Below are 57,671 nucleotides of genomic sequence, written 5' to 3'. Positions count from 1 at the left end.
ACGCAGCACCACTTATTCCTATTTCTTCTCGTAGTAAACCTTCATTCGCCTTTGCTAAATCTTCTACTGTGACAATATGTAATTCATTCAGTTTAGTTGCAGTTGCCTTTCCAACTCCGTGCATAATACCTACTTCTTGTGGCCATAGCACATGTTGTACATCACGTTTTCTCAGAACAGTAATACCTAATGGTTTCTTCATATCTGACGCCATTTTTGCCAAGAATTTATTCGGTGCAATTCCTATGCTACACGGAAGCTGGAATTGCTCAAGCAAGTCCTTTTGGATTCGCTCAGCAATTTCTAATGGCGAACCGAGATGTTGACAATCGGTAATATCCATATATCCTTCATCGATTGAGACAGGCTGAACGAGTGGTGTAATCGTATATAAATATTGGAACATATTCATCGAAGCTTCTCTGTACAAATCAAAATTTGGCTTTCGGATAAGTAAATCTCTGCATAGTCGCTTCGCTTCCCACAATGGCATCGTCGTCTTAATACCAAACGCCCTCGCTTCATAACTACACGTAATGATAATACCTTTTCGCTCTTTTTCGTTTCCTGCAACCGCTAAAGGCTTTCCTTTCAATGTCGGGTCATGCGCCACCTCCACTGATGCGTAAAAACTATTCATATCGACGTGCAAAATTACACGACCATTTTTCGGATACATTGTCTGTACCATCATTCACCACCTACTAATACGAACGTATATTCTATACATATTTTATCATATCGAATAGGTGACTGCTAGTGATGTTTCATCCTTTCCATTCTGTCTTAAGTAATCCATATAAATACATATCATATCGTTCGTCATTACGATGAATGTATTCACGGTACGCCCCTTCTCTCACAAAACCTAGTTTTTCATATAATGAAATAGCTCCTGTATTATAACTAAACACGGTTAGCTGAACACGGTGTAAGCATAGTTCACCAAAGGCATACGTCAGCACTTTCTTCATCGCTTCCATACCGTACCCTTTCTTCCAATGTTCTGGACTAAGTGCAATCGCCAGCCACGCATTACCATTTGAAAGTTCTACTCTCTCTAATTCCACATACCCAACTAATTGGTGCTCACTTCTTGTACGAATACCAAATAAATAGTTTGTACTGTCATCCATCTCTTCCTCAAGCCACTTCTCTATTTGAGTCACAGATTGTGGTGTTGCTGGTAGTGATGATAACAATCTGCCAAACTGAGCATTATTATGCCACGTAGAAATTTCCTTTGCATCTTCTTTCTCTAGTGTCGTTAAAATGACTTTTTCACCCATAAATAAATCTTGTGTGTTCATATTTACTTCCTCCAATGTATACGTATACCATTGAATTCGCTAAGTTTGTCCTTTTTCCTTTTGAAATGACAAACAAAAAAGATTCCTCACGAAAGAAGCCAACATTCTCCCTTACATATATGAAAAAGGTTACCTATTGTCAGTATTATAATGATCCAGCACAAAAAAGCCCGTCCAACAGTCCATAATATGAACCATTAGACGAGCTTCCTCTATTCATTATTTCGCTACTTCTTCAATAATTGCCACAACTGCTTCTGCTGTTTTCACTAACTCTGAAATAGGCATTTTTTCACTTGTTGTGTGGATATCTTCGTATCCAACTGCTAAGTTAACAGTCGGTACACCAAATCCAGCAATTACATTCGCGTCACTTCCACCACCACTATGGTGAAGGCTTGGCGTGCGACCGATTTTTTCCATCGCGCGTTTTGCTACTTCTACAACATGATCACCATCAGCAAATTTGAAACCTGGGTACATTACTTCTACGTCTACTTCTGCACGTCCGCCCATTTCCTTCGCAACAGACTCGAATGCTTCTTTCATCTTCGCAGCTTGTACTTCCATCTTCTCATTTATTAATGAACGTGCTTCTGCTAAGATTTCTACGTAATCACATACGATATTTGTCGCTTGTCCACCTTGGAAACGACCGATGTTTGCAGTTGTTTCTTCGTCAATACGACCTAATGGCATCTTCGCAATTGCTTTCGCTGCCATTGTAATTGCAGATACCCCGCGCTCTGGCGCTACACCAGCATGAGCTGTTTTACCGTAAATTTTCGCGATAATTTTCGCTTGTGTTGGAGCTGCTACAACGATTTCGCCTACATCTCCAGTACTATCCAACGCGTAGCCAAATTTTGCTGTTACTAAGCTTGAATCTAATGCTTTCGCACCTACTAAACCAGACTCTTCCCCAACTGTAATAATGAACTGAATATCACCATGCTCAATGTTCTTTTCTTTTAATACTTTTACCGCTTCAAGTAAAGCAGAAAGACCTGTTTTGTCATCCGCTCCTAAAATTGTTGTACCGTCCGTTACGATTACATCATCAACGATTGAAGGTTTAACTCCTTTGCCTGGTACAACTGTATCCATATGAGACGTAAAATAAATTGTATCTACGCCTTCTTTTGTACCTTTTAATGTGCAAATTAAGTTTCCAGCACCGTGACCAGTAATAGCCGTCGTATCATCTTCGAATACTTCCACACCTAGTGCTTCGAATTTTTCTTTTAATACTTTTGCAATTTCTGCTTCGTATTTTGTTTCTGAATCAACTTGCACTAATTCTAAAAATTCATTTACTAAACGCTCTTGATTAACCACTGACGACAGCTCCTTTATTTCTTTAAGTTATGTAAAAAAATATATAGTACTATATTATCATGTTTTCTTTATTGGTGCCCCTCTTTTTAACGACTGGAAAATTTGAGAGAATCTGTAACCAATTTGTAGTTGTTTGTCCACTATATTATCGGTAAAATAAACATATGCTAACCCGTGGGAGGAACATACAGAATGAAACAAAAGAAAATGCAAAAAATCTTTATTTACCTCATGTTGTTCATAATGGTGTTTACAACACTTATTTCTGGCATCACTATGTTTATGTAATCTAAGTACTCTAGCTTGAGTTAGAGTACTTTCTTTATGAAGGAGGGGAAATCATGGGAGAAGAACTAACTGGAAAATTAGACAAAAATATTTTTCACGTGTGGAAGTTTAACACGTATATCGGACTTGCAATTGAACTAGCTGTCGTTGCCGGTTACGGTGCTTGTGTATACTTCTTCAACTGGTGGATGCTGCCTCTATATATTATGCTAGTACTCTTACCAATTGGATTCGTCATTGAAAGGTGGACCATTCCACCAATTAAATACCGTCACTACGGATATGAAATTCGTGATGACGAAGTAGAAATTCAGCACGGAGTATTCGTTGTGAAACGCATGATTATTCCAATGGTTCGTATTCAAAACATCGAGACTGAGCAAGGTCCCATTATGAAGAAATACAACTTAGCATCTTTACATATTTCGACCGCTGCTACAAAACATGAAGTAAAAGGGCTTGCAGTTGAAACAGCAACAGAACTTCGCCAAAAAATTGCACAATTAGCAAAGGTAAGTGATGAAGATGTATAACAAACGTCAACATCCAATTGTCATTGTTAGCAAATTTCTAGGCAATTTAAAGTCTGCGATTATTCCGCTTATACCTGTATTCATTCTTTCAGGTAATGCCGGGAGCTGGCTACAATTTGGCATTCTCGGAGCCATTCTATTATTTTCGTTATATGACGGCTTCATTACGTGGTGTAAAACGATATATAGCATTACAGATGACGAGCTACATGTAAAATCTGGTTGGCTATTCAAAAAAGAAAAATTCATCAAGCGTAGCCGTGTCCAATCAATTACTACACAAGCAGGTATTCTTCAACAATTATTCAACTTAGAAAAGTTAACAATTGAAACGGCTGGTGGAAAAGAGCCTGAAGTAGAATTACAAGCAATTACACAAGAAGATGCTCTTGCAATTCGTATGGCCTTAAAAAAAGACAACGATGCAGCCGAACAACTAGAAGGAACAACTGAGCAACAACAAGAAAATATAGAAGAACCAAAAACAACCTTTACACTACAACCAAAGGAAGTACTGATTGGCGGTATGACATCTGGTGGAATTGGTTTATTATTTTCGGCGATGTTAGCCATTATCGGCAAGTTACATGAAGTAATTCCAGACGAAGCATTTGATTATGCATTCAATTATGCTTCTAGCTTGTTTGGGGAAGTATCCATTATGGTGTTAGTCATAGTAGTGTTCATTGCTTTAATTGTCGCATGGATTATTTCCATTAGCTATTTTGCACTTAGCTACGGTAACTTCTCTATTACGAAACATAACGATGAATTACATATAGTACGAGGCATTTTAGAGAAAAAAGAGACATCCATTAAACAACACCGTATTCAAGGTATTACACTTGTTGAAGGGTTATTACGACAGCCATTTGGCTATATGAGCGTATACATAGAAGCAGTTGGAACGAGTGGAGACGATAAAGACAAGAAAATTTTGATTCATCCGTTCATCCACAAAAGTAAGTTAACTCATTTCTTAAATGAAATGACTCCGTCGTTCATCTATACACCAAAAACGACAGCTTTACCAAAACGGACATGCGATCGCTGGATTTTTCATGGTACAGCTACTATGATGATTCTCGGTGCAGCAATTGCCTTACCACTTACATACTTTACAGAAGTGACACAAGAGATTGCTGCGTTCTTATCTCTTCCTACTTTCTCCATTGTAACTATCTTCATCCTATCACTAGCACTACTTGGTGGTATATATAGTTACATTATGTATCGTTCGAGTAGCTTCGCCTTATCAACGAAGCTACTGCAATTATCCAAACGAGTGCTTGCAAAACGGACGTCAATTATTCAAAAGAAAAATATTCAATCACTTGGATATAAAGAAAGCTATTTCCAAAATCGTAAGGACCTTCGGACACTTGTTGTGCATATCCTTTCTTCCGAATCAGATACATCTTTATCATTAGAAGATATGGAGAAAAACGATGTGAAGCAAATCTATCACTGGTTCTCTCGAAGTCCAAAGCAAGAAGCTAAGTCATAAAGAGACTTAGCTTCTTTTTTGAATTTTTTCACGCAAATCATGAATGAAATCCATCTTATTATCCCAACATGTTTGGCTTAAATCGACAGGATATTCAGCCTCTGTTGTCTCATGCTTATAATCATCCCATAAATGCTCTAATCGCTGTTCACAATAAATACGGCTCTCCTCTACAGAACGTTCTTCATACACTAATTCCCCGCCTGTAAATACTGGCTGTAGCAATAACTCTGCTTTAAAGTTCGTTACATACTTACGAATGTACGTATAGACTGGGTGGAACATCGTAAGTGGTGCAGATTCATCAATTATCTCTTTTTCAAGCGTAATATAGTCCCCTTCCCACATACCGTTTCCATTATTGATGATACGATACACATTTTTACAACCTGGTGTTGTTACTTTCTCTGGATTTTCTGATAACTTAATCGTATCTTCCATTTCACCATGCTCATTTTCAATTGCAACAACTTTGTACACAGCACCAAGCGCTGGTTGATCGTAAGCAGTAATAAGTTTTGTACCGACACCCCACGCATCAATTTTCGCACCTTGTTTCTTTAGCTGAATAATTGTATGCTCATCTAAATCATTCGAGGCAAAGATTTTCGTTTCTGGAAATCCAGCTTCATCAAGCATTTTTCTTGCTTCTTGTGATAAATACGCCATCTTTCCACTATCTAAACGAATGCCATAGAAGTCTATCTTATCACCAAATTCTTTCGCTACTTTAATTGCTGTTGGTACACCTGATTTTAACGTATCATACGTGTCTACTAAGAATACTACTCGCTTATGCGTCTTTGCATATGCAGTAAATGCCGCATATTCATCTCCATACACTTGCACCATTGCATGTGCATGCGTCCCAGAAATTGGAATTCCGAATAACTTACCGGCACGAACATTTGATGTTGTATCAAATCCTGCTATGTAAGCTGCACGTGTGCCCCATAATGCTGCATCCAATTCATGTGCTCTTCTTGTCCCAAATTCACTAATAAGCTGTCCACCATTCCCGACCGCATAACGAATCCGGGCTGCTTTCGTCGCAATAAGTGTTTGGAAGTTCACAATATTAAGTAACGCAGTTTCTATTAATTGGCACTCTGCTAACTTTCCTTCAATTTGAATAATCGGCTCGTTTGCGAAGACAATTTCTCCTTCATGTACAGATTGAATACTTCCTGTAAACGAGAACGTTGATAAATACGAAAGAAAATCTTCTGGATAGCCAAGTTCCTTCAAATAAGCAAGATCGTTTTCACTAAATTTCAATTGCTTAATATACTGAATAATCCGCTGCAAACCAGCAAACACTGCATAGCCACTTCCAAATGGATTTTTACGAAAGAATACTTCGAATCGCGCCTTTCGCTCGTGTATTCCCTCTCGGAAATACGTCATCATCATATTAATTTGATACAAATCTGTATGTAAGGCATAACCATTATCTTCGTACTTCACCGCTTATCCCTCCACTTCATACTTATACATATTTTACCATAAAATTGTAAAAAAAGGTCAATTCACCTACATGAATTGACCCTTTTATTTATCTATACCCACTTATTGTATTGCTCCTTTTTCTCTTGCTAACTGCTCGAATGATTTCGGAGATTTCACAATTAACACTTTCGCACCAAGTGGGATTTGATCATACAAATACTCGACGTCCTTCTTCCTCATCCTGACACAGCCTTCTGTAATATATTTGCCGATTGAACTCGGATTATTCGTTCCGTGCACACCATATATACGTCCATCTGTATCAAGAGCATCGAAGCCAATCCACCTCGTCCCAAGGGGGTTTCGCGGATCTCCACCCGGAATGTTCTTCTTCCGATAATACGGATTTTTCGCTTTGACCGTTATATTGAACTCACCTTCTGGCGTTAATGTAGGTGATTTACCCGTTGCAACTGGATAGATACCTTGAATCTTCCCATTATCAATATATGCTATTTTATTATTTGCCTTGTTAATAATAAGATAGGGATCGCCTACTCTCGGATTGTCTCCAAGCGGCCAAATTGGTGATATAAATAAGAGAAGAGATAAAATGTAAGACATCATAGCGGAATCGCCTCACATCGTCTACTAGTTACCTCATTCGTTAAGAATGCGATACAGGTATATTTTCCCCTCTGAATTTCTTTTTGATTAATAAATATTGTTCCACCTCATACAGAAACTGGAATAAATATGCCCTTGTTTCAAACTCTTCACGTGTTTCTGGAAGTGGCATATCACGGAATTGTTGTTTCATTTCTTCTAAACGAAACAACGGTATTTTCCCTGTCCCTTCTGGTCGCAATGCACGTGCAAGGCTATCAATATAATCCGCAATCATATATGTTTGATCATAATGTGCAGAGATAGATGAAACAATTGGAATCATCCGTTTCATGATATAAAATTGTTTCTCTCGCATCGCAAAATACCGATATAGACACTCTTCCTCATTGGTGGAGCGATTCTCCATTTCACGGATAGCAATTTGTTTTCCTTTATGAAGAAGCAATTCGATTTTCTCCATTTCTTCTTCATCTAAATAGCTTTCCCCACGCTTTAAATGACAAGCAAACTCAAGAAAAACTTTGCGGAAACGCGCCTCTACCTTATCTTGATATTCTTTCAATTCATTCTCGACACTTGGCATATATAAGTTAACTACTAATGCTACACCAATACCAACTGAAATCATTAGTAATTCGTTAACAATGACACTCCATGTAATATGATGCTCGCTATACAAGTGCATTACGATAACACTACTTGTCACAATGCCTTCTTCAATACGTAATTGCACTGTTAGTGGAATAAATAATAGCAGTAATACACCTATCATAATTGGATGATAGCTAACTCCTTCAAATAACAAATAAGCAAACACCATTGAAATCATACATGCCGAAAAACGATCAATAGACGACTGCACGGACTTTTTCTTTGTATTTTGGATACAAAGAATTGTCAAAATCGCAGCAGAAGTTGCAAACTGTAACCCTAAAGCTTGTGCAATAATAACAGCAATTGTCGCTCCGATTGCTGTTTTAATTGTTCGATAACCTATCTTATACATCCTTCTAACCTCAACTTCATCCTATGTCCTAGTTCTTGATGCAATATTGAATAATTTCCTATCCTTTTACATACGTTAACGGTACAACTCACACAATTTCTCTCATAAGAAAAAGGATGACAATACAACTGTCATCCTATTCATTATTATGAACCTATCTAATTTTAATTACAATATCTTCTCCAAAAATTCTTTCGCACGTTGACTTGTTGGCGCTTGGAAAAATGTCTGTGGATTAGCATCTTCTACTAATCGACCATCATCTAAGAACAAGACACGATCTGCGACCTCTTTCGCGAAGCCCATTTCGTGCGTAACAATGACCATCGTCATCCCTGTATTAGCAAGTGACTTCATTACTTCTAATACCTCTTTCACCATTTCTGGATCAAGCGCTGAAGTAGGTTCATCAAACAACATCACTTCCGGTTCCATTGCTAGTGCACGTGCAATTGCTACACGTTGCTTCTGACCACCAGATAATTTCGCTGGGTATGCCACTGCTTTGTCTAACAATCCTACTTTTTCCAATAATTCTTTTCCCTTTTTCTCTGCTTCTTGCTTCGACATAGATTTCACATGAATTGGTGCGTATGTAATATTATCTAGCACCGTCATATGTGGGAATAGATGAAAATGTTGAAATACCATCCCTACACCTTGGCGTATCTTCATAATGTCTGTCGTTGTATCTGTAATTTTCTGATTTCCAATTGTAATATCACCTTTTGTAGGTGTTTCCAACAAATTCATACAACGAAGGAACGTCGATTTACCTGAACCAGACGGACCAATAACGGCCACAACCGAACCAGTTTCAATTGTAGTTGTGATACCTTTTAATACCTCTACTTTACCAAATGTTTTATGCAAATTCGTGACATTAATCATTGCTACGTAATCTCCTTTCAAGCAATTTACCTACTAACGTTAAAAGCATAACGAGTACGTAATAGATAAAGCCGGCGAATAATAATGCTTCCATGTAGTTGAATGTATCAGCTCCTACAATATAAGCACGTCGCATAATATCAGTAACACCAATAGCTGTCACGACTGCTGATTCCTTTGTTAATGTAATAAATTCATTCATTAATGCAGGCAAAATATTTTTGAGTGCTTGCGGCAAAATAATGTTCCACATCATTTTACGGTACGGAATACCGAGCGCCATCGCAGCCTCCTTTTGCCCTTTATCCACTGCTTGAATACCAGCTCGGAAAATTTCCGACACATAGGCAGAAGAATTCAATCCGAAAGCAAGTATTGCCGCAACATCCCCTTCGATTTTGTAGTCGAACAATTGCGGTGCACCGAAGTAAATAATCATTAATTGTAAAATAAGCGGTGTCCCACGGAAAATGGATGTATAAAAATCAGCTATATACGCTAATACTTTATATCTACTAATTTTACATAATGCTAGTACTACTCCGAGAACTAGTCCTAAAATAATTGCTAGACTGACAATTTTTAATGTTATGCCTAAACCTTCTAGAATATAAGGCATAGACGGAGTGATTTTTGATATATCCATAAGTACGACACCCTTTCAATTACGAGTTAAACCATTTCTCTACTAATTTGTCATATGTTCCATCTTCTTTCATTTTCTTTAGTACTCTATTAAACTCTTGAATTTTGTCATCGCCTTTTGGTAATGCAATCGCAAAACCTGACTCATCTTTCTCTGAAATAATGTTTCCTTCTAGCTCAGCGAATTTCTTTAAATATCCACCTGATGCTACTTCCTCTAGAATAACTGCATCTAGACGATCTGATTTTAATTCTTGAATAAGATCTGGTACTCTATCACGCGTTTCTAATGTGAAATCAATTGTTTCTTTTAGCTCTTTCCCCTTCGTTTCTTGGACAGAACCCGTTTGTGCTCCTACCTTCTTTCCTTTTAAATCCTCTGGTTTTTTTATGCCACTCTCTTTATTCACAATTAATAGATTATTCGCATGGAAATATACATCCGTGAAGTCTACTTCCTTCAAACGTTCTTCATCAACTGATATCCCAGCTAACGCAACATCAAGCGTTCCTGATTTAACAGATGTAACTAAAGATTCAAACGGCATATCCTTCATCTGTACTTTATATCCCAATTCTTTCGCAATATGATTAATTAAATCCACATCGAATCCAATAATTTCATCACTTTTTGCTGTATCAATATACTCAAATGGTTGGAAATCCGCTGATGTTCCTACCGTTAATACTTTTCCATCCTTTGCATTCCCTGCTGCTTCTTCCTTCTTTCCACACCCCGTTGCTACCACTACGAACACGATACTTACTACTACTAACATCAATAATTTCTTCATCTCATATCCCTCTCTTTGTGAAAAAATATTCAACTTTGTGTATTTTTATTTAATATCATTGTAGCACAATTTTATATTCATGCAATAATTTTGTATAAATATTTAAAATTATATTAGAATAAAAAATAGAAGATACATCAAGTATCTTCTATCAATGGTTATTAAGCTAATTGCTCGATAATAATGCTCGCGCTTTGGCCTGAAGCTATCGTTAATGCCAAGCCGGCTACAACTACTTCTACTGTATGACTACCTGCTCCTACTGTGAAAATCGCTTGCCCTATGAGCGGTGCACCTACTGAAACTAATGTCGTAAATCCACCCACTGCTGTACCATCCACTTGCACTTCTGCGCCACCAAGTAGAGATAGGAGTGTCGTCGAAATAATATACGTCACACTAAATGTTCCTGGACCTGTTACAAGGAATGTGTCTACATCCATTTGTGTAATATTAGTCCCAAACGAATCTCCTGGTGTATTAAATGGTACAGGACTTCCAGCTGCAATTACAATACCAAGTAATCCTGCATCATTTGTTGCATATAATGCAGATGCTAACCCGGCCCCCGATGGACCGCTTGGGCCTGTTGGACCAGTTTCTCCTGTCGGGCCGGTTGGGCCAGTCGGACCAGTTGCCCCAGTTGCTCCGGTTGCTCCCGTTGCTCCGGTTGCTCCCGTTGCCCCAGTTGCCCCGCTTGGACCTGGTGGGCCTGGTGGACCTGCTGGACCTGTTGCTCCACTTGGACCAGGCGGGCCTGGCGGGCCTGCTGGACCACTTGGACCTGGCGGGCCTGGTGGGCCTGGTGGACCAAATGCCCCTTCTGCCCCCGGTGGGCCTGGCGGACCCGCTGGACCTGTTGGACCTTGTGGACCTGGTGGGCCTGGAATGAACGGACTTAAGTATATGAATGGAAATAATGAATCGTTTACGTTAAAAATCCCCACATATGTCTCTCCTCTCGTTTTTGAATCAAAAAAGCACTATTAATATATGCTCCTACCTAGAAAATGACACCAAAGGAAAAGCTATATTATTTTTTCTCTTCTCTATGTGTCTTTTTTCCTTCTAAACTAATGTATGAATATATACACTCATTTTCTACTACATTATTTTTGATTTAAGCGGGCACTTTTCACATCCATATACATACGATTAGTAATGAGGTGAAAATATGAAAGATAACAAATGCCCAACAATAAGCCTTTGTATGATTGTCAAAAATGAAGAAGAAACAATAGGTAGATGCTTAGAATGCGTACAACAATTTGTAGATGAAATAGTCATTGTTGATACAGGATCTACAGACAAAACGAAAGAGATTGTCCAAACCTTCACTGATTCCCTCTACGAATTCGAATGGATTAATGACTTTGCTGCCGCTCGTAACTTCGCATTCTCTAACGCTACAAAAGACTATATTCTTTGGCTTGATGCAGACGATATTATTGATGAAGAAAATCAGCAAAAATTCATAGAATTAAAAAGCTCCTTAACATTCGACGTCGATGCTGTGTCAATGTTTTACCATTTGACATTCGATACAAATGGTAATCCGAACTTTAGCCTACGAAGAAATAGGCTCGTCAAGAGAGAAAGAAACTTCAAGTGGCACGGGTACGTACATGAATACTTAGAGGTATACGGAAATATAAAACAAAGTGACATTGGTATTAAACATAAAAAAGAAAAAACATATACCGATCGTAATCTTCAGCTATACAAAGCCGCAGAAGCAGCCGGAAAAACATTTTCTCCACGCGACACGTATTATTATGCGAATGAATGTGCTGATCATGGTCATGTTGACAAAGCGATTGAACTATATACAAAATTTTTAGATGATGGATTTGGTTGGAGTGAAGATAATATTCAAGCATGCGGCAAACTATCGGATGCTTACTCTGCTAAAAAAGAGGTCCCAAAAGCAATACAATCTTGTATTAATTCCTTTAAATACGATACACCACGTGGAGAAATTTGTTGTCGCTTAGGCTTTATTTACTTAGATCTTAATTTACTCGACAGAGCAATATTTTGGTATGACGTAGCAACTCGACTTGAAGTGCCAGAAAATAAGAGCCCATTCATTAATTATGCGTGCTATACATGGTTACCAAACTTACAGCTTTGCTTATGCTACAGCAGGTTGGAGAAGTTCCACGAAGCGAAAAAGCACAACGATCTCGCTGCCTCTTATAATCCTACAAATCCATCTATTATTCATAACCAACGTTATTTAGAAGGTGTCTTCAAAGAACGAGGACTTAACTAATAAAAAAAGCAGAAATCCACCAATGTGAATTTCTGCTTTTCTTCGCTTATACTTCTTCGCAATATTCTTCGAAGTATCCTTGTAACTTCTCGATTACTTCCATTGGTGAATGTCCTTCAATTTCATGACGCTCTACCATTGTTAAGATTTGACCGTCTTTTAATAATGCAAATGACGGAGAAGAAGGTGGATATCCTTCGAAGTATTCACGTGCTTTCGCAGTCGCTTCTTTATCTTGACCTGCAAATACTGTCACTAAATTATTTGGACGCTTATCGTAATGCACACTATGGTAAGCAGCTGGTCTTGCAATTCCACCTGCACATCCACATACTGAGTTAACCATTACTAGTGTCACACCAGGCTGCGTAAATGCTTCTTCTACCTCTTCTGCTGTATGTAATTGTGTGTAACCAGAAGACACCATTTCTTGGCGTGCTACTTTTACTACATCATTCATAAATAAATTGAAATCCATCTATATTACCTCCTATAGTCTGTCAAGCTGACTACTTCTATCTTACCAATAGTGGCTCATAAAATACAATAGATTCGCACCAATTCCTATGTCTTTCAGCAATTACTTACAATGAGCAAATATAAATGAAAATAGTTGTTCTTCATGGAAAGATGCCAATAACCTACACACTGCACTACGAGTGGCTGAAATGTCCTTCCTTCTTGAAAGAATCAACTATATCATTTGCTGATAAGCCTTTATTTCAACACTTGAACTATCCCCACCTACTCACTGGACTACGCCCTTCACGTTCCTTGAGGAAGGGGTATTTTCGCCTATTTCAGATAAAAAAGTATTAAAGTATTTTTGTGTATTTGTTAAATAATAAAAATTTTTAAAAAAACGCCAATCGTTGTATTCAACAATCGTAGAAAATTATGACATAAAGAGAGGAACTTTAATGAGATAAATAGAAGTTAGTAAGTCAGATTGAATAAATGTAGTGAAGCTACTCATAAGTTCTCTGTACCTATATTTATGAAGGAGATGAAAATCATATCGCATGTTCAAGATGTTATATTAGATCAGTTCTTAGCAAATGCCAATGATCCTAGCTGGTATCTTTCATTTGCAGAAACAGTTCAAAATTTATCAGAGGAAGAAGCATTTTGGAGACCTACTGAAGATAGCCATAGTATCGCTGAAATTGTACAGCATCTAATTTACTGGAATGAAACATGGCAAATAAGATATCAAAAATCTGATTTTAAAGCTGTTCTGTCTATTGAAGATAACAATAAAAGTTTTATTATTCCAGCACACAAAATGTTTAATGAATTAAGAGAAGAACTATTAGAGGTACTATTACAATGGCAAGATCTGCTAACTGAGAAACAACTCGAAAGTGATGTAAACGGATTCCCTGTACCAGCTAAATGGTATGATTTACTCGGAAATGCTATTACACATAACGCCTATCATATTGGTCAAATCGTTTATATACGGAAGTTGCGAAAGAGCTGGTATCGTAGTGATAAGTAATCTTATTATTTCTTCCACTAACGGGCGCTATTGTTGAATAGCACTTAGACTTTTAAACGACTTTATTGTTATATTTTTCAGTGTAGTGAAGTACCTTACATCAAGATTAAACAACTATAGTTTTATCCCCGTTCTAAATTTAGAGCAGGGATATGCTTGTTTGAACTTTTAAAATTAAATAACTTTATTGTCGTTTTACAACAGTATCAGTAATTATTATTAATGACAATAAGCTTCATTTCCGTCATTTCTTCAATTGCGTATTTCACACCTTCTCTTCCTGTTCCGCTTTCTTTCACTCCACCATACGGCATATGGTCCACTCGATACGTCGGAATATCGTTAATCATCACACCACCGACTTTCAGCTCATTTGCCGCATTCATGGCTGTACGTATATTATTCGTATAAATTCCTGCCTGTAAGCCAAACTGAGAATCATTCACACATTGAATTGCATCTTCAATGGATGATACTCGGTTAATAAGTACGATTGGGGCAAATGCTTCTTGGCAAGAAACTTTTGCTTGTGATGGAACGTCTACCAATACCGTTGGATATAACATATTCCCTTCTGCATAGCCACCAGCTACTACCTTCGCACCGTGAGATTTGGCTTCTTCTATCCATTCCAATGAACGTTCCACATCTTTTGTAGAAATAAGAGCTGAAAGATGTACATCTGCATCCAATGGATTCCCAATTTTCAGCTTCTTCGTTTCTTCTACGAAACGTTCCACAAATGCGTCATACACTTCTTTGTGTACATATATACGTTGCAACGAAATACATACTTGCCCTTGATAAGAAAATGCACCTGTTACACACCGTGTAATGATGTTGGATATATCGACATCTCGATCAATGATAACGCCAGAATTGGATCCAAGTTCCAATGTTACTTTCTTCAACCCTGCTAGATGATGAATACTCTTCCCTACTGCTGGGCTACCAGTGAATGTCACCATCTGTACACGTGGATCTTTCACAATACGTGTACCAATTGTGTTCCCATTTCCTGTGACAACATTTAATGCCCCTTTTGGTAAACCAGCTTCTTCAAATAACTTCGCTATAAACAAAGCAGAAAGTGGTGTTTGCCTTGCTGGTTTTAACACAACAGTATTTCCTGCTGCAATCGCCGGTCCCACTTTATGCGCGACTAAGTTCATCGGGAAGTTAAACGGTGTAATGGCCCCGATAACACCTATCGGCTCACGTAACGTATATGCGATTCGCCCATCTCCATTCGGTACTGCACCCATCGGTATTATTTCCCCGTGAATACGCTTCGCTTCTTCCGCTGCGAACTTATACGTTTGGTACGTACGGATTACTTCTTCTCGTGCCGTCGCAATAGGTTTCGCCGCTTCTGTCGCGATAATCATTGCGGCTTCTTCTTTCCTTTCTTCAAGCAACTGGCATACCCTCTCTAATATGTGTGCTCGTTTATGTAACGGTAAAGCCGTCATCATAGGTACTGCCCCGTGTGCTGCCATTATTGCATGATCTACTTCATCACGTGTTGCCACGGGTACTTCTGCGATTTTTTCACCGTTGTACGGAGACAATAAGTCATTGTACGTCGTTCCTTCTACCCATTCACCATTTATAAAAAGATGCTTCTTCATCGTTATTTCCCCCATTCATTCGTTTATACTCTCTTATCATTGTACAAGCAAAAAGAAGATTTATACCTTTTTAGATGAAAGAAAAGCCTTTCCTCACAGAGAGAAAAGGCTACAAATTTTAATAAATAGACGTCGTTTCTTTTGATGTATTTTCTAGAATTTCCTTCACACGTGCTAAGAACTTACCGCAAATTAAACCATCTAATACACGATGATCAAGTGATAAGCATAGATTTACCATATCACGAATACCAAACATATTGTTTTCCATCACAACTGGACGCTTTACAATCGATTCCACTTGAAGAATCGCTGCTTGTGGATAGTTGATGATACCCATTGATTGGATGGATCCGAATGAACCTGTGTTATTCACTGTAAATGTTCCACCTTGCATCTCCGCAGCTGTTAACTTACCAGTACGAACTTTCGTTGCTAAGTCCGAAATTTCACGGGCAATGCCTTTAATTGATTTCTCATCAGCATGTTTGATAACAGGTACAAATAATGAATCTTCCGTCGCTACTGCAATTGATAAATTAATATCTTTCTTCTGAATGATTTTATCTCCAGCCCACATTGAGTTCACTTGTGGGAATTCTTTCAACGCTTGTGCTACTGCTTTTACGAAGAAAGCGAAGAATGTTAAGTTAAATCCTTCTTTCGTCTTAAAGTCATTCTTAAGGGCGTTGCGATAGTTTACTAGATTCGTTACATCTACTTCTACTGTCATCCATGCATGAGGTGCTTCGTGCTTGCTACGTAGCATGTTCGCTGCGATTGCTTTACGTACACCTGTCACAGGGATTTCAATGTCACCTGCTGCTGTTGGAATAACTGGAGCCGCTGGTGCTACTGGTGCCTTCACTTCTTCATGTACAAGAGCAGCCTCTACTACTGGTGCTGGCTTCGTTTCTACCGCTACTGGTGCTGATGTCGGCGCCGCAGTTGGAATGTTTCCAGATTCAATAAGCGCTACTATATCTTTTCTCGTAATACGGCCGTTCGCACCTGTGCCTTTCACTGCATCAAGTGGAATGTTATGTTCGCCAGCTAGACGTACTACTGCTGGTGAATAACGTGCTTTTGCAGATGATTGTTCTGTTACTGCTTCCTCTACTGTTGTTTCTGACTCTGCTGTAACAGTAGCGGCTACTTCTACGCCGCCTTCAACCGCTACGACACAAATTGTCTTTCCTACTTCAAGTGTTTCTCCTTCTTCGGCAATAATCTCTTTAATTACTCCTGTGAAAGAAGATGGTACTTCTGCATTTACTTTATCTGTCATTACTTCTGCAATCGGATCGTACTTATTAATCGTATCTCCTACAGAAATAAACCATTTCGTGATTGTTCCTTCTGTTACGCTTTCCCCAAGTTGAGGCATGACAATGTTCTCTAACGCCATCTCTAGTTCCTCCTCGAAATGAAAAAAATCCTGTATTCACCATAATTGAACGTGCAGAGGCTACAAAGCGTGCACGTTCACAATTGTTCTATTAAAATTCTGCTAACTCGCGCATTGCCTTTTCTACTTTATCTGGATTAATCATGAAGAATTTCTCCATTGTAGGAGCGTAAGGCATCGCTGGGACATCTGGACCAGCTAAACGCTTAATTGGTGCATCTAGGTCAAACAAGCAGTTCTCTGCAATAATTGCCGCTACTTCCCCAATGATACTTCCTTCTTTGTTATCTTCTGTTACTAATAATACTTTACCAGTCTTAGAAGCTGCTTCAATGATTGCTTCTTTGTCTAATGGATACACAGTACGTAAATCTAGTACGTGCGCCGAAATACCTTCTTTTGCTAGTTTTTCTGCTGCTTGAAGAGCAAAATGAACGCATAGACCATATGTGATAACTGTAATGTCTTCTCCTTCGCGCTTTACGTCTGCTTTTCCAATCGGTAATACGTAATCATCATCCGGTACTTCTCCTTTGATTAAACGATATGCACGCTTATGCTCAAAGAATAATACTGGGTCCTCATCACGAATTGCCGCCTTTAGTAAGCCTTTTACATCATATGGTGTAGAAGGCATAACAATTTTCAGTCCTGGTTGGTTTGCAAATACTGCTTCAACCGATTGTGAATGATATAATGCACCGTGTACACCGCCGCCGTATGGAGCACGAATTGTAATTGGACACTGCCAATCGTTATTTGAACGGTAGCGAATACGTGCCGCTTCCGAAATAATTTGGTTCACAGCAGGCATGATGAAGTCCGCGAATTGCATTTCTGCAACTGGACGTAATCCATACATTGCAGCTCCAATTCCAACTCCTGCAATAGCTGATTCTGTAAGTGGTGTATCCAACACACGACTTGCACCGAATTGGTCATATAAGCCTTGTGTCGCTTTAAATACGCCACCTTTTAACCCTACATCTTCTCCTAGTACGAATACTTTTGGGTCACGTTCCATTTCTTCTCGAAGTGCCATCGTAACAGCATCAATGTACGAAATTACTGCCATGTTGAAATCCCCCTCTATTCCCCGTATACGTGCAACAATGCATCTTCTGGCGCTGCGTACGGTGCATTTTCTCCATATTCTGTCGCTTCATTTACAATACGCTGTAATTTATCGTGTAACGCTTTATCTGTGTCATCTGTTAATAATTCTAAGTCTTTTAAATACGTAGCAAATAGCTTCACTGGATCTTTCGCTTTTGCCTCATCAATTTCTTCTTGCGAACGGTATAGACGCTCGTCATCATCACTTGTATGCGCTGTTAAACGTTCTGACACAGCTTCAATAAGTGTTGGCCCTTCGCCTCTTCTTGCACGCTCTACGGCTTCTTTCATTACTTTGTATACTGTTAATGGATCTGTTCCGTCTACTGTATAACCAGGCATACCATAACCAGCAGCACGATCTGATACATTCGCACACGCTAGCTGCTTTTCAATTGGTACAGAAATCGCATATTTGTTATTCTCGCACATGAAAATAACTGGTAATTTGTGTACGCCAGCGAAGTTTAATCCTTCATGGAAATCACCTTGATTCGATGATCCCTCTCCGAACGTTACAAATGAAACGAAATCTTTCCCTTCCATTTTCGCTGCTAACGCAAAGCCAACCGCGTGTGGTACTTGCGTTGTTACCGGAGAAGAACCTGTTACAATACGGTTTTTCTTCTGACCGAAGTGACCAGGCATTTGACGGCCACCAGAGTTTGGATCTTCTGCTTTACCGAATGCGGATAACATAAGCTCTTTTGGTGTCATCCCACATGCTAATACAACCGCCATATCACGGTAATATGGTAAAACATAATCTTTCGTTCTATCTAACGCAAATGCAGCTCCGACTTGCGTCCCTTCTTGCCCTTGACCAGGAACAACGAATGGAATTTTGCCAGCACGGTTTAATAACCACATACGCTCATCTAACTTTCGTGAAAGTAACATCGTTTCATACATACTTAATACATCGCTATCACTTAATCCAAGCTCTACATGACGATTCTCTGTTCTAATTTTCTCTAACACTGCTAATCCCCCCATCGAAATCACCCATGCAACGCCTTTCCTTCAACCGCTAAAGCTACTTCTCCCATCGCTTCTGATAACGCAGGATGCGGATGAATTGTTTTTGAGATTTCCCAAGCGGTAGCGTCTAGTACTTTTGCTAATGTTGCTTCGGAAATCATTTCCGTTACATGTGGCCCAATCATATGAACTCCTAATAAATCTTCCGTCTTAGAATCAACAATCATTTTGACAAAACCATCTACATCACCATGCACAAGTGCCTTTCCAATACCGCGGAATGAGAACTTGCCGACTTTCACTTCATATCCCTGTTCAACTGCTTCTTGCTCTGTAAGCCCTACTGAAGCTACTTCTGGATGGCTATATACACATTTTGGCACTGTATCTTGCTTCATTGGAGTAGGATTTTCACCAGCCATATGCTCAACGGCAATAATACCTTCATGCGATGCCACATGCGCTAGTTGTAAGCCTCCAATAACATCTCCAATTGCATAAATGTGTGACTCTTTCGTTTGGCAAAATTCGTTCGCATTAATAACACCTTTATCTACAACGATATCTGTATTTTCTAAGCCGATATTTTCAATGTTTGCTTGTCGTCCAATGGACACGAGCATTTTATTTGCTGTGAATGTTTTTTCTTGTTCTTTTTGAAGAGCTGTAATTGTTACATTTCCATCAACATGTAACGTTTCACCTAATACTTGTGCACTCGTTACAACTTTGATTTTCTTCTTCTTGAATAGGCGTGTAATTTCTTTTGAAATATCTTTATCTTCTAGTGGTAGAATTCGATCCGCATATTCAATAATTGTTACATCTACACCAAAGTCTGATAAGATAGAAGCCCACTCAACTCCAATTACGCCGCCACCAACGATAATAATAGATTCTGGTAAGTTTTCTAGTTGTAATGCTTCGTCTGATGTTACTACATATTCCCCGTCAATCGGTAAGTTCGGAAGCGTTTTCGGCCTTGAACCTGTTGCGATTAGAACATTCTTTGGAATTAACATCTCACTTTCTTCACCATTATTCATTTCCACAGAAACGGTGCCTGGCATTGGTGAGAAAATAGAAGGTCCAAGAATACGTCCGTATCCTTCATACACATCGATTTTTCCTTTTTTCATTAAGTGAATAATGCCGTTATGAAGTTGGTCTGTAATACCATTCTTGCGATCTTGTACTTTCGTGAAATCAATTGCTACGTCATTTGCAATAACACCATATTTTAATCCTTCTACTGTTTCACGGTATACTTCTGCCGAACGTAGTAGTGATTTCGTTGGAATACATCCAGCATGTAAACATGTGCCACCTAACTTGTTCTTCTCGACAATTGCTACTTTCATTCCTAGTTGTGTTGCACGTACAGCCGCTACATATCCACCTGGACCGCCGCCAATTATTACTAAATCATATTCTTTTGCCATTACAATCACCTCGTCTATATTAACGTTGCTCTACTAATACTCCTGCTCCGTACTGCTTCGCTTGTTCGCTTCCTTTTAAAACACGTAGTGCACCTTCTGCTAAGGCTTGTAATTCATCTTCACCTGGATGTACAATTACATCGGCAATCCAGCATACGTGCTTTGTAATCATGTCAACAAGCATACGGCTATATGCCAATCCACCTGTCAAAATAACAGCGTCTACTTTTCCTTTTAGTACAGCGCTTGCTGAACCAATTTCTTTCGCCACACCGTATGCCATCGCATCATAGACTAACTTCGCTTGTTCATCGCCTGCTTCAACCATTGCTTCTACTTCTCGTGCATCGTTCACGCCAAGATAACTTACAAGACCTCCTTGGCCAACAAGCTTCTTCATGATTTCATCACGGTAATATTCACCAGAGAAGCACATATTCACTAAGTCGCCTGCCGGTACTGTACCTGCACGCTCTGGACTGAATGGGCCTGTTCCATATAAACCGTTGTTCACATCTATAACGCGCCCCTCTTTATGAGCTCCTACTGTAATACCTCCGCCCATATGAGCAACAACATAATTGACTTCTTCATATTTCTTCCCTTGATTTGTAGCTGTTTTTCTCGCAACTGCTTTTTGATTTAATGCATGAAAAATACTTTTTCTCTCTATTTCACTAATCCCACTAATTCTCGCAATTGGCTCTAATTCGTCTACAACAACTGGATCGACGATATACGCTGGAATGTTCAAACCTTTTGCAATTTCATTTGCGAGGATACCACCTAAATTAGAAGCATGATGTCCACTTAAGCCAGCTCGTAAATCACTTATCATCTCATCGTTCACTTCATATGTGCCACCTTCGATTGGGCGAAGTAATCCACCTCTTCCGCAAATAGCACTTAGCTTTGACAAGTTAATACCTTCTTTGTCTAATGCATGGAGAATCGTATTCTTTCGAAATTCGTACTGCTCAATAATGCTGGAGAATTTCCCTATCTCTTCTGCACTATGTCGAATTGTTTCTTCAAAAATCATATATTCTTCATGAAAAACCCCTATTTTCGTAGAAGTACTTCCTGGATTAATCGTTAATATTCGGTACGACAAGGTTCTCCCTCCAACTTATTGCTACTATTATTCTTATCTATGAAACTCCCTGGCAATTTTTCATAGATAAACTGCCAGGAAGGATTCTTACTTTTATAAGACATGACAGCACTTCACTCCGAGTGGCGCTTTCATGATAAATCTACTTTTATCGCATTTGGCGACTTAAAATGTGATGTCCATTTTGTAAGAACTTGCTTCTTGAACGTTGAATGCGTGCAATACGTTCTTCTGCTAAGCGGTCTGCTGCAACGTATGTTGGGATACCATCACGTTTTGAAATTTCGATTACTTTTGCGATGTTATCGTAAATACCTTCTACTTTCTTCATTGCACGTTCACGGTTATATCCATATAATTCATCCGCTACGTTAATTACCCCACCTGCGTTAATTACATAGTCTGGTGCATATACGATACCTAATTCATGGATCAGGTTACCGTGACGTGTTTCTTTTAATTGGTTATTTGCAGCACCTGCAATAACACGTGCTTTTAACTTCGGAATTGTTGCATCGTTAATTGTTGCTCCTAACGCACACGGTGCATAAATATCACACTCTACGCTGTAGATGTCATCTGGATCTACAGCTTTTGCACCAAACTCTTCTACTGCACGTTTTACCGAGTCTTTGTTAATGTCTGTAACGATTAATTGTGCTCCTTCTTCATGCAAGTATTTGCATAAGTTGTACGCAACGTTACCAACACCTTGAACAGCAATTACCTTTCCTTCTAAGCTATCTGTTCCGAATGCTTCTTTCGCTGCTGCTTTCATTCCTCGGTATACGCCATATGCTGTTACAGGAGATGGATTTCCTGATGAACCGAATGATGGTGAAATACCAGTTACATAGTCTGTTTCCTCATGAATAATATCCATATCAGCTACTGTTGTTCCAACATCTTCTGCTGTAATGTAACGACCATTTAATCCTTGAATGTAACGACCAAATGCACGGAACATTTCTTCGTTCTTGTCTTTACGTGGGTCTCCGATAATTACCGTTTTACCGCCACCAAGATTTAACCCCGCTGCTGCATTTTTGTAAGTCATTCCCTTCGCTAAGCGAAGTGCATCTTCAATGGCTGCTTCTTCTGACTCATACGTCCACATTCTTGTTCCTCCAAGAGCAGGTCCAAGAGTTGTATCATGAATAGCGATAATCGCTTTTAAGCCAGATTGCTTATCTTGACAAAATACTAATTGTTCGTAATCATATTTCTCCATGTATTTGAAAATTTCCATTGTAAGTTCCTCCTTAGTTATGCAGTACATACAGCTAATGCTAATGAATACAGCTTTGTTTTTGCATCATCAGCTCGAGATGTTAATACAATTGGTGCTCTCGCTCCCGCGATCACCGCCGCCACTTCAGCTTGTGCGAAATAAACGAGTGATTTATACAATACATTGCCTACTTCTATGGTCGGTACAACAAGAATATCTGCCATACCAGCTACTTCACTTTCAATATGTTTATGCTTTGCAGCAACAAGTGAAATAGCATTATCTAACGCTAGTGGTCCATCAACCACACAATCTTTTATTTGTCCTCTTCGGTTCATTTGCGTCAAAATCGCTGCATCCGTCGTTGCACTCATCGCCGTATTCACTGCTTCTACGGCTGCTAGTGGGGCTACTTTCGGATTTGTCATGCCGATTTTATTCGCAATGCGAACTGTATTATTAATGATCGCTGTTTTCTGTTCTAAATCTGGTTGAATATTCATCGCTGCGTCTGTCACAAATAACAAACGATCGAAAGTAGGTATTTCAAAGAGAGCGGCATGTGATAGGACTTTTTCTTTTCTTAGTCCGTATTCTTTATTTAGGACGGATTTTAGCAACATCGCTGTTTCCACATGCCCTTTCATTAAAATATTCGCTTCTTTCGCCGATACGGCTTTCACAGCTTCTTCGACTGCGCTTTGTTCGGTTTCGCAATGATATATCGTAAGTTGTTCATGCGAAACGATGGAGGCATCTATCCCTTCCAATATGTGATGAATTTTCTCTTCATCACCGAATAATGCAAAAGATGCTAGTTTATGATGAATGGCCTCACATACAGCTTTTAACACATCTTCATCATGCGCGGCTGCAACTGCAACTGTCATTGCTTCTTTTGCTTTGGCTTGTTCAATAAGCATGTCTAGTTTCATCTATGATTCCAGCCTTTCTTGAAAACCTTTTCATCATCTCTATACTGCAATTAGCATGCCAACTTTTACAAAATAGCAAAAATAATTTTATCTTTCTGTTTTTTCGCTCTATAAGCCATTCTTTTTATAAACACCTTTATGTAACCTAATATTAATATCAAGTACTAAAATATGCAATACTTTTCATACACTACATTTATTGCATGCAAAATATTGCACACTAAGAACGCTCTAATTTATAATATAAACTCCTGATGGAGATTCCCAACTCTTTTGCCGTTTTTGTCTTATTTCCCTTGTGTTTATTTAATACTTCTTCAATGATTTTCTTCTCATATGTCATAACTCGTTCGTCTAGACTTTTCTTTTCCTCTATACCTATAACTGCCACTTCAGACACTTTCGCATGATGCAACGGTGGCAAATGCTCTACTTCAATAATCCTATCTTGATAATGCATGAAAATAATTGCACGTGCTAACACGTTTTCTAGTTCACGCACATTCCCTGGATAATCATATTCCTGTAAATATTCAATCGCTTCTCGCGAAATAGAATGAACAATTCGCCCATAATCTTGATTGATTTTCCCAATTAATCGTAAACAAATAGCACCAATATCTTCTTTTCGCGCACGTAATGGCGGAATATGAATTGGTAGTTTATTCAAACGGTAATACAAATCTTCTCGAAATGTCCCGTCTACCATTGCCTTTTCTAAATTCACATGAGTTGCTGCAATGACACGTGTGTTAATCGGAATTGCTTTCGTTCCTCCAACTCTCACAATCTCGTTTTCTTGTAAGACTCGAAGTAACTTTGCTTGCATATTCGGCGAAAGCTCCCCAATTTCATCAAGGAAAATACTTCCGTTATTCGATTCCTCGAACAACCCTTTCTTCCCGCCTCTTCTTGCTCCCGAGAAAGCACCATCTTCATATCCAAACAACTCACTCTCAAGAAGCGATTCCGTTAGCGATGCACAGTTAACACGTACAAATTTATTAAACTTTCGCTCACTACCATCATGAATCGCATGCGCGAATAATTCCTTCCCTGTACCTGATTCCCCTCGTAATAGTACTGTCGCTGGGGTTTTCGCTGCCAAACGTGCTTGCTGAATCGCAACCATCATTTCTTTCGAAGATCCAATAATATCTTCAAACGAGTACTTCGTCTCCAACGTTCGAATAATTTGTCTTGCTCGCTTTAATTCATTCGTTAATTTTTCAATTTCAGAAACATCATGGATAACTCCTACGCTCCCCTTTATGACACCGCTTACAATTACAGGAGCTACATTTACAAGTACATCTCGATTATTGCTACCTACTTTCATCCGTACACCGCGTACTGCCTTTCTTGTTTGCAGTACTTTCATATGCATACTTTCTCCTTCTACAATATCTGCAGTTGCTGGTTTGCCAATCACTTCTTCTTTTGTTAAGCCTGTAATTCTCGTATATGCGGGATTAATCAAAATCCCTCTTCCTTGTTCATCAACAACAGAAATCGCTTCTTCAGATGAGTGGATTATCGCTTCTAATAATGTTTGAGATTGTACTTCTTGTTGTAGAATAAGATTTTCTTTTTCTTCTAATAAGCGAAAAATTATTTTTGCTACTGCCCCTGGAATTAATACAGAATTTTTCTTCTTCCTAACTTGTAATGCTGCATTTAATTCCTCATCGCCAGTCGCATTAATAATGACATCCGTACGTTCTAACAAAAATGCTTCTACCTCTGTTGATACTGGAATATGCAATGAATTCGCAAGCTCTATCCCTTTCGCTTGTGAATTTCGGTCTACTACCGCTACCACTTCCGATACATCAGACGAATGAAAAAGCCGGATTAAAGCTGTTCCCCCATTCCCAGCACCAATAATCATTACTTTTTGCTTCATTACCCCACTCCTCCCACTTCCATCTTACTGCTTCCTACATTATTTTACAATTTTTTATTCTTCTATATAAAAAAACATTTGATAAGACAATCGAACTCACATTCAACGAAAACATAAAACTAGTACACTGATTATCCTTTCTTCTCTCATCCTTTCCACAAACACTTGTACAGCAACCTTTCTTCGACTCGAGTAGTTATCACTATCTTAAATAACGCTCCAATGCTAAAATGTCTCTATAAAGGTAATTATTACGCTACACATATTACTATTTAATAAACATCCATAAAGTATATTACTATCATAAATACCTACATTTATATTTAAGGAGTGGCTACATATGCGTTTATTTGCACTATTGATTGTTTTAGTTCCAATTTTCTTTGCTATGTTCGGCATTAAACTTATGCGCGATACGTTATTTGGAATCTCCGTACTACCTATTTCCTCATTATCACTACAATTCCTGCTCGGGGCCTTATCATTTGGTATCGGATTATATTTAATCGGTAGCTTCATTTTGCACCGTGATCGAAAACGAAATAAAGTACAACAACGATTTAAACGACCATAAGAAAAGAAGACATAGACCCTATGTCTTCTTTTTTTATTTCTTAAGCAAGGATTTCGCCCTTTCTGGATAATCTGTAATGATTGCATCGCACCCATCCTCTATTATTTGCTTCATTAATGGTACATTATTAATCGTATACGGTCTCACCGCAATATTCCGTTTCTTACATTCTTCTACAATATACCTATCAATAAGACGGTAGCTCGGATGAATCGCATCTACCCCTAGATGTTCTGCATAATACCACGGGTGCATGATACGGGTATTATACAAAATGGCTGTTTCAATGCTCGGGGCAATTTGTTTACATTTCACTAAACTCTCATCATTGAAAGAAGACAGAATAACACGCTTACTAAGACGATGAGAACGAATTAACGAGATTACTTCTTCCTCCATCCCATAATAAGGGATAAAATTATTTTTCAACTCAATATTAATTTTTAACGTATTGTCCTTACACCACTTAAAGACATCTTCTAATAATGGAATTTCACAAAAATCAATCTTAGCTCCGAATTTATAATTTGCGTTGTAGCGTCTTAGTTCCTCATACGTATAATCATGAACAAATCCTCTTCCGTCCGTTGTACGATCTAACGTCTCATCATGAATAACGACTAATTGGTCATCTTTCGTTAACTGAACATCCAATTCAAGTCCATCAGCCCCAAGACGCTTTGCTTTTTTGAAGGCAACCATCGTATTTTCTGGATACGTTCCTGCCGCCCCTCGATGCGCAAATACTTGCACCATACTATCCTTCCTTTCCATCTTTTCGTTACTTTATTCGCTGTCTTTTGGTATAATAAATGGACAGAAAAACAGAGAACAAAGGAGGAAACACATGAAACCTTTACAACTATCTCCTGAAACAGCTATTAAGCTTGCGAAGGAATTAAATATCCCTCTTGAACAGCTTATGCATATGCCACAACATATTTTAATCCAAAAAATGATGGAATTATCAGAGAAGGAAAGTTCAAACTAAGAACTTTCCTTTTTCATTTCACACTCTTCTTTCCTACTTCATATACTTATAACATCATTATTATAAAGAGAGAGGAAATTCTATGCGTTCTCGAAATAAACAGAAAGAACAATTTTCTTCTTTCCTTCAAAAATATTCGATATCGTGTATCGCTTTTCCAGTAATTCCTCCCTCCTCCAACACCCCTCGTCAAACAACATGCACCGAATTTATTACCGTAGCAAAAGGAAACAAAAGAATTTATCATAATGAGGATGGATTGACGGAATACGGTCCGATGAGAATAGTTTCTCCTAATGATGTCTCGTACATTAACTTATTCATCAATGGAGTACTTCAACCACAGGTTAACTATCAAGTAGGAGAGGGAGAACTAATTTTATTAAGCAACAATCTCCCACAACAAGGTGTCCCGATTACATTACAATTTATTAGTATTTATTAAGGAGAGGATTGTACATGCCTGCTTCACTCGTAAAGTTAGTAATAACAGCGGATAACACAGTTGGCGGTTCTATTACCACTACAACAACAACAAATGTTGCTCCTGTTACAACTCGCTACGTAGCGAATGTTACAGCCGGAATGATTAGTGGTGGCGTCACAACAATTCCTGCAACAAGCTTTCTGGATGACACAGGAACAGCACTTAGCTCTGGTGGACTGCCAACAATTAACGCAAACTCATACTACACAGTACAAATCAACGGTGTACTACAACAAAGTGGTTTGTCTACATTAACAAACAACGACCTTGTTATTAACGCAGCAGTTTTAGTAGGAGTGCCGGTTACCTTAGAGATTGTTAACTTCTCTGGCACAACTTCTACGTCCACATCTACAAACGGTGTTACTGTTTCAACAACGCTTAACACATAATAGATTCCGACAAGGACCACCTGCCAAAGTGTACAAGGTGGTTTCTTCCTATTCAGCCACCCTTCAAGTTACGTTTATATGCAGAGAATGAAGAGAATATACATAAGAAAACAAAAAAGCCCCTGGGAGTGATTTCTCGCAGGAACCATACTAATATTTTATAGTACAATTTGTTTCCATATGCTTTCGCTCTTCTGTAAATTCCGTTCTATATGTGTTTAAATCTTCATCGTAGTACTCACAGTGCTGTTGAATCTCTCCTGACGCTCTCCATTGAATATATACATACTTTTCTTTTGGTTCATCTGCAAATACAACATACGATATCGTTCCTTTCACCCTATCCGTATTTCTTTTCGAATTGTAGGTTGGTTTGATTGATAAGATATCTTCTTCTTTATATCCCTTTCCAATCAAGTATCCTCCTGTATCTTGCTTCATCATATATTCGCTAATAGGGTTTCCATAAAATGCCGAGTACAACGTAAAAGCAAAGAGAGCTATAATTGTAGCAGATGCCATTACAATAACTTTTTTCAAGCTCCCCCTCCTTTCTATAGTTGATATTCCTTCTCCCAAAGAAAATACCGCCGTTCATTAGCCTGTAAAATGACAAACCAATAAAAGACGGTATATATAACATAGTATTATTGCTGGTAATTAGTAGTATGACATTATCGTACGAACACTACTTAACTCACTTTACTCTCTAATCGTAACTTATCAGCGACCATTGCGATGAACTCCGAATTTGTTGGTTTTGCTTTTGAAATAGAAACAGTATAACCGAATAACGACGAAATAGAATCGATATTTCCACGACTCCATGCAACTTCGATCGCATGGCGAATTGCACGCTCTACACGTGACGCAGTTGTGTTGTATTTCTTCGCGATATCTGGATATAACACTTTTGTAATCGAGCCTAATAGCTCGATATCATTGTACACCATTGAAATTGCTTCACGTAAATATAAGTATCCTTTGATATGTGCTGGTACGCCAATTTCATGAATAATACTTGTAATATTGGCATCTAAGCTCTTTGGCTTCACTTCGGATTGCTGACGGAACATTGAAGATTCTTTCTTTACTAATCCACTTGGTTTGCCACTTACTTGGCGAATATGATTAGCTAAGTTTTCCATATCAAACGGTTTCAAAATAAAATAAGATGCACCTAAATCAACAGCTTTCTTCGTTACATCTTCTTGACCGAAAGCTGTTAACATGATAACGTTCGGAAGCTTCTCCCTACTAACTTCTCTAATCTTCTCTAGAACAACTAGACCATCTAAGTAAGGCATAATAATATCCAATACAATTACATCTGGTTTTTTCTCTTCAATCTGCTTCAAGCAATCTTGTCCATTGTAAGCAACTCCTACAACCTCGATATCTGATTGCTGTGCTAAATAATTCTCAACCATCGTGATTAACTCTTTATTATCATCTGCAAGAAACACTTTAATTTTTTCTAACATTTTGTTTCCTCCCTCACGTCATCTGAACTTGCTCGTATTTACCCGTTATCTCGTCTATATGTGCTATTAATGTATTTTCTAAAAAGAAAAATTCGACAACGACACGTTGTTTCCTTTTATTTCTCCATTTTATTTATGTAAAAGTGTTCGACACTTTTCAAGGTATTTTTCGTTCTTTTCTTAAAAAAGTCTAAATAACACGAAAATTCGCTTTCTCCTGTTATAATACAATTCTATTTTACACGACAATTTACATAATGAAAACAACTTATAAGACAAGAAATCATTTTTTATGAACTTTTCTATAAGAAAACCCTTTCTTTTTACAAAAAAGTAAATAAAAACGTACTTTCTTCTCTTATAGACCTATGAATAATCATTTTTTGACGAAAAAGAAGCGAGCGTCATTAGCTCGCTTCTTTCTTGTTTAATTGGTGAGAATCATAAATATTAATGCCCGCTTCGTTTAACATCCATTCAATATGGACACCATAACCAGAAGTCGGATCATTCACAAAGACGTGAGTTACTGCGCCAATTAATTTGCCATCTTGAATAATTGGGCTTCCGCTCATTCCTTGGACAATACCACCTGTATGCTCAAGAAGACGCTTATCCGTAATCTTGATAACCATTCCTTTTGTCGCAGGAAACTTCTGTGGTATTGATGTTACAACTTCTACATCAAATTCTTCTACTTTGTCTTGGTTAATAACAGTAAGAATTTTTGCTGGTCCCTCTTTCACTTGGTGGGATAGTGCAATTGGCAATTCTTTATCCATGATACCATTCGGAATAGTTGTACGCAGTGTACCAAAAATACCAAACGAGCTATTCGTTACGATGTTACCTATTACTTCGTTATCCGGTGCAAACCGTGCTAATTTCTCTCCTGGGTCACCGTCGCTTCCTTTTTGGATAGACGTAACCGTTGAACGCATAATTTGCCCGTTTTGTACTTGAATTGGCTTTTTCGTATCATTGTCTGTTATGACATGCCCTAATGCTCCGTATTTCATCGTGCCAGGGTGAATAAACGTCATCGTTCCAATTCCTGCTGCTGAATCACGAATATATAAACCAATACGATATGATTCTTCATCTTTGTTTTTTAAAGGTGTCAACTTTGTTTCAAATGTTTTCCCTTCTCGTAAAACAACAATCTTAAGTGATGCACCAGTTTTCCCTGAATCTTGAATAAATGGGGCAACATCATTCATCTTCTGAATTGGTTTCCCATTTATATTCATAATCATATCTCCAACTTTGATTCCTGCAATTTCACCTGGTGATTTCTTTCCTTCTTTTGTTTGAATAAGGTGATGTCCTACTACTAACACACCTTTCGTGTTTAGCTTGACACCAATTGATTGACCACCCGGAATTACTTTGAAATCTTTTAATACTTTCACATTTACTTTCTTAATTGGAAAACCAGCCATTTGTAAAATAACATCTGCTTCCCCAGTCTGATGAGCATCGACAGACACTTGTTTATCGTCCTTCCCAACCGTTACAACGTTTGGATTCGATGATTTCACATTTCCTAAAGCTGGGATCGAAGCTAATTCAGATTGTTGCCCTTCAAATAAAACAACTTCTTTTGGTATCTCTAAGTAATGATGAATTTGTTTATTTAAACAAATGAATACTATTGAAACAAGGAGAAATGCACCTATCAAATTTCTTATACGCCTTTTCATTCCTTCACTCTCCTCGCTCCTAACCCACATTCAGCCACTGTTTTGCGACCTTATCATTACTTTCTCCTTTGTCGAAACGATTTATAACTGGCAAATAAAATAAAGTACATTTTTCAACGTTTATCTGTAAAAAAAGAAGATGAATCGACTGATTCATCTTCTTATGCATACGTTGCTTTAATATTTTTAGCTTGTTCAAGTAATTCCTTCGCATGTTCGTGCGTCACACCTGTAATTTCTGCACCTGAAATCATACGAGCAATTTCCATAATTTTCTCTTCATGGTTTAATACATTTACATTTGTCTTTGTTCGATCTTCTACAATTTCCTTTGTGATAAACAAATGTGTATCTGCCATCGAGGCAACTTGTGGAAGATGCGTAATACATAGTACTTGAGAATCAGCTGACACACGTTGGATTTTCTCTGCAATTGCTTGTGCTACTCGTCCGCTTACTCCTGTATCTACCTCATCGAAAATAATGGATGTCACACCTTGATGCTTCGAGAAAATACTCTTAAGCGCAAGAATAATACGAGATAACTCTCCACCTGAGGCAACTTTCGCAAGTGGCTTTAACGGCTCTCCAGGGTTCGTTGAAATATAGAACTCGACTTCATCTAAGCCATCAGCCATTAATCTAACTGGGATTCCATCAACAAGCGGATCACCTTCTGTTCCCTCGTTCCTCACAATGCGTACTTCAAACTTCGTCTTATCCATATACAATTCTTTCAACTCTTGATGGATGGCATCTGTTAAATGCGCTGCTAATGCCTTTCTCATCGCTGATAAGCGAAGTCCTTCGTCGATTACCTTAATTATCAGTATATCTAATTCTTTCTTTGTCTTCTCGATGTGTACGTCTTTATTTTCAATCGTATCTAATTCTTCTGCAATTTGTTCTGCATAGTGTAGAATCTCTTCAACAGACTGACCATACTTACGCTTTAACATATTAATTTCATTTAAGCGTGATTCAATAAAATCCAGACGCTTCGGATCATACTCCATTAAATCAATCTTTTCTCGTAAACCATACGCAGCTTCTTCTAGTACATAAAAGCTATTTGCAATTGCTTCGGAGATATCTGTTAATGACTGATCAATACTTGTTACTGTTTCAACACCATACATTGCACTACGTACTTGATCAAGTCCTTGTGAATCGCCACTAAGCGCTTGGTATGCGTCTGTTAATGCTTTATATATTTTCTCGAAGTTCGCTATTTTAATGCGTTCTTCTTGCAATAGCGTATCTTCATCCACTTTTAAATTAGCAGAGCGAATTTCATCTAACTGAAATTGAATCAAATCTAGTCGATGAGCCATTTGTTGTTCATTTTCCGTTAGTTGCTTCAACTGCTTCTTCACACGTTCGTACTGTGTGTATACTTGGCGATATGATTCAAGTTGATTCCACATATTCTCTGCATCAAACTGATCTAACATATGTAAGTGACGTTCGGGAGTCATTAAATCTTGATGTTCATGCTGGCCATGTATATCAACTAACGTCTTACCAATTTCTTTAAGCGTCGTTGTCGTCACTAGTTTCCCGTTAATACGGCACACACCTTTTCCCGTATGTGTAATGTCCCGCTTTAAGATAATCATATCCTCTTCTAGCTCAATGCCAAGTTCCTCACATTTGCTAAAGCACGGATGTTTCTCATCTAAATAAAATAGTCCTTCAATTTCTGCTTTCTCCGTACCGTAACGGACAAATTCAGAGGATCCTCTTCCACCTACTAATAGTCCAATTGCATCAATAATAATGGATTTCCCCGCACCCGTTTCTCCACTTAATACAGTTAATCCTTTTTCAAAAGAGATGGAAACCTCTTCAATAATTGCAAAGTTCTTAATTGATAATTCCGATAACAAACTTCTTTCACCTCTTATATGTTATATCTTCTACAACATGCGAATAAAACGTTCAGAAATTCCTTCTGTATCTTCTGGCGTACGGCACACAATTAAAATTGTATCGTCTCCGCAAATTGTTCCGACAATTTCATGCCAATCCAAATGATCAATTAGTGCACCAATAGCACTTGCATTTCCTGGCAATGTTTTTAAGACAATAAGATGACCTGCTGAATCGATTTTTACAAATGCATCAATTAATGATTTCTTTAGCTTTTGCAATGGATTAAAGCGTTGATCTGCCGGTAAGCTATACTTATATCTACCATCTGTTAAAGGAACTTTCACTAAGTGCAGTTCTTTAATATCACGTGAAACAGTTGCTTGTGTAACATTAAAGCCCTCGTTTCGTAGAATATCTACTAATTCATCTTGTGTCTCAATATCTTTACTTGAAATAATTTCTCTAATTTTAATATGACGTTGACCTTTATTCACTTCATTAGCTCTCCTTATATATAATCTACATTCATAGGAAATAATAACGTGTATATATAGACAAAACCCCGATAGATTTAGTCTTCCCTTCTTTAAAACAATTGTACAAACTAATGTTAAAACATAATGCAACAGTTGTACATATTTTTCTATATATATACATGCTTTTGTGACGGAAAAAGCATATAAAAGAAAAAAGAGGAACAACGGCTGTTATCCCTCCATTCCCTCTTATTTCTTTAACTGCGCGTGCGCTTCCTCGACAATTTGCATCACTGTCTTCTCTGAATGGTTTGTTCCTTGTTCTTTCTCACCATGCCATTTAAAGTGCGCTAGGAACTCAATATTCCCTTCTCCTCCTGTAATTGGAGAGAACGTCACATCTTGCACATCGTATCCTTCCTTCATCGCAAATTCAAGAATAGATTCTATTACTTGCTCATGTACTTTCTTATCACGAACGATTCCTTTCTTCCCTACTTGATCCTTCCCAGCTTCAAACTGCGGTTTAATTAACGCAGCAACATCACTATTAGAAACAAGAAGTGTCTTTAACACTGGAAGAATTAAGCGTAGCGAGATGAAGGAAACATCAATCGTTGCTATTTGCGGCATCCCTTCCATTAAGTCACTTGGCGTCACATAACGGAAATTCGTACGCTCCATCACAACCACACGCTCATCTTGGCGCAATTTCCATGCAAGTTGGTTATATCCAACGTCTAATGCATACGATAATTTTGCCCCATTCTGCAATGCACAATCGGTAAATCCACCTGTGGATGAACCAATATCAATCATGACTTTGTCTTGTACAGACATATCGAATACTTGCAGTGCCTTCTCTAACTTGTATCCGCCACGGCTCACATAAGGCATTACCTGCCCTTTAATTTGAAGCGGTGCATCTATTTGAATTTTCTCACCTGGCTTGTCCATACGTAACTCATTTGAGTAAACAAGGCCAGCCATAATAGATCGCTTCGCTTTTTCACGTGTCTCTGCTAAGCCACGTTCTACTAATAATACGTCTATACGTTCTTTTTTTGTACTCATACTCACTACTTACGCCCTTTTTTGTTTACTTGGAAGCATACTATGCACTGTTGCAATAACACCATTTACCGTTAATCCAATTTCTTCTAATAATTCATTCACACTTCCATGCTCAATGAATTCATCTGGTATACCCATACATTGGATGTGAGGTGTATAACCATGATTATGTGCAAATTCAAGGACAGCACTTCCAAAGCCACCTTGTACTTGCGCTTCTTCAATTGTTACAACATTCATATTGCTACCTAAAATCGTATGCAACATATTTTCATCCATTGGTTTGATGAAGCGTGCGTTGACTACTTTCACAGAAATGTTTTCTTTTTCTAACTGTTCTGCTGCTTGCATCGCCATTGGAATCGTTGTACCAAACGTCAAGATTGCTACATCTCTTCCGTCTCGTAACACTTCCCACGTACCAATTGGGATTTCTTTTAATTGTTCGTCCATCTCTACACCAATACCATTTCCACGTGGGAAACGCATTGCAATTGGACCATCGTCGTATTTGAACGATGTGTACACCATATGCTGTCCCTCGTTCTCGTCTTTTGGCATCATAAGAACTAAGTTAGGCACATGACGTAAGAAAGCAATATCAAATACTCCATTATGCGTCTCACCGTCCGCACCAACTAAACCAGCACGGTCAATTCCGATGAATACATTTAAGTTTTGGCGGCAAATATCGTGTACAACTTGATCATATGCTCGTTGTAAGAACGTCGAATAAATAGCTAAGAACGGCTTATATCCTTGTGTTGCTAATCCTGCTGCCACTGTCACTGCATGTTGCTCTGCAATTCCCACATCAAACATGCGATCTGGCAATTCCTCAGCAAACTTCTCTAACTTCGATCCAACAGGCATCGCTGGTGTAATCGCAACAATTCGCTCATCTTCTTTTGCCAATTTAAGCGCTGTATCACTTACTAACTTACTCCACGCAGGAGCTGTCGCTTTTGGCTTTACAAAATCACCTGATTCGATTTTATACGGACCTGTACCATGCCATGTTCCAACAACATCTGATTCTGCTGGCTTGTATCCTTTTCCTTTTTTCGTTAAGACGTGAATAAGGACAGGACCTTTCATTCGCTTCGCATAGTGTAAATTCTCAAATAAATCGTGATAGTCATGACCATCAACAGGACCTAGGTACGTAAATCCTAATTCCTCGAAGAAAACGCCTGAAACGAATAAATACTTCAAGCTATCTTTCACACGTTCTGCTGCTGTTGCTAATGTGCCACCAACAGCCGGAATCTTCTTCAATAACGCTTCTAGCTCGTCTTTTGTCTTCTGGTAATGATCCATTGTGCGTAGGCGTCCTAATACATTGTGGAGTGCCCCTACGTTTGGTGCAATTGACATCTCATTGTCATTTAAAATAACAATCATGTCTTTCTTCTCATGACCAATGTGATTCAATGCTTCGAATGCCATTCCACCAGTTAATGCACCGTCCCCAATAATTGGAACGATATGATCATCTGTTCCCTTTAAATCGCGCGCAATTGCCATTCCCATTGCCGCAGACAACGATGTAGAGCTATGTCCTGTCTCCCATACGTCATGCTCACTTTCTCGCATCTTCGGGAAACCACACAGTCCTTTATATTGTCTTAATGTATCAAATTGATCTGCACGACCTGTCAAAATTTTATGAACGTATGATTGATGTCCAACATCCCAAATAAATTTGTCTTTTGGACTATTAAATACTTTGTGCAATGCAATAGTTAATTCCACTACCCCTAAGTTTGGTGCAATGTGTCCACCAGTTACAGACAGCTTTTGAATAAGAAATTGTCTAACATCTTCGCTTAACGCCTCTAGCTCAGCGATTGACATGTTCTTTAAAAAGCTAGGGTCTTTAATTTTCGTTAGATCCATTCGGACCACTCACTTTCATCCAATTTATCTTTTCTACAAAAACAGCTTCCTTTTCGTTTCCTTACATAACATGAAAAACAGCCGCTAACACAAGCGTGTTGGCGGCATTATTCGAATTCTTTCTGGAACAATCTATTGAAGCGGTTCCATCGTTCCACACGTTTGTTATAGTACACATTAATGTATCATACTTATTTGAAATGTACAATTGAGATTTAATTTTCTCGATTGCCAACAAGCTCACAAATATCATATAAGTAACGAGCATCCACTTGTAACGAATTCAGTGATTCTTTCGCCTTGACTAAAGTCGTTGCCAAAATCTCTTTCGCTCCAGCTAATGAATGTAAAGAAACGTACGTGCTCTTCTCGTTCGTTTCATCACTTCCTACTCGCTTCCCAATTTGTTCTTCTGTTCCTTCAACATCTAGAATATCATCTTTAATCTGAAAAGCTAAACCTAACAGCTCAGAGAATTCTTTCAATGTTGCAATCTCTTTTTGTGTGGCACCTGCAAGAATGGCTCCTGCCACAACAGGAAATACTAACAGTTTACCCGTTTTATTACGGTGAATATACTCCAGTTCTTCCTTTTTGAGCTCTTTCCCTTCTGCTTGCATATCTGCAACTTGGCCAGCAATCATTCCTTCTGCACCAGCTGATGTTGCTAACTCTGCAAGTAATGCAACTTTCTGCTCTGACGTTACCTCTTTATGATTCATTGTGGCAATGACTTGAAATGCATACGTAAGTAATGCATCACCAGCAAGTGTAGCGATATCTTCACCGAACACCTTGTGATTCGTAGGTTTCCCTCTTCTTAAGTCATCATCATCCATACATGGTAAATCATCATGAATTAAAGAATATGTATGAATCATCTCTAATGCACATGCAACAGGCAATCCACGCTCGATATCCTTTGAGAAAGCATCTAATGTTGCAAATAATAAGAGCGGACGGATTCGTTTGCCACCTGCTTGCAAGGAATATTCCATTGACTCTTTCAAGACTGTAGGCGATTCTAGCACTCCAACATACGTATGTAACTGTTGTTCAATAAGTTGTTTACTTTTCTTAGCAAATGTTGAAAATGACGGGATCGTCACTATTATTCCTCTCCTCCAACAGAAAATGGACGAACTTGACCATCCTCACCTAAAATCATACTCATTTTTTTCTCTATATTCTTTAATTTATCATGACACACTTTCGAAAGATTCATGCCGTCTTTATAATAATCAATTGCTTCTTCTAACGGGACATCCCCTTGTTCTAGCTTCGCAACAATTTCTTCTAACTCTGCTAATGCTTCTTCAAAACTCTTATTCTTTTCACTCATTTGTTAATTCACGCTCCTCAATACCCTGTACATGGCAATCTACATGGCCGTCTTGCATTTGAACTTTTAATGATTCACCAAGGCGAATGTCTTTCACAGATTTCACAACACTACCTTCCTCATTATAGGCCACACTATATCCTCTATTCATGATATGAAGCGGATTTAACACTTCAAGTCGTGAAACAGCAGACGAAAATTGTTGTTGCTTCTTCTCAAGAATCTTATGTACCTCTTGTTGAAGGTTCTTTTCCAAATTAGCGAACCTACTCTTCATGTGCTCAACTTGTTGATGCGGATGGTGTTTGTCAAGTCGAAGCGCATGTTGCTCATACATCTTCTTCTTTTGATCATAGACGTGATTGATTGCCTTTGTTAAATCTTCTAACAAGCGGTCTAATTGTTGTTCCTTCTGCTCGTATAATTGCTTCGGATAACGGAATGCATATGATTGTTCCGCTTGCTTCAAACGATTCTTACCCTCTTGTAATTTCTCGTTCATCGCACGCTGCAAACGAAGTGTACGTTGCTCAATTCTTTCCAATACATCACCGATACTTGGAACAGCCATTTCCGCCGCAGCAGTCGGTGTCGGCGCACGTAAGTCCGCTACAAAGTCTGCAATTGTAAAATCTGTTTCATGTCCAACCGCTGAAATAATTGGAATCTTCGAATCTGCTATTGCTCTTGCGACAATTTCCTCATTAAATGCCCATAATTCTTCAATCGATCCGCCACCACGTCCAACAATAAGAACATCAAACTCTCCTCGTTCATTTGCCTTTTGGATAGATTGAACAATTGAGGGAGCAGCGAATCCACCTTGAACAAGTGTTGGAATTACAACTACTTTCGCAACCGGATAACGACGCTCAATCGTTGTCAGAACATCTCGAACAGCCGCACCCGTAGGAGATGTAATAACTCCTATCGTAGTTGGGTACTTTGGAATCTCTTGCTTGTATAACGGAGAGAATAACCCCTCTCCTTCTAGTTTCCTCTTTAATTGCTCATATGCTAGATGAAGATTTCCGATACCATCTGGTTGCATCTCTTTCACATACAATTGATACGACCCAGCAGGCTCGTACAGAGAGACTTCTCCCTGTACGAGTACTTTCATTCCATCTTCTGGTACGAAACCAATCCCGCGATTATAACCAGCAAACATAACAGCAGCGATACGTGCATTCTCATCCTTTAACGTGAAATACATATGCCCTCTACTATGATATTTAAAGTTAGATATTTCTCCTTTTAACAACAAGCTTTGCAAGTGTCTATCGCGTTCGATTTTTGCCTTCATATACTTCGTTAAAGCTGTTACTGTTAAATACCTTTTTTCATCCATACTTAGGATTAAACTCCTTTGCGTACATTCTTCGCAGCTTGTACTGTATTATGAAGTAACATCGTAATTGTCATCGGACCTACACCACCAGGTACAGGTGTCACATAACTTGCTTTTTGCAAGGCATCTTCAAACACAACGTCCCCACACAATTTCCCTGACGGAAGGCGGTTCACACCAACGTCAATTATAACCGCTCCTTCTTTTATGTACTCTGCTGAAATAAAATTAGCTCTTCCAACTGCTACAATCAGAATGTCTGCTTGAAGCGTTAATTGTTGCATATTCACAGTACGCGAATGGCAATATGTCACCGTTGCATCTTCATTTAAGAAAAGTTGACCAACTGGCTTCCCGACAATATTGCTACGCCCTATAACAACAACATGTTTTCCTTTTATATCAATTCCCTTTGATTTCACCATTTCAACAATTCCAAATGGTGTGCACGGTAGAAGTGTTTCTTGATTTGTCATCATCTTACCGATATTAATTGGATGGAACCCATCCACATCTTTCTCTGGAGAAATGGCTGTAATAACTTTTTGTTCGTCGATATGGCCTGGTAATGGTAACTGTACAAGGATACCGTGGACAGTGTCATCTTCATTTAAACGACTAATTTCAGCAAGTAATGCCGCTTCTGATACACTCTCTTCTAATTCAATAATTTCAGAGTGCATACCAATCTCTGCACATGCTTTATGTTTGGCTGTTACGTAAGAACGTGAAGCTGGATGATCACCAACTAAAATGACTGTTAGTCCTGGTATAATACCCTCTGTTTCTTGTAGAACACGGACCTCTTCTTTTAGACTAGCTCGTTTCTCTGCTGCTACTTCTTTACCTGAAATAATTTCCGCTTTTACCATGACACATTCCCCCAGACAAAATAATAATTACTCTTTCTCGTGCAAAAAAATCTATGTATGTAGCGCTTTGCGTAGCAATGAATACGCTATACTCTCTCTTCCCATATCGTATGTTTGAAAGAAATCCCCTTCCATAAGATAACTATAGGGCATAGCCCAACTTTGGGAGGGGATGGCTTTTCTATCATCATACCATAGTCCCTTCTTCTTATGCTAAACATACGAAGCGACGGAACTAATTAATTCATTGATGCTTTTACTTTCTCTAATACAGCGTTGATGAAACGTTTTGATTCTTCATCACCATATACTTTCGCTACTTCAATGGCTTCATTCAATGATACTGTCGTTGGAACATCTTCAATGAATTTCATTTCACAAACAGCCACTCGTAAAATATTACGATCAATAGACCCAATTCGCTCTAACTTCCATTTTGCTAAGTTTTGACGAATGATTGTATCGATTTCTTCTTTATGTTCGATATAGCCAAAAACAAGAGACTCTAAAAACTCCGAACCCTTTTCATTGTTTTCTTCTAACACATTCATAATTGCTTCTTTTGGCTCGATTTGTGCCAAATCAATTTGATATAAAGCTTGTAACGCTCGTTCGCGTGCCGTTCTACGTTTCATCTGTAAAAAAACTCCTTTAATCGTTCTCTGGAAAAAACCCGTTTCATACGTATTCACTATGTAAGCGAGGGTCTTTGACAAATGCTTTTCCATATTCCAAACTGATAATACCATACTTTATGTAAGAAAAGAAGGCATCGGAAATAAAACTACTCATCCATATTATTGCTATTTCGCATACTAAATACACATCGACACGACTGAGCAAAATGAAATAAAAAAAGAAGGAGAGTCCCCCTTCTTCGTTGTTACGCTAACTCCGGCTCATTTCCTTGTTTATCAAACGAAATGCCTACAACATGAATATTAACTTCTGTTGTTTCTAAGCCTGTCATCGTAAATAATGCTTGGCGCACGTTATCTTGAACGTTTCCAGCTACAGTTGGGATTGCTTCACCAAATGCTACTGTTACGTAAATATCTAATACAATACCATCTTCTGATAATTCAACTTTTACGCCTTTGCCGTGGTTTTTGATTCCTAATTTCTCTACAACACCACTAGCGAAGTTGCCGCGCATTGCTACAACGCCTTCTACTTCTGAAGCCGCAATACCTGCAATAACTTCAATAACTTCTGGAGCAATCTCCACTTTTCCTAATGATGCTTCTCCCATATCTAGCATATTGAATTCACTCATTTGAAAGCCTCCTTTTTATTTAACAAATTCATATTTCTCAAGAAACTTTGTATTGTACTCTCCTGAAATGAATTTCTCATGTTCTAATACTTGCAAATGAAACGGAATCGTCGTATGAATTCCTTCAATAACAAATTCTTGTAATGCTCGTTTCATCTTTGCAATGGCTTCTTCCCTCGTCTCGCCATATGTAATGACTTTTGCAATCATTGAATCGTAATACGGCGGGATCGTATAGCCAGGGTATGCCGCTGAGTCAATTCTAACCCCATATCCACCTGGTGGCAAATACATATCGATTTTTCCTGGCGACGGCATAAAGTTTTTCGATGGATTTTCAGCATTAATGCGACATTCCATCGCCCAACCCTTTAATTGTACATCTTCTTGTCTAAAAGACAACTCTTTTCCGTTCGCAACATGAATTTGCTCTTTAATTAAATCAATACCTGTTACCATTTCTGTAACAGGATGTTCTACTTGAATACGTGTATTCATTTCCATGAAGTAGAAACTCTTCGTCTTGTGTTCATAAATGAATTCGACTGTTCCTGCTCCAGTATAATTTACCGCAGCCGCTGCTTTTACCGCTGCGTCACCCATCATTTCACGAATTTCTTCATCTAATACAGGTGATGGCGTTTCTTCAATTAACTTCTGCAAGCGACGTTGAATGGTACAATCACGCTCGCCTAAGTGAACGACATTCCCATAATTATCTGCCATTACTTGAATTTCAACGTGACGGAAGTCCGTAATATATTTCTCAATATATACACCCGCGTTACCGAAAGCTGTCGCAGCTTCTTGCTGTGTAATTTGGATACCTTTTATTAATTCTTGTTCATTGTGTGCAACACGAATACCTTTTCCGCCACCACCAGCTGTTGCTTTAATGATAAGTGGATAACCAATTTCACTTGCAAGTGAAATTGCCTGATCAGTATCCTCAATAATTCCTTGTGAACCTGGAACGATTGGCACACTTGCTTCTTTCATCGTTTCTCGTGCAACATCTTTCGTACCCATCTTCGAAATTGCTTCTGGCGATGGACCGATAAAGATTAAGTTACACTCTCGGCAAAGCTCTGCAAAATCACTGTTCTCCGCTAAAAAACCATATCCCGGATGAATAGCCTGACATTCTGTTAACTTTGCAACGCTCATAATATTCGTTAAATTCAAATAGCTGTCTTTTGACAGAGTCGGACCTACACAATACGCTTCATCTGCTAATTGTACATGAAGCGCTTCCTTATCTGCTTCTGAGTAAATAGCTACTGTTTCAATATCTAATTCTTTGCAAGCACGAATAATACGTACTGCAATTTCTCCACGATTAGCTATTAATATTTTCTTAATCATACGCTACCCCTTTGTTATTTCTTTACAAGAAATAGTGGTTGACCATATTCTACTAATTGGCCATCTTTAACTAGAATTTCAACAACTTCGCCGTCTACCTCTGCTTCAATTTCATTGAATAATTTCATTGCTTCTACAATACATACAACCGTATTCGATGATACTTTCTGTCCTACAGAAACATACGCATCAGCATCTGGTGTTGGCGATGCATAGAATGTACCTACCATTGGTGATGTTACTTTTACTAGATTAGCGTCATCTACTTTCGCTACTTCCTCTTTCACCACTTGTTGTACGGCAATCGGCTCTGCGATAGGTGCTACTTGCTCTACTGGTTGGTACGTATCAGCTTGTACAACTCCACGATTCACAACAACACTGTCGCTATTTTTCTTTATTTTTACAACTGCACCTTCATATTCATATTCAAATTCATCAATATTTGATTGGTCAATTAAGCGAATTAATTCACGCACTTCCTGTATTCTCATATCTACGTGTCACTCCCTAAAAGTTGTTGCTTTTTTTCCCTATACTCTCATCTTACGTTTCTATTCCTAAAATTTCAACTTTTTCTATCACACTTTATAACTTACTACTAAAACTTACTACTAAAATAATGTTTTTGCAACCACTTTTTATGTATTTATCAGATCAAAATTTGGAATAATCCATCTACAAAAAATAGAAAAAGCTAGGATATCTTTATAGATACCTAGCTTTTTCTATTACTTTGTTACATGCGAAACGGTTACGTGTTGAGCTGAAACACCTAATTCTTTTTTCGTTAACTGCATAATTTTATTTACTTGCTCTGCTGTTAATTTCTCTGCCACTACCGTCACTTTCACTTTTGCACCATCTGCATGTACAAGTACATCTTTATATCCTTCTGCTGCCTTAATATCTATCTCTAATTTCTGTTCTTTTTGTCCCATTCGATCAAGCTCATCTATTTTATCTTTCGCTTTGCTTCTATCTTCTGCTGAAACTTTTGTATCACCAGCAGCTGTTTCTAAATTTTCCTTCAAACGACTTCTGTCTTGCTCTAATTCTAAGCGTTTCGCAACAAACCCTTCATTATCCGTCGTTTCTACGTCGGCATCTCCATTACCTGCATCCGTCGCTTTATCTCCATTCTTATTATCTACCTGCTTCGTTGTAGGCGCTACATCCGGTTGTGTCACATAATAAACAGACAATACAATGACCAAGCTTAACATGGTTAATAACCAAATTGTTTGTTTTCTCAACATAATACTTCCCCCTCAAATTTTACTTTTTCTTCGGTTGAACCGATACTTTATGACTTGGTACATCAAGTACTCTTGTCACCGCTTCAATCACTCTCTTCTTTACATGCACATTGTCTACTCCATTTGCTACAATTAAAACACCACGAATATCCGGTTTTTTCGTTTGGACAACGACAGGGCTGTCTCCATCTCCTTTACGTGTCATCACTAACTGTTCATCCACCGAACTCTCTTCTGTTGTTCTTTCTCCACCTTGCTTGTCTTTCTCATCTGTTCGTTGTGTATGCGTAACGGAGTTCTTATGATACACTTTCGTCTCACTTGCTTCTAAATTAATCATGATTTCAACATTCTTCACACCAGATACTGTCTCTAGTGCCGTCTTCAGTCTTGCCTCATACTCTGCTTCATACTCACCTATCGACTTTGCCCCGTCTTTGCTTCTTCCGAATGTTTCAATCGCCTCTTTATCATTCGATTCATTCATATTCGGTGCGACTGTCTCCGCTGTCGGCGGTTCTCTATTTGTAAATAAATTTCCGGCAACCATGAAGAACACACCAACGATTAATAATAAAACTAAATATATTGGAGGCAGTTTCTTCTGATTTTTAGGTCCATCTTCTTTTTGTTGTCGTGTTAACTTATCGAAAAAGGCTGCTAATCCTTTCTTTTTTTCTCCCATAACAATTAACGTTTCACCCTCTCTTCTGAAATGAGAATTTGTTCTTCTGCCACTTCCCACTTAGTTGCCAAAAATGTTGTTACTTCAGGAGATACTTGCTGTTGTTTTTCTTTCTCTAGTGGTTTCTCTGTATCGATAACAATCTCTTTGACTGTTTGTACAGAATCCCCTTCTTTCATTTTGAGTGGCTTCACGACAACACGTATATGCTGAATATCTTCATGCGATTTCACTTCTGTTGTTCCTTCATTCGCTTCTAATTGAACAGATACTAGTTCTACACCATACTTCTTTAGCATCTCCTCTTTCACTTGTTTTTTGAGTCGGACAGCCATCTCTTCTAAAATATATGCACGTCCTTTCTCTTGTATTTCTTTTTTCTTCGAATCTAGTTGATTTTCTAGTCCATTTGATGCCAAATAGGTGTCTGCATCGAATGAATACAAGATTGCGTTCACATCTGTCTTTAATAGTTTAAATAATGGGTTCAAAATAATGACAATTAACATTAAGCTAATGACCATCTTTACATATTTTTGAAGCGCTGAATTCGGTAACAACATCGTAATAATTGTCGCTAGTAAAATAAATACAACAATTGTATTCACCCATTCGGTCAAAAACTGCACGCTGTCCCCTCCTCCCTCTTCTATCTAATCTACCTGAACATCAACGTAATATTCCCAGCTGTTATGATGACGGTAATCGTCAAGAAGAACATAAGTGAAACAATTCCTAACGAAGCAAATACATAAATGACACATTTTCCAATCGTATCTAAACAAGAAATAACAGGATTACTTCCTAGTGGTTGAAGGATTGCGGCCGCTACTTTATAAATAAGGGCGATAGAGAGGATTTTAATAGCTGGAAACGCAACGATTAACAACAACATCACGACACCTGCAATACCAATTGTGTTCTTTAGTAGAGCAGATGCACTTAACACTGTATCCGCCGCATCTGTGAACACTCTACCGATAACAGGGATGAAGTTTCCCGTTACGAACTTCGCAGTCTTAATCGCAATTCCGTCTGAAATGGCAGTTGCTGTTCCTTGCACGGATAATACCCCTAGGAAAATAGTTAAGAAAATACCAAGTGCTCCAACACTTATATTTCGTAATAAGTTTGCTAGTTTCGTTACTTTATATTGATCACTAATTGTACTAACAATGCTCAAGATTGTTGCCAAAAACAAAAGTGGCAGAACGAAAAATTTAATAAACATGCCACTCGTACTCATCAGTAGCATCACAATTGGATGAAAGAAAGAGGCAGAGATTACTCCTCCTGTTGCAGCAATAAGTGCTAATAAAATCGGTAAAAGCGCAATGACGAAATTAATCATTTGTTGAATCGCCTCTTGCGCATACGATGCCGCAACATAGAAGCTATTTAATGCAACAACAATTAATACTAAGTAAATAACCGCATCTGCAATTTTACTAATGTTACTTTTATCAAATGCTGACTGTAACGACTGCAACAACGCACTCAAAATCGTTAACAAGACAAGCATGCCAAGCAATTTCCCATTCGCTAATATTTCATGAAAGATGAACTTCAGAAATCCGACGAACCATTCTTTCAGAGAGAACTCTTTCTCTCCCTTCACAAACTCTAAGAAACTTCCTTTTTGACTCTCTGGTAAATATCCACCGTACTTTGTCACAACATCTTCCCAAAAGTTTTGAACCTCTTGTAATCCTAACGACTGAAACTGTCCATCTGTTACGTTACTTTTCGGTGGTTCTTGTGGAGTGGATATAGTAGCTTGTACTACTTTCGGCGAGAAAAAAAGAGCAAAAAAGAAACTAATAAGTATGAAGCGCTTTACGGGAGACATACGCGACTCCTTTCTATCTTTTCACTTACGTACCTGGAAGAAACCCTAAGATTGTTTCAATTACTACCGTAATAATTGGAATTGCCATCGCCATAATTAACACTTTCCCTCCTAATTCAATCTTAGAAGCTATAGTCCCTTGACCAGCATCTTTCGTAATTTGGGCTCCAAACTCGGCAATATAGGCAATCCCAATTATTTTTAAGAGTGTTTCCACGTACACCATATTTACATTCGCATTACTTGCTATTTTTTCAACCATACGTAGGAGCGAAGCAATTTGATCGACAAGTAGAAGAAACATGACACTTCCTACGAATACGACGAGAAGCATCGTATAACTAGATTTATGTTGATTCAAAATTAATGCCAAAAACGTTGCTACAAGACCAAGCCCTACTATTTGCAAAATATCAATCGTCAAAACCCCCTTCTAACTCTGAAATAGAAAGACGGATTTAACTTTGTCAAACAAATCACTGACAACGATTGCCACACGGAACAAAATAACCGCAAACCCCGCGAAGATTACCCAATTGGCGAAATCATCTCGCCCCATCTGTTTCAAAATGATTTGCAAAAATGCAATGATAATTCCTATGCCAGCTATTTGGAATACTAATCCAAAATCTAATCCCATCCCTTTTCACTCCTACACAAGCAGAATAATAAGTAGTAGTCCTAACAAGAAACCTAAGCTTCTCATCATCTTCTCGTATTTATGTTGATTATCCCGTGCATCTTTCTCTTCTTTCTCTAAATGATGAATGGCTAGTTTAATATACTTCTGTTGTGATTCACGGTCATGTTGTCCTAATGTTTCCCCAAATTGCCTTAATATTTCATACTCTTCCTTGCGAAGAGCCGTTTGAGGCCATACTTCATCCAAACTACTTTTCCATGCATCTTTTACAGACGAAGCACCTTCTTGCAGTCGCTTACTAAATGATTGAAAGAATACACTTAACGGAGCCTTCGATAAATGAGCGATGCTCTCCATCGCTTCATACAGAGGTGTATGACCATACATAATTTCTGCTTCCAATGACTGCAAGGCAGCCTTCAACTGCCTAAGTTGCTTCGGACGATCACTATATTTCTTCGCTAGTTCGAAACCTATCCATGTCGTGACAGCTACGATAAGAATGGCACCAATTAACTTAACCATACGCCGCCTCCTACTCGTAACGGTAGTTCCTTCCCCTCACTATCACAAATACGCTTAATCGTACCCGGACCTTGATCCCGAGATAAAATAATAAAGCGCTGGAAGACATTTGCTTCTATAATTTCCTTCATTGAAGGTCGTTTCATTAAATCGTGGTATTCATATCCGTGAACAGTCACCATTAGTTGCACACCTGCGTTTACAGCTTCAATAATTGCCTCCGTGTCTTCTTCTCTACCAATTTCATCTACAACAATTACTTCTGGACTCATCGAACGAATAAGCATCATCATTCCTTCTGCCTTTGGACACGCATCTAACACATCTACTCTCGTCCCAAAAGAATATTGCGGAATCCCTTTCACACTTCCTGCGATTTCAGAACGCTCATCCACAATCCCTACTTTGTATGAAGGAATCTTTCTATCTCGATCTCCAATACTCACAATACGAGCCAAGTCTCGTAATAAAGTTGTTTTTCCTGTTTGCGGTGGACCAATAATCATCATATTTTGCCAGCGCCCTCGGTATATATGCGGAATAAGCCTTTCTGCAATACCAACCTGCTCTTTCGCAATTCGAATATTAAAAGACGTCACTTCTTTAATCATCTTGACATTCCCTTTTTCCGTCACAACTCGCCCTGCTAGTCCGACTCGATGACCACCTTTAATTGTGATGTATCCTCTCCGAAGCTCTTCCTCCATCGTATACAACGAATAATGACTAAGTTGATTTAACAAATGAACTCCGTCTTCCTTATGTACAACATATGTTGAGAAATAAGGTGCCCCTCGCATCATCAGCTCAAGTGGACGGTTGACTCGAACACGAATTTCTTCTATTTCATCTACGCTACAGTTATGCTTCTTCATCATAGTGTGGACAATCGTTTGAATAGATGATGGCAACACATCAAATACTTCAATCATCTACGCTTCCCCCTTACTTGAATACACCAATTAAGATACATGTCACACCTATTCCGACAAAGACAAGCTTTGAGAAAGACAACTCCTGCGCAACTCCCGCAACTCCAATCGCAATTGTCGAAAGGAGAATGAACGGTCCAACCATTGCTAAGATGCTGTTGAGCGCTAATGATTTCTTCGGATCATTAAAGAACAGCATCAACAGCGCTATCGTTACTTCCAAACTTCCACCAATGAGTCGTAGCACGGCCATTGATAAAACAGTTGTTTCAATTGTCGACAGCCAACTCTTCACTTCATCACCTACTTCAACTTATATTTCCATTTGTACAACCATATGCACGTCCAACACATTTCATACTAAAAAAAGCAAGAAGAACGAAAAAGGTTCTTCTTGCTTTTTATGTCTAGATAGGTATTCATTTAAAGGAAATACGCGGTAATGCATAATTGTTATGCACTATACTATCCGTTTCCACATATCTAGCATGATGATAATGGATAGTCCTCATCAACACGATTTGCATAGTAGTGGCCGTTAGTTGATCTACCGCATTCCACTTATAGGTGTATTTGCCGTTGGATGTACGGTTAGCTGATTAATCGAATCATAATTCATATGCAATTTCTTCTGTTTTACTGCCTTTTGTACGATTACTGTTGGTATCGTACTTGTATGTTTCGTGTAGGAAGCTATTTCTCCTTGTTAATCCTCGATAGAGATTAAAACAAACTTCTATAATTCCAAAAGAGTTTCTACATCTAGTTCTTCACGAATTTTTCTCGTTTCAAGTGTTTCCATCATAAACAATATCCCTCCGTATCATAAAATCACTGATGTAATCTACAATAAAGAAAGGAATCTATTTAAGAGATAGTTACTCTAGGTGTACTTCCGCCATCTAACTACTTGTTTTAGATGCTACTACAATATGGTTTTCATTCTCCCATTTCAACGTACCAAGGAATCTAGCATATACAATTTCATTCCCAACATCTTCTACTAACAACTGATTTACCCTTCTTCTTACCCCATCACTTCTCTAACATTTCAACTAATTTATCGTCCCCTACCTGTTTTGCGAAATCTATTGGAGACCTACCTGCTTTATTTTTTGACGTTGTATCTGGATTATACTGCATAAACAACTCAACCAAATCATAATATCGACTCTTACAATTAAAAACCGCTACCCACAATGCATTGTTTCCATATTTATCCTTAATATTCAAATCTCCACCTCTATTTAGAATCAGTCTAGCTACCTCCAAATTAGGGTGTTCACCAATTAAATGTAGCGCTGTATTACCATCTTCATCTGTCATATTTACATTAAAACCACTTTCTATCAAGAACAACGCAATATCAAAATTTTCTCCTGCGATTGCGTCATGTAAGAGGCCTCCTCCAAATTCATCCTTATTATTGATTTCTTCTAACACAAACCTTTTTTTAAATGATTCATAATCACCAAATCTTGCTAATGTGAAAACATCTGCTTTCTCTGCCGCCATCTTATTCATCTCCTCTTTTATTATTCGTGTCTATGAATTCACTTTTAATCTTTATAAAAAGAAATCAAGCTAAATTATTCTTTATCTAAGAAATTGCTATACTATATAAGTTAAGCTCATTGTTTCGACATGGAAATATCATATTAGTTGTGTATTGATTTACTTTGTATATCCACAATCATGTCGATTATATTAGATGAACTTATATACTAACTATCTACTTATCTTTCTCTCAAAATGACTTAATATTCTTTTTTTCACCTTTCTATCGTTACCATATATTTCGAAAAAAGAATAATCAAAAAGACGAATCTCTAAATCCGCGAATGAGTGTTGTAATCCCTCATCTTCTTCTGTTTCAGGTAAATAATTGTGATCCCACTCTACTGCTATCCCTTTTTTGATAGCAATAAAAACCCCTGACTCAAATTGAACTACCTCTTTCACTTTATCAATTAATTCTTCAATTGAAGAAATAATACATAGTTCCATAGAATTCTTTGGAAACAATTCGAAAAGAGATAATTTACTAGTACCTAATACATCAAAAATATACCAGTCATAGCTTTTCATATAATCCTTTAGGCACATTAATATTTCGGTAAATTGCCAACCTAAACAAGAAAGTTCATCGTTAAAAAAATCATTTCCACGTAGTCTTAAAATAAAATTCATTTTTTTCAAATATATAAGCCCATCCCCTCTTAGAATTATTCTTTAAAACTCCATGAGCCACTCTTAAATATAGCTCGATGGGAATGAGGATTTTTATGATCCCTTCTATCGTGATCTGTCCAATCTGTCCGTCAAATCGGCCTCCCTCTTTAATTCCAATCTGAGAGTGTGGATACATAGAAGTTGGTATATGAGAAGTACCATTCACTAGTTTTCCGCCTTTATTTCTTGGCAATCCTAGTTTTTCCCCTTAGCATCCGTAGGCACATACTTTGGTCGAGATGCCTTTTTAACTTTAGGGACTTTCTTAAAATTAGCTACCTTCTCAATTAAATACCGTATTACTCGTTTGGCTAAATCACTAGTTATATCATCTAACTTTTAATTTTTTCCAATTCCCAGTATATTTCTTTAGAATTCTCTTTCTCTACAAATGTTACCATACACTTTCTTGGCATCCACTTATGCGAAAATACCACTGAATTATCGCTTGTCCATTCTACTTTTCCAAAATGAAAAAAAAAGATATTCTTCATCTGTATAACGCGTCCGATAAATTTTTTCTTTTCCAATTACTTTTTTACCGTATCTCTTTTTCACTTGTATATAAACATCAATATGTGAAACATCATGTTCACATATGATACTACATACATACTTTCGATTCGGGCTACTTTTCTTTGTATAAATATATTCGTTTACATAATTAAAATCGACAACTTGTTGGTAAACCTTATATAATATTTCTTTGTCCCATTTAAGTTGATCTGCAGCTTTTTCCATGCCTTCTTGAATTGCATCTAACATATACGTTTTTTTCTCTATGTTCGTAGAGAGACATGAATATTCATTCATGTCTCTCTCTATAAATATCGTCAAATGATCGAACATTAAATATAAATCATCATAGGGATCATCTATTTCATCTATGCTCGAAAGACAATTAATGAACACACCTCTATATTCCTCTGTTTTTAACGTAGGAAGTAAACGACGATATAATAACGACATACACCTTGTTTCTAAATAAAACTTCCTATTTTTTTCTCTGTCATGCGGATTAAATAAATCGATATTTTTTATAATCGGCATATGTTCCACCTCTCTTCAATATCATTTATGGACGTGAATGAAACGGCTTACCCATCTTTTTTATTTGCTTAGCATTAACACGAAGGACATGAGTCTTCTCCCATATTTCTGCAGCAAACCTTCCATTTGTACGTGTATTTCCCATCAGATGTAATCTCCGCTTCCGTAGGCCGAATATTCTGATTCTGAGTTGTCCATGTAGTTACATTTCCGACATCAAATGGTTCATAGTCTTTTCCGTTGTATATCCATACTTTGTAACCAGTCGCACCAACATTTTGACAATTTTGTACGCTAAGGAAAAAAGCTTGATATTAATGGCTTTACCACGTAACAAAAACGACCATTTCTATTACACCATCTAAAAATCCTTAGCGTACACCAAAATCAGTTTTTTCGTGTCGAAATTTGCTTAGCGTACGAAATTCGCGTTTTGTTGGCGTAACCCCATCGCCATCAACCTAAGAAAACAAGCCACCCCCAAAACGATAAATAGGCTTTTTCGTTACAAGAAATCCTAAAAATTTCGTTCTGGGGGTGTAATAAACATTTAGCTTGATGGCGATGTGGCGGGACCCCCATAACAAAAAAAGAACCTATCAATGATAAGTCCTTTCTTCTTAAACTCTTTCTTTGCCTAATAGTTTATTTATTGTCCTTGTGAGCCAATTAACCATGGGCTATCCTCACTATCACGGATAATTATAAAAGATGTATCATGTATACCACTCGTTAAAGGTCCAATATTTTCTTTAAATTTAACTTCATATGTTACATCGTATGCTTTTATATTTTCTTTTTTTATACCTTGTTTTTTTCCAGGACCGTATATCAAATACGAATCTGTCCTGTTATTTGTCGTATCTTCTTTAATACTAACAAGTTTAATCTCTTCTACATTATCAGAATGAAAATCGCTTATTTTTTCATAATATAGCGAATTTAATTTTTTCTCATTTTTTTCATTCATATATTTAAAATAATCTTCTATTACTTGTTGAGGATTCTGATTCACTAAATCTTTCTTAACTACCTGTTTGTCACTTTCTTTTGTACATCCAATGAAAACCCCAAACATGATAAATAAGATAGCTAGTATAATATTTTTTTTCATGACGAGCCCCCATTCTCTTTAATAAATATTCCTTAATTAATATAAATCTAAATGCCTTTCGGTAGAGAAATTCATATAATAACTACTTAAAGGCGCATTACGCTTAGGATCAGAATGTGCGGATACAAAAATTTCTCCGCTACGTGGGTTTGAAGCCGTAATTATTACTGTATGACTATATCTATTTTTCTTCGTACTAAAAAGTTGAACAAGATTACCTACTTTTCCATTACCATGTCGAATTGTTTCTTTCGCATATCCTTTGTTTACTAACCAATTTCTTAATTCAAGAACTCTTACCCAGGCATTACTATCAGCTTTGCCTACGCCTTTTGAAAACCAAGTACCATCTTGTCTTACTCCTCCTGCAACTAATGCTTGAGAGACAAAGTTAGTACAATCTACATTAGGATAAAAATTGTAAGCAGGATTTTGGCCTTCTGCCCACCTTAAAGCATAATTTGCCGCTGCTTGTCCATTATATCCACCATAAAAACGTGGCATAAGACGTTTTTCTTGCTCTGCTTGTGTTATTTCTAGTGTCTTCTTATAATTTTTAAAATCCATTTCTATATTTACTAAGTTTTCCTTTAACTCTTTTGTACGAGTAACTAACGGTTGATCGGAAGTCTCTTTCATAGTTTTTTCATCAAAGTTGTAATCAAATGAACTATCTGTAAAATAATCATCCTTTACATACCAGTTACCACTATCTTTAATTAACAATAACTTATGATCGAGAAGACCTTCTTCTTGTAACACATCTAAATTATTTTTATCCCTTACACTATTTCCTACACGAACAGAAACATTAGCTTCATTACCGTTTATATCAACATTATCATAATTAATAGAAACATCATAACTTGCTAAAGCGTTATTAAATTCTTTATACCATTCATTTTTAAGTTTAGCCTTAACTAATTGAAACTCTTTTAGATTATCATTTTTAATAATCTTGTCTAACTCTGCGATATTACTTTTAGAAAGATCATTAACAGATTCAAAATACCACTTAAAATACTTATCCACTGCTCCTTTTATTCCTAATTCTTCCACAGATATTTCCTTTTTATTAGTTTCAATAGGTGTAGTTGCATTTGCACTTAATGGCGCTATGCTAACTAACCCAAAAGATAAAGATAGCATAGATATTATTATTTTTTTCATTTCTTTCCCTTCCCCCTTAAAATTTATTATTCAAATATTTAGAATAATTTCATAATAAATTTTAGCACATCTTTTGAAAAAAGTGTAAATATTTGTAAAACAATATATTATGATGTATTTTCTAATCACTTTTATGTCTGTACTAATTAATGAATATCCCATACATTCTTAGGTAACATAACGCAACATTCTAGGGGTCACGTCACATCCCCATCAAGCTAAGATTATTCACTATTCATCAAGTAAATAAAACGTTATCCTTTCTATAGAATTATAAGAAAGGATGGCGTTTTTTATGAATCTTTCGATTCTTGACGAACTTCAACCAATTGCTGAAGAATTACAACGATATATGTCCCCTGACGTCCTAGAACACCTAGCTAAAGAAAAAGGATTTGTTCAGCGAAAGAGTAAATATCAGGCAAAGGAGTTAGTTGGTTTATGTGTATGGCTCAGCCAGCAGGTTGCAAGTACATCACTCACACAATTATGTAGCTATCTTGAAGCATCTACAGGTGTTCTTATCAGCCCTGAAGGGCTTAACCAACGATTTAATGCTTCCGCAGTACAGTTTCTCGAACAGGTTCTAGCTAATCTTTTAACTCAAAGAATTTATTCCACAAAAGAAATAATTCATCAATATTCCACGACCTTTAAGAACATTCGGGTTCTAGATTCTACAACATTTCAGCTTCCAGATACGTTTTCTTCACATTACCAAGGTTCAGGTGGAAGTAGCCATACGGCAGGAGTCAAAATTCAATTAGAGTATTATCTATTGAGTGGGAAGTTCCTGCACGTTTATGTAGGAGAAGGAAGAGAAAATGATAAAACCTTTGGTTCCACAACCCTACAGACCATTCGATCAAAAGACTTGTATATAAGAGATTTAGGCTATTTCGATTTACATGACTTACAGGGTATCCATGATAAAGGGGCCTACTATATCTCACGTCTGAAATTAAATTCCCGAATCTATCGCAAGAATGAGAAGCCAGAGTATTTTCAAAATGGGACTGTGAAGAAAGGAACACTCTATATTCAGTTAGATATGGAAGAACTTATGAATCAATTGTCTCCTGGTCAAACAATGGAGATTTCGGAAGCATACATTGGACAGTATCAAAAATTACCATCTCGTGTTATTATTCATCGATTAACAAAAGAGCAAACAGAGAAAAGACTAAAAGAACAAGCTAAAAAGGAAAAGAAGAAAGGTATTATCTACAAAGAACGAAGTAAACGATTAAGTGGGATCAACGTATATATTACAAATCTTTCTGTAGAAAATGTTCCAACGGAACATATCCATGACCTATATTCCTTACGCTGGCAAATTGAAATTTTGTTCAAAACATGGAAATCTTTCTTTCAAATTGACAAGTGTAAAGAAATCAAAAAAGAACGCTTAGAATGCCATTTATACGGGCAACTCATTAGCATTTTACTCTGTTCATCGACGATGTTCAAAATGCGTCAGTTACTTTTAGACAAGAAAAAGAAAGAGTTAAGTGAATACAAATCCATCTATATGATAAAGAATTATTATCTATTGTTTTATGGGGGAATACAGAATGGAACCGATAAATTATTAAAAGTTTTGCTGCGTTTGTTTTACCTTTTAGAGAAAAACGGGAGAAAATCTCATCGGTACGAAAAGAAAACCGTCTTTGATATCTTAGGTATTGTGTATGATTATACGATGTCAAAAAGTTACAAAGTTGCATAATGTTTTTTTAACACCTAATTAATAGGTTTATTTGTTATGCGCATCTTTAATAGAGTCATAGAAATTTCAAAGAAACACACTCGCATATACTCTCTTGGCGCTCTTAGCTTGATAGCGATGTGGCGTAACCCCTTAATGGCGATGTATCACTATCCCTTGTAAAAGTTAAACTTCATCTAGGGATACTATTTCTATGCTTGCGCAATAAAATTTAATACTCCCGTCCTCATAATCTTCCACTAAGTACTTATTATTCTTTTCAAACCCATTGTTATTTAAATTGCTTATTTCAAAACCTACTAATTGGTTGAAACTATTTCCGAACCCTGTTAAATCAAAAGAAGAAACATCACTAAATTTTATATTCAAAGTAAACTTTTTTATATCTACCTCTAATAAGAATGTTATTTCTAAGAATGAGATTTGATCATAATGAGAATTATAATCAATGTAGTAATAAAGATTTGTAATATATCTAATATAAATTGATTTAAAATCAGGTATTTTCTTTTCTATTTCTGTTCCTTCATACCATTTTTTCATTATTTTTTCCTCCAAAAATTATATCTATATTCTTTTCCTTTCGGCCCATATCCACGTCCATATTTATATTCATGTAAATGTGGAACTGAGTGGTTCTTTGGCATACTGTGATTCGAATGATCAATTCGATATTTTTGTCTACCAAATTTATCATATATCACAGTTGATTTTTCTTTTTTTCCATTATAATACCTATAATGGGTTACCTTCGAACTTGGAGTAGAATGATATGGAGCTTTTCTAGTCCAATATTCAGCAGGTACAAAGGGCTTTTTAACTCGGTTTTTATGTGCAAACATCTGCAAATCCATTTTTAAAGGCATCTTCTTTGGCTTAGGCTTCTTCCAAACTAAACTAGCCACTTTCTTAACAGCCTTATATGCTTTAAGTGGTCCACTAACCATTTCATATGCCGCTGCACTTACAACGTCTCCAAAACTTCCACCAGATTGATACGTCTTTACTGCACTTACAACTGCTGATACAACATTCACCACAGCCCAGAACCAATTTCCATCTGGATCAACATGCATCACTGGATTATTCCCTGCATACGTATACCCATTCTGTGTTATCGGATCATCCGCATCACCTGGATCTGGGTCTACTGATAAGAACACACCATGTTCTGGTTGGTAATAACGAGCAATTAGATAATACATCCCAATCTCTTTGTCATACATATAACCTGCATAACCAAATGGATTGTCCCCTGCTGGTCCTGTTGCTTCGCTCTTTAAGACGTTCCCCCATGCATCGTACTCGTAGCTTGCGACTACTTTTCCTTGTTGGTCCGTCATCGCAATGACATCGCCGTGGGAATTGTAGTGGTAATAGAACGTTTGGCC

At 37.7% G+C, this 57,671-nt stretch carries 62 protein-coding genes (1 of these 62 running past the window's edge); 10 read left to right on the top strand and 52 right to left on the bottom strand.

The genetic code is table 11. The features are described 5' to 3' along the window. The 3 genes from IEV41_RS00310 to IEV41_RS00300 all read right to left on the bottom strand — a co-directional run. Positions 1 to 691, bottom strand: partial view of a DNA polymerase IV gene (locus IEV41_RS00310; RefSeq protein WP_229722103.1) — the 5' portion only. The gene continues 494 nt to the left of window position 1, outside the view; only the first 691 of its 1,185 coding nucleotides appear in the window; its start codon is at positions 689 to 691; its stop codon lies off the left edge, out of view. A gap of 76 nt (positions 692 to 767) precedes the next feature. Continuing rightward, the gene (locus tag IEV41_RS00305; RefSeq protein WP_188386474.1) at positions 768 to 1,310 is read right to left on the bottom strand and encodes a GNAT family N-acetyltransferase; all 543 of its coding nucleotides are present in this window, start codon (positions 1,308 to 1,310) and stop codon (positions 768 to 770) included. A gap of 219 nt (positions 1,311 to 1,529) precedes the next feature. Then, positions 1,530 to 2,648, bottom strand: a complete 1,119-nt coding sequence (locus IEV41_RS00300; RefSeq protein WP_188386473.1) for a tripeptidase T — start codon at positions 2,646 to 2,648, stop codon at positions 1,530 to 1,532. 192 nt (positions 2,649 to 2,840) lie between these two features. Between IEV41_RS00300 and prli42 the strand changes: the two genes are divergently transcribed. Genes prli42 through IEV41_RS00285 form a run of 3 tightly spaced genes read left to right on the top strand, consistent with a single transcriptional unit; the run spans position 2,841 to position 4,976 of the window. Then, positions 2,841 to 2,936, top strand: a complete 96-nt coding sequence (gene prli42, locus IEV41_RS20110) for a stressosome-associated protein Prli42 (protein ID WP_188386472.1) — start codon at positions 2,841 to 2,843, stop codon at positions 2,934 to 2,936. Between the two features lie 53 nt (positions 2,937 to 2,989). Then, on the top strand, positions 2,990 to 3,469 hold the full coding sequence (locus tag IEV41_RS00290) for a PH domain-containing protein (protein WP_188386471.1): 480 nt from the start codon (positions 2,990 to 2,992) through the stop codon (positions 3,467 to 3,469). Beyond that, the gene (locus IEV41_RS00285; protein WP_188386470.1) at positions 3,462 to 4,976 is read left to right on the top strand and encodes a PH domain-containing protein; all 1,515 of its coding nucleotides are present in this window, start codon (positions 3,462 to 3,464) and stop codon (positions 4,974 to 4,976) included. Before IEV41_RS00290 ends, IEV41_RS00285 begins: the two co-directional genes overlap by 8 nt. A gap of 6 nt (positions 4,977 to 4,982) precedes the next feature. Here the strand turns inward: IEV41_RS00285 and IEV41_RS00280 are convergent, their stop codons facing one another. From IEV41_RS00280 to IEV41_RS00250, 7 genes are all read right to left on the bottom strand, one after another. Beyond that, positions 4,983 to 6,443 carry a nicotinate phosphoribosyltransferase gene (locus IEV41_RS00280; RefSeq protein ID WP_188386469.1) on the bottom strand — a complete coding sequence of 487 codons (1,461 nt, stop codon included), beginning with the start codon at positions 6,441 to 6,443 and terminating at the stop codon, positions 4,983 to 4,985. Between the two features lie 102 nt (positions 6,444 to 6,545). Beyond that, the gene (locus tag IEV41_RS00275; protein ID WP_188388618.1) at positions 6,546 to 7,049 is read right to left on the bottom strand and encodes a L,D-transpeptidase; all 504 of its coding nucleotides are present in this window, start codon (positions 7,047 to 7,049) and stop codon (positions 6,546 to 6,548) included. Positions 7,050 to 7,092: 43 nt separating this feature from the next. Then, the gene (locus tag IEV41_RS00270; RefSeq protein WP_188386468.1) at positions 7,093 to 8,061 is read right to left on the bottom strand and encodes an aromatic acid exporter family protein; all 969 of its coding nucleotides are present in this window, start codon (positions 8,059 to 8,061) and stop codon (positions 7,093 to 7,095) included. A gap of 168 nt (positions 8,062 to 8,229) precedes the next feature. Further along, on the bottom strand, positions 8,230 to 8,952 hold the full coding sequence (locus tag IEV41_RS00265; RefSeq protein WP_188386467.1) for an amino acid ABC transporter ATP-binding protein: 723 nt from the start codon (positions 8,950 to 8,952) through the stop codon (positions 8,230 to 8,232). Further along, positions 8,945 to 9,598 (bottom strand): amino acid ABC transporter permease, encoded by a 654-nt coding sequence (locus tag IEV41_RS00260; RefSeq protein WP_188386466.1) that lies wholly within the window; start codon positions 9,596 to 9,598, stop codon positions 8,945 to 8,947. The genes IEV41_RS00265 and IEV41_RS00260 overlap by 8 nt, the downstream gene beginning before the upstream one ends. 19 nt (positions 9,599 to 9,617) lie before the next feature. Beyond that, on the bottom strand, positions 9,618 to 10,391 hold the full coding sequence (locus IEV41_RS00255; protein ID WP_188386465.1) for a transporter substrate-binding domain-containing protein: 774 nt from the start codon (positions 10,389 to 10,391) through the stop codon (positions 9,618 to 9,620). A 161-nt stretch (positions 10,392 to 10,552) separates the two neighbouring features. Further along, positions 10,553 to 11,332 carry a BclA C-terminal domain-containing protein gene (locus tag IEV41_RS00250; RefSeq protein WP_444544316.1) on the bottom strand — a complete coding sequence of 260 codons (780 nt, stop codon included), beginning with the start codon at positions 11,330 to 11,332 and terminating at the stop codon, positions 10,553 to 10,555. A 233-nt stretch (positions 11,333 to 11,565) separates the two neighbouring features. Here IEV41_RS00250 and IEV41_RS00245 point away from each other — a divergent pair, with 233 nt between their 5' ends. Continuing rightward, on the top strand, positions 11,566 to 12,666 hold the full coding sequence (locus tag IEV41_RS00245; protein WP_229722102.1) for a glycosyltransferase: 1,101 nt from the start codon (positions 11,566 to 11,568) through the stop codon (positions 12,664 to 12,666). Positions 12,667 to 12,712: 46 nt separating this feature from the next. Here the strand turns inward: IEV41_RS00245 and IEV41_RS00240 are convergent, their stop codons facing one another. Continuing rightward, positions 12,713 to 13,144, bottom strand: a complete 432-nt coding sequence (locus tag IEV41_RS00240; RefSeq protein WP_188386463.1) for a BrxA/BrxB family bacilliredoxin — start codon at positions 13,142 to 13,144, stop codon at positions 12,713 to 12,715. Between the two features lie 528 nt (positions 13,145 to 13,672). Here IEV41_RS00240 and IEV41_RS00235 point away from each other — a divergent pair. Beyond that, complete coding sequence (locus IEV41_RS00235; protein ID WP_239534442.1) at positions 13,673 to 14,167, top strand: DinB family protein; 495 nt, start codon at positions 13,673 to 13,675, stop codon at positions 14,165 to 14,167. A 206-nt stretch (positions 14,168 to 14,373) separates the two neighbouring features. On the opposite strand, the gene IEV41_RS00230 is transcribed toward IEV41_RS00235, so the two are convergent. The 9 genes from IEV41_RS00230 to IEV41_RS00190 form a co-directional block, all read right to left on the bottom strand. Further along, on the bottom strand, positions 14,374 to 15,798 hold the full coding sequence (locus IEV41_RS00230; protein ID WP_229722101.1) for an aldehyde dehydrogenase family protein: 1,425 nt from the start codon (positions 15,796 to 15,798) through the stop codon (positions 14,374 to 14,376). 118 nt (positions 15,799 to 15,916) lie between these two features. Continuing rightward, entirely contained in the window at positions 15,917 to 17,206 is a 1,290-nt protein-coding gene (locus IEV41_RS00225; protein WP_188386461.1) for a dihydrolipoamide acetyltransferase family protein, read from the bottom strand. Between the two features lie 91 nt (positions 17,207 to 17,297). Further along, complete coding sequence (locus IEV41_RS00220) at positions 17,298 to 18,281, bottom strand: alpha-ketoacid dehydrogenase subunit beta (RefSeq protein ID WP_188386460.1); 984 nt, start codon at positions 18,279 to 18,281, stop codon at positions 17,298 to 17,300. Between the two features lie 14 nt (positions 18,282 to 18,295). Further along, complete coding sequence (locus tag IEV41_RS00215) at positions 18,296 to 19,234, bottom strand: thiamine pyrophosphate-dependent dehydrogenase E1 component subunit alpha (protein ID WP_229722200.1); 939 nt, start codon at positions 19,232 to 19,234, stop codon at positions 18,296 to 18,298. Between the two features lie 89 nt (positions 19,235 to 19,323). Further along, positions 19,324 to 20,745 (bottom strand): dihydrolipoyl dehydrogenase, encoded by a 1,422-nt coding sequence (lpdA, locus tag IEV41_RS00210; RefSeq protein ID WP_188386458.1) that lies wholly within the window; start codon positions 20,743 to 20,745, stop codon positions 19,324 to 19,326. A gap of 19 nt (positions 20,746 to 20,764) precedes the next feature. After that, positions 20,765 to 21,859 carry a butyrate kinase gene (gene buk, locus IEV41_RS00205; protein ID WP_188386457.1) on the bottom strand — a complete coding sequence of 365 codons (1,095 nt, stop codon included), beginning with the start codon at positions 21,857 to 21,859 and terminating at the stop codon, positions 20,765 to 20,767. A gap of 148 nt (positions 21,860 to 22,007) precedes the next feature. Continuing rightward, positions 22,008 to 23,108 carry a branched-chain amino acid dehydrogenase gene (bcd, locus tag IEV41_RS00200; RefSeq protein WP_188386456.1) on the bottom strand — a complete coding sequence of 367 codons (1,101 nt, stop codon included), beginning with the start codon at positions 23,106 to 23,108 and terminating at the stop codon, positions 22,008 to 22,010. Between the two features lie 17 nt (positions 23,109 to 23,125). Continuing rightward, positions 23,126 to 24,025 (bottom strand): phosphate butyryltransferase, encoded by a 900-nt coding sequence (gene yqiS / locus IEV41_RS00195; protein WP_188386455.1) that lies wholly within the window; start codon positions 24,023 to 24,025, stop codon positions 23,126 to 23,128. A 220-nt stretch (positions 24,026 to 24,245) separates the two neighbouring features. After that, positions 24,246 to 25,931, bottom strand: coding sequence for a sigma-54 interaction domain-containing protein (locus IEV41_RS00190; protein WP_188386454.1), 1,686 nt, complete (start codon positions 25,929 to 25,931; stop codon positions 24,246 to 24,248). A 340-nt stretch (positions 25,932 to 26,271) separates the two neighbouring features. Here IEV41_RS00190 and IEV41_RS00185 point away from each other — a divergent pair, with 340 nt between their 5' ends. Further along, positions 26,272 to 26,505 carry a DUF2627 domain-containing protein gene (locus IEV41_RS00185; RefSeq protein ID WP_188386453.1) on the top strand — a complete coding sequence of 78 codons (234 nt, stop codon included), beginning with the start codon at positions 26,272 to 26,274 and terminating at the stop codon, positions 26,503 to 26,505. Positions 26,506 to 26,538: 33 nt separating this feature from the next. Here the strand turns inward: IEV41_RS00185 and IEV41_RS00180 are convergent, their stop codons facing one another. Beyond that, positions 26,539 to 27,261: a glycerophosphodiester phosphodiesterase gene (locus IEV41_RS00180; RefSeq protein WP_188386452.1), complete on the bottom strand. Its 723-nt coding sequence runs from the start codon at positions 27,259 to 27,261 to the stop codon at positions 26,539 to 26,541. Positions 27,262 to 27,352: 91 nt separating this feature from the next. On the opposite strand from IEV41_RS00180, the gene IEV41_RS00175 reads away from it, so the two are divergent. The 3 genes from IEV41_RS00175 (at position 27,353) to IEV41_RS00165 (ending at position 28,375) form a co-directional block, all read left to right on the top strand. Next, positions 27,353 to 27,496, top strand: a complete 144-nt coding sequence (locus IEV41_RS00175; protein WP_188386451.1) for a YycC family protein — start codon at positions 27,353 to 27,355, stop codon at positions 27,494 to 27,496. 82 nt (positions 27,497 to 27,578) lie between these two features. Further along, positions 27,579 to 27,941 carry a DUF4183 domain-containing protein gene (locus IEV41_RS00170; RefSeq protein WP_188386450.1) on the top strand — a complete coding sequence of 121 codons (363 nt, stop codon included), beginning with the start codon at positions 27,579 to 27,581 and terminating at the stop codon, positions 27,939 to 27,941. Between the two features lie 14 nt (positions 27,942 to 27,955). Continuing rightward, positions 27,956 to 28,375, top strand: a complete 420-nt coding sequence (locus tag IEV41_RS00165) for a DUF4183 domain-containing protein (protein ID WP_188386449.1) — start codon at positions 27,956 to 27,958, stop codon at positions 28,373 to 28,375. A 150-nt stretch (positions 28,376 to 28,525) separates the two neighbouring features. Here IEV41_RS00165 and IEV41_RS00160 read toward each other — a convergent pair whose 3' ends face one another. The 29 genes from IEV41_RS00160 to IEV41_RS00020 all read right to left on the bottom strand — a co-directional run bounded on the left by IEV41_RS00160 (position 28,526) and on the right by IEV41_RS00020 (position 54,551). Further along, positions 28,526 to 28,915, bottom strand: a complete 390-nt coding sequence (locus tag IEV41_RS00160; protein WP_188386448.1) for a DUF3139 domain-containing protein — start codon at positions 28,913 to 28,915, stop codon at positions 28,526 to 28,528. A gap of 152 nt (positions 28,916 to 29,067) precedes the next feature. Beyond that, positions 29,068 to 29,859, bottom strand: a complete 792-nt coding sequence (spo0A, locus tag IEV41_RS00155) for a sporulation transcription factor Spo0A (protein WP_188386447.1) — start codon at positions 29,857 to 29,859, stop codon at positions 29,068 to 29,070. A gap of 407 nt (positions 29,860 to 30,266) precedes the next feature. Beyond that, positions 30,267 to 31,592: a SpoIVB peptidase gene (spoIVB, locus tag IEV41_RS00150; RefSeq protein WP_373284128.1), complete on the bottom strand. Its 1,326-nt coding sequence runs from the start codon at positions 31,590 to 31,592 to the stop codon at positions 30,267 to 30,269. Between the two features lie 131 nt (positions 31,593 to 31,723). Further along, complete coding sequence (gene recN / locus IEV41_RS00145; RefSeq protein WP_188386445.1) at positions 31,724 to 33,451, bottom strand: DNA repair protein RecN; 1,728 nt, start codon at positions 33,449 to 33,451, stop codon at positions 31,724 to 31,726. Between the two features lie 30 nt (positions 33,452 to 33,481). Beyond that, complete coding sequence (gene ahrC, locus IEV41_RS00140) at positions 33,482 to 33,931, bottom strand: transcriptional regulator AhrC/ArgR (RefSeq protein WP_188386444.1); 450 nt, start codon at positions 33,929 to 33,931, stop codon at positions 33,482 to 33,484. Positions 33,932 to 34,162: 231 nt separating this feature from the next. Beyond that, a complete protein-coding gene (locus tag IEV41_RS00135; RefSeq protein WP_188386443.1) occupies positions 34,163 to 34,987 on the bottom strand; it encodes a TlyA family RNA methyltransferase in 825 nt (274 codons plus the stop codon). A 9-nt stretch (positions 34,988 to 34,996) separates the two neighbouring features. Beyond that, a complete protein-coding gene (gene dxs / locus IEV41_RS00130; RefSeq protein ID WP_188386442.1) occupies positions 34,997 to 36,886 on the bottom strand; it encodes a 1-deoxy-D-xylulose-5-phosphate synthase in 1,890 nt (629 codons plus the stop codon). A gap of 215 nt (positions 36,887 to 37,101) precedes the next feature. Further along, positions 37,102 to 37,995, bottom strand: coding sequence for a polyprenyl synthetase family protein (locus IEV41_RS00125; protein ID WP_188386441.1), 894 nt, complete (start codon positions 37,993 to 37,995; stop codon positions 37,102 to 37,104). Between the two features lie 2 nt (positions 37,996 to 37,997). Then, positions 37,998 to 38,228 (bottom strand): exodeoxyribonuclease VII small subunit, encoded by a 231-nt coding sequence (locus IEV41_RS00120; protein WP_188386440.1) that lies wholly within the window; start codon positions 38,226 to 38,228, stop codon positions 37,998 to 38,000. Then, positions 38,221 to 39,579 carry an exodeoxyribonuclease VII large subunit gene (xseA, locus tag IEV41_RS00115; RefSeq protein ID WP_188386439.1) on the bottom strand — a complete coding sequence of 453 codons (1,359 nt, stop codon included), beginning with the start codon at positions 39,577 to 39,579 and terminating at the stop codon, positions 38,221 to 38,223. Before xseA ends, IEV41_RS00120 begins: the two co-directional genes overlap by 8 nt. Positions 39,580 to 39,587: 8 nt before the next feature. Continuing rightward, entirely contained in the window at positions 39,588 to 40,451 is an 864-nt protein-coding gene (folD, locus tag IEV41_RS00110; protein WP_188386438.1) for a bifunctional methylenetetrahydrofolate dehydrogenase/methenyltetrahydrofolate cyclohydrolase FolD, read from the bottom strand. Positions 40,452 to 40,690: 239 nt separating this feature from the next. Next, the gene (nusB, locus tag IEV41_RS00105) at positions 40,691 to 41,086 is read right to left on the bottom strand and encodes a transcription antitermination factor NusB (protein ID WP_188386437.1); all 396 of its coding nucleotides are present in this window, start codon (positions 41,084 to 41,086) and stop codon (positions 40,691 to 40,693) included. Positions 41,087 to 41,334: 248 nt separating this feature from the next. Continuing rightward, positions 41,335 to 41,727 carry an Asp23/Gls24 family envelope stress response protein gene (locus tag IEV41_RS00100; protein ID WP_188386436.1) on the bottom strand — a complete coding sequence of 131 codons (393 nt, stop codon included), beginning with the start codon at positions 41,725 to 41,727 and terminating at the stop codon, positions 41,335 to 41,337. Between the two features lie 15 nt (positions 41,728 to 41,742). Continuing rightward, the gene (accC, locus tag IEV41_RS00095) at positions 41,743 to 43,092 is read right to left on the bottom strand and encodes an acetyl-CoA carboxylase biotin carboxylase subunit (RefSeq protein WP_188386435.1); all 1,350 of its coding nucleotides are present in this window, start codon (positions 43,090 to 43,092) and stop codon (positions 41,743 to 41,745) included. A gap of 14 nt (positions 43,093 to 43,106) precedes the next feature. After that, positions 43,107 to 43,586, bottom strand: coding sequence for an acetyl-CoA carboxylase biotin carboxyl carrier protein (gene accB, locus IEV41_RS00090; protein WP_188386434.1), 480 nt, complete (start codon positions 43,584 to 43,586; stop codon positions 43,107 to 43,109). Positions 43,587 to 43,823: 237 nt separating this feature from the next. Continuing rightward, a complete protein-coding gene (locus tag IEV41_RS00085; RefSeq protein ID WP_188386433.1) occupies positions 43,824 to 44,351 on the bottom strand; it encodes a SpoIIIAH-like family protein in 528 nt (175 codons plus the stop codon). A 19-nt stretch (positions 44,352 to 44,370) separates the two neighbouring features. After that, entirely contained in the window at positions 44,371 to 45,036 is a 666-nt protein-coding gene (spoIIIAG, locus tag IEV41_RS00080; RefSeq protein ID WP_188386432.1) for a stage III sporulation protein AG, read from the bottom strand. Between the two features lie 5 nt (positions 45,037 to 45,041). Further along, positions 45,042 to 45,665: a stage III sporulation protein AF gene (spoIIIAF, locus tag IEV41_RS00075; RefSeq protein ID WP_188386431.1), complete on the bottom strand. Its 624-nt coding sequence runs from the start codon at positions 45,663 to 45,665 to the stop codon at positions 45,042 to 45,044. 29 nt (positions 45,666 to 45,694) lie between these two features. Further along, complete coding sequence (gene spoIIIAE / locus IEV41_RS00070) at positions 45,695 to 46,885, bottom strand: stage III sporulation protein AE (protein WP_188386430.1); 1,191 nt, start codon at positions 46,883 to 46,885, stop codon at positions 45,695 to 45,697. Between the two features lie 25 nt (positions 46,886 to 46,910). Continuing rightward, positions 46,911 to 47,309 (bottom strand): stage III sporulation protein AD, encoded by a 399-nt coding sequence (gene spoIIIAD / locus IEV41_RS00065; protein WP_229722100.1) that lies wholly within the window; start codon positions 47,307 to 47,309, stop codon positions 46,911 to 46,913. Positions 47,310 to 47,318: 9 nt separating this feature from the next. Next, positions 47,319 to 47,525 carry a stage III sporulation protein AC gene (spoIIIAC, locus tag IEV41_RS00060; protein WP_188386429.1) on the bottom strand — a complete coding sequence of 69 codons (207 nt, stop codon included), beginning with the start codon at positions 47,523 to 47,525 and terminating at the stop codon, positions 47,319 to 47,321. A gap of 12 nt (positions 47,526 to 47,537) precedes the next feature. After that, positions 47,538 to 48,053 (bottom strand): stage III sporulation protein SpoIIIAB, encoded by a 516-nt coding sequence (gene spoIIIAB, locus IEV41_RS00055; RefSeq protein ID WP_188386428.1) that lies wholly within the window; start codon positions 48,051 to 48,053, stop codon positions 47,538 to 47,540. Beyond that, positions 48,041 to 48,985, bottom strand: a complete 945-nt coding sequence (gene spoIIIAA / locus IEV41_RS00050; RefSeq protein ID WP_188386427.1) for a stage III sporulation protein AA — start codon at positions 48,983 to 48,985, stop codon at positions 48,041 to 48,043. The genes spoIIIAB and spoIIIAA overlap by 13 nt, the downstream gene beginning before the upstream one ends. Before the next feature lie 13 nt (positions 48,986 to 48,998). Beyond that, positions 48,999 to 49,280, bottom strand: coding sequence for a YqhV family protein (locus tag IEV41_RS00045; protein WP_229722099.1), 282 nt, complete (start codon positions 49,278 to 49,280; stop codon positions 48,999 to 49,001). Positions 49,281 to 50,020: 740 nt separating this feature from the next. Further along, entirely contained in the window at positions 50,021 to 50,500 is a 480-nt protein-coding gene (locus IEV41_RS00040) for an ankyrin repeat domain-containing protein (protein ID WP_188386426.1), read from the bottom strand. Positions 50,501 to 50,713: 213 nt separating this feature from the next. After that, a complete protein-coding gene (locus IEV41_RS00035; protein ID WP_188386425.1) occupies positions 50,714 to 51,184 on the bottom strand; it encodes a hypothetical protein in 471 nt (156 codons plus the stop codon). 474 nt (positions 51,185 to 51,658) lie between these two features. Further along, positions 51,659 to 52,267: a hypothetical protein gene (locus IEV41_RS00030; protein WP_188386424.1), complete on the bottom strand. Its 609-nt coding sequence runs from the start codon at positions 52,265 to 52,267 to the stop codon at positions 51,659 to 51,661. A gap of 649 nt (positions 52,268 to 52,916) precedes the next feature. Further along, positions 52,917 to 53,381, bottom strand: a complete 465-nt coding sequence (locus IEV41_RS00025; RefSeq protein ID WP_188386423.1) for a DUF4829 domain-containing protein — start codon at positions 53,379 to 53,381, stop codon at positions 52,917 to 52,919. Between the two features lie 36 nt (positions 53,382 to 53,417). Further along, positions 53,418 to 54,551, bottom strand: a complete 1,134-nt coding sequence (locus IEV41_RS00020; protein ID WP_188386422.1) for an amidase domain-containing protein — start codon at positions 54,549 to 54,551, stop codon at positions 53,418 to 53,420. A 295-nt stretch (positions 54,552 to 54,846) separates the two neighbouring features. On the opposite strand from IEV41_RS00020, the gene IEV41_RS00015 reads away from it, so the two are divergent. Beyond that, positions 54,847 to 56,280 carry an IS4 family transposase gene (locus tag IEV41_RS00015; RefSeq protein WP_188386421.1) on the top strand — a complete coding sequence of 478 codons (1,434 nt, stop codon included), beginning with the start codon at positions 54,847 to 54,849 and terminating at the stop codon, positions 56,278 to 56,280. 165 nt (positions 56,281 to 56,445) lie between these two features. On the opposite strand, the gene IEV41_RS00010 is transcribed toward IEV41_RS00015, so the two are convergent. Continuing rightward, positions 56,446 to 56,823, bottom strand: a complete 378-nt coding sequence (locus tag IEV41_RS00010; protein ID WP_188386420.1) for a hypothetical protein — start codon at positions 56,821 to 56,823, stop codon at positions 56,446 to 56,448. Beyond that, the coding region (locus tag IEV41_RS00005; protein WP_188386419.1) for an RHS repeat domain-containing protein at positions 56,823 to 57,671 on the bottom strand (849 nt) is incomplete at its 5' end. The genes IEV41_RS00010 and IEV41_RS00005, both read right to left, overlap by 1 nt.

Origin of the sequence: Priestia taiwanensis (genome assembly GCF_014638355.1) — a bacterium.
In the GTDB taxonomy this organism is placed as follows: domain Bacteria; phylum Bacillota; class Bacilli; order Bacillales; family Bacillaceae_G; genus Priestia_D; species Priestia_D taiwanensis.
This window is presented reverse-complemented; position numbering and strand designations above follow the sequence as displayed.

Excerpts from the sequence above, each read along its gene's own strand:
- IEV41_RS00305 (WP_188386474.1), bottom strand. The coding sequence starts at position 1,310 with ATGAACACACAAGATTTATTTATGGGTGAAAAAGTCATTTTAACGACA.
- prli42 (WP_188386472.1), top strand. The coding sequence starts at position 2,841 with ATGAAACAAAAGAAAATGCAAAAAATCTTTATTTACCTCATGTTGTTC.
- IEV41_RS00290 (WP_188386471.1), top strand. The coding sequence starts at position 2,990 with ATGGGAGAAGAACTAACTGGAAAATTAGACAAAAATATTTTTCACGTG.
- IEV41_RS00285 (WP_188386470.1), top strand. The coding sequence starts at position 3,462 with ATGTATAACAAACGTCAACATCCAATTGTCATTGTTAGCAAATTTCTA.
- IEV41_RS00275 (WP_188388618.1), bottom strand. The coding sequence starts at position 7,049 with ATGTCTTACATTTTATCTCTTCTCTTATTTATATCACCAATTTGGCCG.
- IEV41_RS00270 (WP_188386468.1), bottom strand. The coding sequence starts at position 8,061 with ATGTATAAGATAGGTTATCGAACAATTAAAACAGCAATCGGAGCGACA.
- IEV41_RS00265 (WP_188386467.1), bottom strand. The coding sequence starts at position 8,952 with ATGATTAATGTCACGAATTTGCATAAAACATTTGGTAAAGTAGAGGTA.
- IEV41_RS00260 (WP_188386466.1), bottom strand. The coding sequence starts at position 9,598 with ATGGATATATCAAAAATCACTCCGTCTATGCCTTATATTCTAGAAGGT.
- IEV41_RS00255 (WP_188386465.1), bottom strand. The coding sequence starts at position 10,391 with ATGAAGAAATTATTGATGTTAGTAGTAGTAAGTATCGTGTTCGTAGTG.
- IEV41_RS00245 (WP_229722102.1), top strand. The coding sequence starts at position 11,566 with ATGAAAGATAACAAATGCCCAACAATAAGCCTTTGTATGATTGTCAAA.
- IEV41_RS00240 (WP_188386463.1), bottom strand. The coding sequence starts at position 13,144 with ATGGATTTCAATTTATTTATGAATGATGTAGTAAAAGTAGCACGCCAA.
- IEV41_RS00235 (WP_239534442.1), top strand. The coding sequence starts at position 13,673 with ATGAAAATCATATCGCATGTTCAAGATGTTATATTAGATCAGTTCTTA.
- IEV41_RS00230 (WP_229722101.1), bottom strand. The coding sequence starts at position 15,798 with ATGAAGAAGCATCTTTTTATAAATGGTGAATGGGTAGAAGGAACGACG.
- IEV41_RS00225 (WP_188386461.1), bottom strand. The coding sequence starts at position 17,206 with ATGGCGTTAGAGAACATTGTCATGCCTCAACTTGGGGAAAGCGTAACA.
- IEV41_RS00220 (WP_188386460.1), bottom strand. The coding sequence starts at position 18,281 with ATGGCAGTAATTTCGTACATTGATGCTGTTACGATGGCACTTCGAGAA.
- IEV41_RS00215 (WP_229722200.1), bottom strand. The coding sequence starts at position 19,234 with ATGTATGAAACGATGTTACTTTCACGAAAGTTAGATGAGCGTATGTGG.
- lpdA (WP_188386458.1), bottom strand. The coding sequence starts at position 20,745 with ATGGCAAAAGAATATGATTTAGTAATAATTGGCGGCGGTCCAGGTGGA.
- bcd (WP_188386456.1), bottom strand. The coding sequence starts at position 23,108 with ATGGAAATTTTCAAATACATGGAGAAATATGATTACGAACAATTAGTA.
- yqiS (WP_188386455.1), bottom strand. The coding sequence starts at position 24,025 with ATGAAACTAGACATGCTTATTGAACAAGCCAAAGCAAAAGAAGCAATG.
- IEV41_RS00190 (WP_188386454.1), bottom strand. The coding sequence starts at position 25,931 with ATGAAGCAAAAAGTAATGATTATTGGTGCTGGGAATGGGGGAACAGCT.
- IEV41_RS00185 (WP_188386453.1), top strand. The coding sequence starts at position 26,272 with ATGCGTTTATTTGCACTATTGATTGTTTTAGTTCCAATTTTCTTTGCT.
- IEV41_RS00180 (WP_188386452.1), bottom strand. The coding sequence starts at position 27,261 with ATGGTGCAAGTATTTGCGCATCGAGGGGCGGCAGGAACGTATCCAGAA.
- IEV41_RS00175 (WP_188386451.1), top strand. The coding sequence starts at position 27,353 with ATGAAACCTTTACAACTATCTCCTGAAACAGCTATTAAGCTTGCGAAG.
- IEV41_RS00170 (WP_188386450.1), top strand. The coding sequence starts at position 27,579 with ATGCGTTCTCGAAATAAACAGAAAGAACAATTTTCTTCTTTCCTTCAA.
- IEV41_RS00165 (WP_188386449.1), top strand. The coding sequence starts at position 27,956 with ATGCCTGCTTCACTCGTAAAGTTAGTAATAACAGCGGATAACACAGTT.
- spo0A (WP_188386447.1), bottom strand. The coding sequence starts at position 29,859 with ATGTTAGAAAAAATTAAAGTGTTTCTTGCAGATGATAATAAAGAGTTA.
- spoIVB (WP_373284128.1), bottom strand. The coding sequence starts at position 31,592 with ATGTGGGTTAGGAGCGAGGAGAGTGAAGGAATGAAAAGGCGTATAAGA.
- IEV41_RS00135 (WP_188386443.1), bottom strand. The coding sequence starts at position 34,987 with ATGAGTACAAAAAAAGAACGTATAGACGTATTATTAGTAGAACGTGGC.
- dxs (WP_188386442.1), bottom strand. The coding sequence starts at position 36,886 with ATGGATCTAACGAAAATTAAAGACCCTAGCTTTTTAAAGAACATGTCA.
- IEV41_RS00120 (WP_188386440.1), bottom strand. The coding sequence starts at position 38,228 with ATGAGTGAAAAGAATAAGAGTTTTGAAGAAGCATTAGCAGAGTTAGAA.
- xseA (WP_188386439.1), bottom strand. The coding sequence starts at position 39,579 with ATGGATGAAAAAAGGTATTTAACAGTAACAGCTTTAACGAAGTATATG.
- folD (WP_188386438.1), bottom strand. The coding sequence starts at position 40,451 with ATGGTAAAAGCGGAAATTATTTCAGGTAAAGAAGTAGCAGCAGAGAAA.
- nusB (WP_188386437.1), bottom strand. The coding sequence starts at position 41,086 with ATGAAACGTAGAACGGCACGCGAACGAGCGTTACAAGCTTTATATCAA.
- IEV41_RS00100 (WP_188386436.1), bottom strand. The coding sequence starts at position 41,727 with ATGAGTGAATTCAATATGCTAGATATGGGAGAAGCATCATTAGGAAAA.
- accC (WP_188386435.1), bottom strand. The coding sequence starts at position 43,092 with ATGATTAAGAAAATATTAATAGCTAATCGTGGAGAAATTGCAGTACGT.
- accB (WP_188386434.1), bottom strand. The coding sequence starts at position 43,586 with ATGAGAATACAGGAAGTGCGTGAATTAATTCGCTTAATTGACCAATCA.
- IEV41_RS00085 (WP_188386433.1), bottom strand. The coding sequence starts at position 44,351 with ATGTTGAGAAAACAAACAATTTGGTTATTAACCATGTTAAGCTTGGTC.
- spoIIIAG (WP_188386432.1), bottom strand. The coding sequence starts at position 45,036 with ATGGGAGAAAAAAAGAAAGGATTAGCAGCCTTTTTCGATAAGTTAACA.
- spoIIIAE (WP_188386430.1), bottom strand. The coding sequence starts at position 46,885 with ATGTCTCCCGTAAAGCGCTTCATACTTATTAGTTTCTTTTTTGCTCTT.
- spoIIIAC (WP_188386429.1), bottom strand. The coding sequence starts at position 47,525 with ATGGGATTAGATTTTGGATTAGTATTCCAAATAGCTGGCATAGGAATT.
- spoIIIAB (WP_188386428.1), bottom strand. The coding sequence starts at position 48,053 with ATGGTTAAGTTAATTGGTGCCATTCTTATCGTAGCTGTCACGACATGG.
- spoIIIAA (WP_188386427.1), bottom strand. The coding sequence starts at position 48,985 with ATGATTGAAGTATTTGATGTGTTGCCATCATCTATTCAAACGATTGTC.
- IEV41_RS00040 (WP_188386426.1), bottom strand. The coding sequence starts at position 50,500 with ATGGCGGCAGAGAAAGCAGATGTTTTCACATTAGCAAGATTTGGTGAT.
- IEV41_RS00030 (WP_188386424.1), bottom strand. The coding sequence starts at position 52,267 with ATGCCGATTATAAAAAATATCGATTTATTTAATCCGCATGACAGAGAA.
- IEV41_RS00025 (WP_188386423.1), bottom strand. The coding sequence starts at position 53,381 with ATGAAAAAAAATATTATACTAGCTATCTTATTTATCATGTTTGGGGTT.
- IEV41_RS00020 (WP_188386422.1), bottom strand. The coding sequence starts at position 54,551 with ATGAAAAAAATAATAATATCTATGCTATCTTTATCTTTTGGGTTAGTT.
- IEV41_RS00015 (WP_188386421.1), top strand. The coding sequence starts at position 54,847 with ATGAATCTTTCGATTCTTGACGAACTTCAACCAATTGCTGAAGAATTA.
- IEV41_RS00010 (WP_188386420.1), bottom strand. The coding sequence starts at position 56,823 with ATGAAAAAATGGTATGAAGGAACAGAAATAGAAAAGAAAATACCTGAT.